Below are 57671 nucleotides of genomic sequence, written 5' to 3'. Positions count from 1 at the left end.
CGGGTCGTTTCCTTTCAAAACCTGGCAGATTTGAAAAAATGGATTAAAGAAAATTCGGCCCCAGTGGTTGATATCATTGGTGGCGGCCGCCTCTTTACCGAACTTATGTCGTTGGTAACGGTGCTTCACCGTACCATTATCAATGGTCATTACGAAGGGGATACAAAAATGCCACCGGTCAACTATGACCAGTGGCATTTGCAGGACCGCCAAACGGTGACCAAGGATGGTCAGCCAGTTTGCTGGTTTGAAGAGTGGCAATTAAACGTAAAAGAGAATTGAAAAATACATCAGCCCCGTCCCAACCAGGACAAAGAAGTGCCAGATGAGGTGGGTGTAAGCAGTTGGCCGGCTATACAGGAGGGCACCAATTGTAAAGGTGATCCCCCCAGCAAGCAAGAGGCCAAAGCCCACCGGTCCGAGGGCATTCCAGAGGGGGAAGAAGGCAAAGATGCAAAGCCATCCCATCAGGATATAAACTAAAGTCGAGAGGGCACTCTTGTGTTTAAGCCAGATACTTTTATAGACGATCCCAATGACGGCTAACCCCCAAATGACACCAAACATTGTCCAGCCTAGCCATCCCTTGATGCTAACAAGGCAGTAGGGGGTGTAAGTTCCGGCAATCAGGACATAGATCATACAGTGGTCAAATATCTGAAAGACGTGCCGGGCCCGGGTGAAGACAAGGGCGTGAAACAGGGTTGACGAGAGGTAGAATAAGACGAGAATGCTGCCATAGATTGTAAAGGTAACCACCTTCATGGCACTCCCACTATGGACGGCCCGAATTATGAGGAAGACCAGACCAGCAATTGCCAGACCGGTACCAATCCCGTGGCTAATGGCGTTACCGATTTCAATTAATAGTGTTTTCTTATCAATGTGTTGCTTACTCACTGGGCAAGACTCCTTTCGGGCTGATAAATGCATTATTTAAGGCTTTTTGGTATACTAAGACTATAAAAATCACCAATAGGTATTTAAAAATTACGTTTATTGACTATAATGTTCTTATGAACGAATACATCTAGTTATCAAAACTAGATTAAAATAAACCACCGATAATTGTCAAGAGGGAGTGGATTTTTCCATGTCTAAAGTAAAAATAGTTTGTGATTCTTCCGCCGGTTTGACAGAAGAAGACATTAAAAAGTATAACATTACTATCGTACCACTTACGGTTATGATTGATGGGACAATTTATGTCGAGCGTGAAACCATCAGTAATGATGAGTTTCCGCAGCTGATGAAAAATGCTAAGTCTTTACCAAAGACGTCCCAGCCACCGATTGGTAAATTTGTTGACGCCTTTGATAAGCTTGGAGAAGACGGTAGTGAGGTTCTCTGTGTTACCATGATGGAATCAATCAGTGGGACTGTTCACGCTGCCGAACAAGCGGCAACAATGTCAAAGACGAAGGTGACGGTCTACGACTCCCAAACTACTGACCAGGGGATGGCCTTTCAAATTGTTGAGGCCGCAAAAGTCCTTGAAGCTGGCGGTAGTGTTGATGATGCGGTTGCTAAGATGAAGGATGTCCTTGCCAAGTCGAAACTTTACCTGGCAATCGATAACCTTGATAACCTGGTTGCCGGTGGCAGAATTAGCAAGTTCGCTGGTGCCCTTTCCAGTCTCCTCAACATCAAGGTGATGCTCCAAGTTGCTGGTGGTCAGATCCACATTATTATGAAGGGCCGCGGAACAAAGGCAATTCATAAGGAATGGGACCGGATCTTAAAGGAAATGGCCGATGGACCAAAGCCGGTCAAGGTGGGAATCTCCCACGTTGAAGGTAACAAAGAAGTTGAACGTCTGATGAGCGGCGTAGAAAAGATCTACCCTGACCAAAAGATTACGGTCCGGGAAACGGTGCCGATCATTGCTACGCATACTGGAATGGGTGCATGTTGTTTGCTTTACTACACTGAATAGGGATAAAGCTTTTTAGCTCAGTGCCCACTGCTTGTGTCAACAGAATTGAAAGCTATTTGAGGCCGGAGAAAACACTGTTTTCCCAGCCTCTTATTATTAAGGAGGAACGAGCAAGTGCGAAAACGATGGTGGATAATTGCCGTAATCCTAGTTTTAGCGGTGGTCGCTGGCGGTGTCTGGCAGAATCATCGTCAGTCATCAGCCGTGACGAAGACGACTGCCCAGCCACGCTATGTTGAAAAAAAGCGTGTCCATCTAGTGGCAGTTGGTGATTCTTTGACCCATGGACAAGGGGATGAGAAAAAGAAGGGCGGCTACGTTAGCATCATCAAGCATAAGATTGAACACCACTACCGTAAAACGACGGTAAGCACGAAGAACTACGGTGTTAGTGGTGACCGGTCTGACCAAATCCTGGCCCGCCTTAACTCCCAACCTAAGATGCGGGCGAACCTCAGGAAGGCAGATGTAATCACGATGACGGTGGGTGGTAACGACCTGATGCAAGACCTTGAGGCCAATATCATGAACTCCCCCAAGACGGTTGACAAGGATGTTGACCAGGCAAAGAAGGTTTATGTCCGGCATCTCAACCAGTTACTCACGGCAGTTCGAAAACAGAATCCCCATGCACCGGTGTTTATTATGAGTATTTATAATCCCGTTTACACCTACTTTCCGGACGTGGATGTGATTAACGATTCAATCGTGAAGTGGAACCAAACAACCCAAAAGGTGATGGGAAACTACCACAAGATGTATTTTGTAAATATTAACCACCTCATGTCATGGGGACAATACAAGACACCAGACCAGCGTCAGCAGTTGATCCAGCAGGAAAAACAGGCTAACCAGGGAAAGGTTTCCCAGACCCGGCTGGTCAACATTATGCGGAACCGCGACCATAACTTAAACGAATACATCTCAACGGAAGATAACTTTCACCCGAACCATCGTGGTTATCAGCAGATGGCCAACCGTCTATTTAAATCAATGAAGGACCACAATAGTTGGGAATACGTAAAGAGGTAAAATAGCGAATGAAAAAGGATACGAAAACGAAATCAATCAACTGGTGGAAGTGGGCGTTTATCGTCCTCGTTCTGGTAATTATAGTGGCGACCGGGACGGTAATCCACCGGGCCACGGCGCCGGCGCCCAGTCCCGCAGTTAGCAAGCTGGTTAAACCCAGTGATACGTCAGTCACCATTGAGTTGAATCGCCACCAGGTCAACGCCCTAGCGGCTAACTACCTTAACCGGTTCTTGAAGGGACAGAAGATTAAGTACAGCTTCCTGGTTGGTAAACAGTACGCCACTTTGACGGGTGATACCAAGTTCCTTGGTGCTAAGATTCGCTTTGCCATTAACTTCGTTCCGGTTAGGCAAAGCGATGGTAATGTCCTTTTGCGGGCCAAGGGCCTTTCGGTCGGGCGGCTTAATATCCCCATCAAGTTTGTGATGGGCTATATTGCCAAGAATTACAATATTCCGGACTGGGTAAAGATCAATGCCCAAAAGAAGACCGTTTTACTGGATCTGAACAAGTACAGTGAGAAGCGGGCATTAAAGTACCAGGCACAAGAAATCAATATGACAGAAGGACGGTTTAAGTTCTTGATAACCGTCCCAACTAAATGATCAAGAGGAGGATGTCGCATGGTTCGTGATAGTTTTTATCGTTATTTAATGACCCAACGTAACCCTAATTCTGCTGACGAAATTGAGCAGTTCGCTAATAACGCCTTTTTAGACTCGACGTTTCCTAAGCAATCAACCGACTTTGATGAGGTTTCGAAGTATTTGGAAGAAAATGCGGACTACCTACCATCAATGACGATTTTTGACGTTGCATGGCAAAAATACCTAGAAGAGAGAAATTAGGAGGGATAAAATGGCAACAATTCAATGGTTTCCTGGACACATGGCAAAGGCTTTGCGACAGATTCGTGAACAGATGCCCCTCGTTGACATTGTCTTTGAGTTAGTGGACGCACGGGTGCCATATTCTTCCCAAAATCCAGAAGTGGCATTAGCAGCTGGCAATAAGCCCCGGCTTTTAATAATGACCAAGACGGACTTAGCCGATTGTGACCGTCTGCAAGAATGGTTAACGTACTTTAAGGAAAAGGGCCAGCCGGTCCTGGCCCTCGATTCACGAAAGCAAAACGTGGCAAAGATTGTCACCAAGAAGAGCAAGGAGATTTTGCAAGATAAGTTGGCCGAAGAAAAGGCCAAGGGGTTAAAGAAACGGCCCATTCGGGCAATGTGTGTCGGGGTGCCGAATGTTGGTAAGTCGACCCTGTTAAATCACCTGGTTAAAAAGAACGTAGCACAGACGGGAAACCGTCCTGGCGTAACCACCGGGCAGCAGTGGCTGCGATCATCAGCTGAGTTGGAACTTTTAGACACCCCCGGAGTCCTGTGGCACAAGTTTGCCAGCCAGAAGCAGGGGGTCATGTTGGCTCTCTCGGGAGCAATTAAGGATAGCCTTTATCCTAAAGATGATGTTGCCCTGTTCGCCTTGAAATACCTCCGCCTTCACCAGCCCGAAAAGTTGAAGAAACGCTATCGGCTAACCGACCAAGACCTGGCAGAAACGGTTAGCAACCCCGACTTACTGTTAGTAATTACTCAGAAGATGGGCTTTAGAGATGACTACGACCGGGCCAGTGAACGGTTGATCTTTGACCTACGGAAGGGTAAACTCGGGCCCATCACTATGGAGATTCCCGCAGACCTAAATGAGGATGGCATTAATGAGTAAGCAGACAGTAAGTGAGATTTCGCGGCTCCTAGATACAATTGATAGTCTGACCGACCCGCGCCTTAAGACTTGGCAGGCTGATCCCCGAAAGGGTGTTCAGCAGGCCTTACAGCGCCACCAGCGGCGTATTAAACGGCAAATCAGGGCCTATCAGGCATTCAAGCAGCGGTTTAAGTATGAGAATGCCCTCTGGAAAAGCGGGGTGCGCTACGTTGCTGGAATGGACGAGGTCGGCCGGGGCCCCCTGGCTGGTCCGGTTGTCACCTGTGCGGTAATTCTGAGCCCTGACTTTGACCTGGTTGAGGTGACCGACTCCAAACAGCTGACTTGTCATGAACGGGAACAACTTTATTTACGGATCGTTGACGAGGCCGTCGAGGTCAGCATTGCGGTTAATGACCCGCGAACAATTGACCGTCTTAACATCTACGCGGCAACACAGGATGCGATGATGCGGTCCATCAAAAGCTTAAACCACCAGCCAGGTCACTTAATTGTTGATGCCGTTCCACTACCCTTTAATTATCCGCAAACGACTTTAGTCAAGGGCGATCAAAAGAGTATCAGTGTTGCGGCGGCCAGTATTGTTGCTAAAGAGTACCGTGACCACTTAATGCTTGATTATGACCGGGTTTATCCAGGTTACGGCTTTGCGGAAAACATGGGTTATGGCACCAAAGAACACCTCGCCGGACTAAGGAAATATGGTGTCTCGCCAATTCACCGGCGATCGTTTAACCCGGTTCCTAAATTTTTATAGTGCAAATGAAGAAGAGTCTCGTATCTATTAGGTAGGAGGCTTTTTTTTATGAAACAAATACGTGAATTTCTACTACGATTGAACCTATGCCGGGGAATCGGCTACAAGACAAAGTATCGCTTATGTCGAGTTGCCGACCAGTACGAATGTTACGATGACATCAACGAACTACTTACCCACATTCGGCTGAGTGACCGGGAACAAGAAGCATTGGTGAATAACTGGCCAAGTAAGGAACTAGATGCGGCAGTTGCTCGTAACCAGGCTTTCCCGTATGTCACCATTGCAGATGACCAATACCCGGAACAGTTACGTGAGATATTTGCTCCGCCAATTGTTCTATACTACCAGGGGAACCTCAGGCTGCTCCAGTTACCCACGTTAGCAGTGGTTGGTGCCCGGGATATGTCGGCGTATGGTGAAGCGGTGTTACGGGGGATGCTTCCCCACATCGTAAAGCGGCAAATTGTCACCGTCAGTGGGCTGGCGAAGGGAATTGATGGAATGTGTCATCGCATCACCCTTGAGCATGGCGGAAAGACGATTGGAGTCGTTGGCTGTGGATTGGACCAGGCGTACCCCCGGGAGAATGCTCACCTACAGGCCAAAGTCGCTGAGACCGGCCTCGTCCTCACGGAATACGGGCGCGGTGAACCACCAGTGGCTTATCATTTTCCTGAGCGGAACAGGATAATTGCGGGCCTCTGCTCGACGGTCCTGGTGGTGGAGGCCAAGAAAAAGAGTGGGAGCCTGATCACGGCTAATATTGCTCTAGAGGAAAATCGGACGGTCTGCGCGGTCCCAGGACGAATTGATACTTACCGTTCATTAGGCTGCAATGAGCTAATTGCCGCGGGTGCGAAACCGATTCTGCGGGCACAAGACATCCTCGAAGAGTACATGCTATGAGTAAAGATCCTTGCATTTTATAATAATTTCCTCTAAAATACGATTTCCATTTGACAGACCATGGTGAAATGGAATAATAATGTTATATATGAAGAAATAAACAAATAAAAATGTGAGGAGCCTCTTTTATGGCAACCAAAACAGCCAAGAAAAGTACTAAGACGACGGCAAAGCGGAAGACAACGCGGCGCCGTTCTAAGATTAAGAAAAATTTGGTGATTGTTGAGTCACCGTCAAAAGCAAAGACGATTGGTCGTTTCCTGGGCCGCTCGTATAAAGTTGTTGCAAGTCTTGGCCATGTGCGCGACTTACCGAAGAGCCGGATGGGGGTTGATATTGAAAATAACTACCAACCGGACTATATTTCGATTCGTGGGAAGGGTGACGTTATCAAGGAACTTCGTAAGGATGCGAAGAATGCCAAGGCCGTTTACCTGGCATCAGACCCGGACCGGGAGGGGGAAGCCATCGCCTGGCATGTCTCCAACATTTTAAAGCTTGATGATAAGGAGAAGAACCGGGTTACCTTTAACGAAATTACGAAGGACGCGGTTAAAAATGCCTTTAAGGAACCGCGGACGATTAATATGGACCTGGTTGATGCCCAGCAGGCGCGGCGGGTCCTTGACCGGCTTGTCGGTTACTCAATTAGTCCCATCCTCTGGAAAAAGGTTAAGAAGGGACTGAGTGCCGGTCGTGTTCAGTCGGTGGCGCTAAACCTGATCATCCAGCGGGAAAATGAGATTCGTAATTTCAAACCAGAAGAGTACTGGACGATTGATGCGGACTTCAAACACGGCCAGGACAAATTTAAGGCTGTCTTTTACGGTGAGAACGGTAAGAAGACAAAACTGGCCACCAATGCGGATGTTCAAAAGGTCCTTGGTAAGCTGGATAAAAAGCAGGCCTTTGCCATTTCAAAGGTCACTAAAAAGGAACGGCGTCGGCAACCCCAGCCACCATATACCACTTCAACGATGCAACAGGATGCTAACCGCCGACTTAACTTCCGGACCCGGAAGACCATGATGGCCGCTCAAATGCTGTATGAAGGAATCGATATTAAGCAGGGGGCGCCGGTCGGCCTGATTACCTACATGCGGACCGACTCCACGCGGATTGCATCGATTGCTAAGCACGAGGCCTCCAAGTTTATCCATGAGGAATATGGGGGCGAGTATGCGGCCATCAAACCGGTAAAGGGTAAGCTGCCGGAGGGGGCCCAGGATGCCCACGAAGCCATTCGGCCAACTTCTGTCTACCGAACACCGGCCAAGATGAAGCCTTACTTGAACAATGACCAATACAAGTTGTACAGCCTTATCTGGTCCCGCTTCGTGGCTAGCCAGATGACGCCGGAAGTAATTGATACAATGACAGTCGACCTCCAGCAAAACGGGGTAACTTTCCGGGCAAACGGGTCTAAAGTTAAGTTTGTTGGTTTCTCCAAGGTTTATAAGCGGGGAGAAGAAAAGGACAACCTCTTACCAGACCTTAGTGAAGGTGACCATGCGCGGATGGTCAATGACAACCCCGCCCAGCACTTTACCCAGCCGCCGGCCCGTTACACTGAAGCGGCATTGATCAAGACGCTTGAAAGCAACGGGGTCGGTCGGCCATCAACTTATGCGCCAACCTTGGATACAATTCAGCGGCGTTACTATGTCCGCCTCGTTTCTCGTCACTTTGAACCGACGGAGTTAGGGGAAATTGTCAATAAGATTATTGCCAAGCAGTTCCCCGACATCGTCAATGCAAAGTTCACAGCGGATGTTGAAGGTGAACTTGACCAGGTTGAGGCAGGGAAACAAAACTGGATTAAGGTTGTCGACAGTTTCTATAAGCCGTTTTCTAAGGAAGTTCAGGATGCGGAGGACAAGGTTGCCAAGATCCAGATGAAGGATGAACTTGCCGGGAGTGATTGTGAAATTTGCGGTGCACCGATGGTAATCAAGATGGGTCGCTATGGCAAGTTTTACGCATGCTCACGCTTTCCAAAGTGCCGTAATACCAAGGCGATCGTGAAGGAAATCGGCGTAACCTGTCCGGTATGCCATAAGGGAAGCGTCGTTGAACGGAAGTCGAAAAAGAACCGCACCTTCTACGGGTGCTCACGTTATCCTGACTGCGATTTTGTCTCCTGGGATAAGCCAATTGGGCGTGATTGCCCTAAGGATGGTCACTTCCTCGTCGAAAAGAAGGTTAAGGGTGGCAAACAAGTTGTTTGTCCAAACGGTGATTATGAGGAAGCTGTCCAAAAGTAGGTAAAAGTCAGTAAAACTGTTTATGCAGTTTTACTGACTTTTACTTATTATGATATTGAAAGCGCCGTCATTATTTGGTATTGTGCAAGTAAACATTGTTCTATATGCTTGATGTTAAACGTTTAGCAACAAAGGGGTAATAAAATGATTAAAATTAAAAACAAGGAACTCGCCGTCGAAATCAATGAGCTAGGGGCCCAGCTACACAGCATCAAGCGACAAGATAATGGGATTGAATACTTATGGCAGGGATCACCGGATAGCTGGGGACGGCAAGCACCAATCCTTTTTCCATTTGTCGGTCGTCTTAAGGACGATCAGTACCAGTTTAACGGCCAAACTTTCCACCAAACTCAACACGGCTTTGCTCGTGACCGCCAATTCACGGTCACGGAACAACTGGATGATCGGGTAATCCTCGAACAACATGCTGGCGATGACACCAAGAAGGTGTACCCGTTTGACTTTATCCTCCGGGTTGCCTATGAACTGGTTGGTGACCGTTTAGCAGTGTCCTATAGGGTAATCAATCCGGCCCGCCAGTCACTAATTTATGAAATTGGTGCCCACCCCGGCTTCAATATGCCCCTTACTTCACAGGGCTCCTATGAAAATGTGGAATTTAGCGTTACCCCAGCGGAAAAATACTCCCGAATTATTTTGGATGGGCCCTACAATGATTCTGGTCATCCCCAGATGATTGATATGACCAAGCCATTCATGCTCAATCACGATCTCTTCAACCATGATGCAATCATCTTTAAGACTTGTGGGAGCGACTTTACCGCAACTCTTGCTGACAAGGGTAGTGGTCACGGGGTTAGTGTCGCAACCACAGGAACCCAGTACGTAGGTCTGTGGTCGGCTTACCCAGCAACGGGGAATTTTGCTTGCATCGAACCATGGTGGGGGATTGCTGATAATGTCAATGCTGATGGTCTGCTTTTGCACAAGCAGGGAATGTACCGCCTGGCTCCGGGACAGGAACGGGACTACCATTTCAGCATTCGGCCATTTTAGTATGTTAAAAAATTGTGATTAACAAAAAACGAAGCTGGGGAAAAAAGCTTCAGAGTGCTCCGGATGGCTAGTATAGGACGATTGTTGGCACGGAACGGGTCAATGATTGTCCGTAACTAGACACTAGGAGCACGCTTTTTTCCGTGATTACTGTGTAATATTCGGAGAACTAAACGAGGCTGGTGAGAAAACAAAGTTTTCTCCCAGCCTCGTTGCCTTTTAAATGGGTACTTATTTTGACTGATGGTGACGGCGGTAGTAGACCAGGCCAAAGGGAACAAGAGATTCCTTTCCGGTGCAGATTCTTTTGATATTGCTCTTGTGGCGGTAGAGAACCACGAGGGTCAAGAAACCGGCAACCAAGGAAAGAATAAGATCGTGTTCAAACATGGCAATTATAAAGATGGCACTAATGCCGATGATACTGGCCGCACTAGCCATCGAGGTCAGAAGGAGAGTCCCGATGAAAATCAGGCAGGCAACCAAGAAGAGAAAGGGGTTATAGGCTAGTAAAATCCCTGCACTTGTTGCCACTGCCTTTCCGCCATGAAAGTGGTCAAAGATGGAAACCGTGTGGCCCAGGGATGCGAAGAGCCCAATCAGTAGGGGGCTGATGCTGTGCGAAATACCTAAAATGTAAGGTTGGCTGGCGGCCAACGTCCCCTTTAATACGTCCATAAAGAGGACCACCGTCCCGGCCTTGGGGCCCAGTGTTCTGAAGGTGTTGGTTGTCCCAATGTTTCCGCTACCCAACTTACGAATATCCTTATGGTAGAAAACTTGACCGATCCATAGGCCAGAAGGAATGGAGCCTAAAAGGTAAGAAATGATCACCATTCCCAATATTTCAAATATCATAATTATTGCTCCTCATGAATTAAAGTATATCTCAAAATTTAAGAATACCATGAAATGCTTCAGGGTGGTAGAGCGCAAAAAGCAAATTGCCGTTTGCCAAATGAAATGGATTTGAGTATTATCAATACTGTAACTATTTACCATGGCCGAGTTTAATCTATTTGCTAGTTGACCGCGACCATGATAATATTAACTATATCGAACATATGTTTTAGAAATGAAATGATACGGGAGGTCATTTTGTGACCACGAAAAAGGTAAAATATGATGAATCGTCAATTCAAGTATTAAAAGGGCTTGAAGCTGTCCGTAAGCGCCCAGGGATGTATATCGGTTCCACAGACGCACGGGGGCTCCACCACCTGGTGTATGAAATCGTTGATAATGCCGTTGATGAAGCCTTATCTGGCTATGGTGATGAGATTAAGGTGACGATTGAGGCGGATAATTCAATTACTGTCCAGGACCATGGTCGGGGGATGCCCGTGGGGATGCACGCTTCAGGTAAGCCTACTCCGGAAGTTATTATGACGGTCCTCCATGCCGGGGGAAAGTTTGGTCAGGCGGATGGTTATAAGACCTCTGGTGGTCTCCACGGGGTTGGTGCGTCGGTCGTTAATGCACTCTCCACAAACTTAACGTTAACGATTGTTCGTGACCATGTTCGTTACCAAGAGAAGTTTAAAAACGGTGGCCAACCGGTTGGAACGTTGAAGAAACTTGGCAAAACCCGGGAGCAAAGTGGGACAACTGTCTCGTTTAAACCGGACCCGGCAATCTTCACCACGACGGTTTACGACTACAATACCCTCGCTAATCGTTTGCGGGAATCGGCCTTCCTTTTGAAGGGAATCAAAATTGTGCTGACCGATAAGCGGGCAGGACAGGAAAGGCAGGATGTCTTCCAATACAAGGATGGTATCCAGGAGTTTGTTTCCTACCTCAATGAGGGGAAGGATACCCTGGGAAAGATCATGTACTTTGACGGTAAGGACCAGGGGGTTGAAGTAGAAGTTGCTGCCCAGTATAACGATGGTTACTCAGAGACCCTCCTTTCCTTTGTTAATAACGTCCGGACACCGGATGGGGGTACCCATGAGGCCGGATTCAGAAGCGCTTGGACCAAGACCTTTAACGAGTATGCTAAGCGGGTCGGTCTCTTAAAGAACAACGATAAAAACTTGGAGGGGAGTGACGTCCGGGAAGGACTCACGGCCGTTATCTCGGTGCGGATTCCAGAACGACTGTTGCAGTTTGAAGGACAGACCAAGGATAAGCTTGGTACGCCCGAAGCCCGCAAGATTGTTGATACAATTGTCAGTGAGCAACTGAACTACGCCCTAATGGAAAATGGTGACTTCGCTCAGATGTTAATCCGCAAGTCCCTGAAGGCCCGCGAAGCTCGGGAGGCTGCCCGTAAAGCCCGTAACCAGGCCCGGGGTGGCAAACGGAAGAGCCGTAAGGAACGTAACCTTTCCGGTAAATTAACACCGGCCCAGTCAAAGAACGCCCAGAAAAATGAGCTCTTCTTAGTCGAAGGGGATTCAGCCGGTGGTTCCGCAAAGCAGGGTCGGGACCGCAAGTTCCAGGCGATTCTGCCATTGCGGGGCAAGGTCTTGAATACGGAAAAAGCAAAGCTAGATGATGTCTTGAAGAACGAGGAACTAAATACCATCATCTACACGGTTGGTGCCGGCGCTGGCTCAGAATTTGATGTTAAGGATGCCAACTACGATAAGATCATCATCATGACCGATGCCGATGACGACGGGGCCCACATCCAGATCCTTCTTCTTACCTTCTTTTATAAGTACATGCGGCCAATGATTGAAGCCGGCAAGATTTATATCGCGTTACCACCCCTTTACCGTCTTCAACAGGGGCGGGGAGCAAAGACGAAGATTACATATGCCTGGACAAACGAAGAGCTTACTAAGCTGACCAAGAGAATGGGTAAGACTGCCCAGTTGCAACGATTTAAGGGGCTCGGTGAAATGAACGCGGACCAACTTTGGGAAACGACCATGAACCCAGCTACGCGGACCTTGATCAGGGTCCGAATTGAGGATGCTGAACTAGCCGAACGGCGGGTCACAACCCTGATGGGGAACAAGGTTGAGCCCCGGCGGGAGTGGATTGAAAACAACGTTCAATTTACCCTTAGTGATGACCAAGAATCCGATAAACTGGTTGCCAGCAAGAAGCATTTGAATAAGTAAAGAAAGGGATCATTTTAGTGAGAGACGCAAAAATTGAGACAATGTCGCTCGAAAAGTTGATGGGGGAGCGGTTTGGTCGCTATTCCAAATCAATTATCCAGGAGCGGGCACTGCCAGATATTCGCGATGGACTTAAACCCGTTCAGCGGCGGATCCTATACGCAATGAACAAGGACGGTAATACTTATGACAAGGGCTTTCGGAAGTCAGCAAAGTCGGTCGGTAACGTCATGGGTAACTTCCACCCCCACGGTGACAGTTCAATATACGAAGCCCTGGTCCGCCTTAGCCAGGACTGGAAACTACGTGAACCACTGGTCGAAATGCACGGGAACAACGGGTCAATGGATGGGGACCCTGCAGCGGCAATGCGTTACACCGAAGCGCGCTTAAGCAAAATTGCGGGACTGATGCTGCAAGACATTGATAAGGACACGGTCGAAATGACCCTGAACTTTGATGATACCGAAAAGGAACCGGTTGTCCTCCCGGCCCGGATTCCGAACCTCCTCGTTAATGGGGCCACGGGAATTTCGGCAGGGTACGCAACCGAAATTCCCACCCATAACTTGGGTGAAGTCTTTGATGCCCTAATTTACCTCCTGAAGCACCCGTCAGCGAGTCTCGAAAAGTTGATGGAATTTATCCCCGGCCCAGATTTCCCCACTGGTGGGATCGTCCAGGGGGTTGACGGGATAAAGAAGGCCTACAAGACCGGTCGGGGCAGAATTGTTGTCCGGGCGAAGACAGCAATTGAAACTCTCCGTGGTGGTCGTCAGCAGATTAACGTCACCGAGATTCCCTATGAAGTCAACAAGGCCCAGTTAGTGAAGCGGATTAATGACCTCCGTCTCGCTAAAAGGGTTGAGGGGATTGTTGAAGCCCGTGACGAGACCGACCGGAGTGGCCTGCGGATTGCCATCGAATTGAAACGGAACGCTAACGCTGAAGGGATTCTTAACTACCTCCTGAAAAATACTGACCTGCAGATAAACTATAACTTTAACATGGTCGCCATTGATAAGCAGCGGCCAATGCGGGTGGGACTAAAGCATATCCTGACGTCATACCTCGCCTTTCAAAAGGAAGTTGTCCGGCGGCGGACCAACTACAACTTGCAGAAGGCCCAACACCGTCTCCACATTGTTGAGGGTCTGATTAAAGCCCTTTCTATTCTCGACCAGGTAATCAAGACAATCCGGGCCAGCAAAAACCGTAAGGATGCTAAACAGAACCTGGTTGAAGAGTATGACTTCACCGCAGAGCAGGCTGAAGCAATCGTCACCTTACAGCTGTACCGCCTGACTAATACAGACGTGACTGAGCTTGAGGATGAACAGGCCCATTTAAATAAGTTGATTTCAGAATACCAGTTGATCTTGGGTGACGATGATGAGCTTGCCAAGGTGGTTGAGCGCGAGATGAAGGCCATCAAGAAAGAATTCGGCAACCCACGGCGGACCAAGATTGAAAACCAGGTACAAAAGTTGGAAATCGATACGAAGGTCACCGTTGCTAATGAGGACGTGGTTGTTCTTGTCTCCCACGCTGGTTACATCAAGCGTTCTAGCTTGCGATCATTCAAGGCCTCGTCACTGGATGAAAACGGCCTCCGAGAAGACGATTACCCATTACTAGTTGAACAGACCACCACCTTGGCTCACCTCTTTATGTTCACGAATCTCGGGCATGTGATTTACCGGCCGGTTCATGAGCTAGCTGATGTTCGCTGGAAGGATACAGGTGAACACATCTCACAGACAATCGGGCTAGCGGAAAACGAAGAGATTATTAAGGCGATGGTATTTGACCGCCTGGACCTACCAGGAACCCTAATTTTTGCCACCAGTGATGGTCAGGTTAAGCAGTCCGCCTACCAGGACTACCAGCCGGGCTCACGTTATAAGAGTCACGCTAGCATGGCGATTAAGCTCAAGAGTAAAGATGCTCAAGTGGTCAGTGTTGATTACTATGAACCAACAAATGAGAGCCGGTCGCTGCTGGCAATCAGTCGTGAGGGTTACGCGGTCCGCTTCGACGTTGCGGATGTCCCAGTTACCGGCTTGCGGACTGCCGGGGTGCGGGCCATTAACCTCAAGGATGGCGATGAATTAGTCGATCTTGCAATCGTTGCTGATGGGCAGCGGATTGCCTCAATTACCCAGCGGGGGGCCTTTAAGGAAATGCCGGTTGACGAAATTGCCGTCGGTGCCCGGGCCCGCCGGGGTGAACTTGTCCTCCACCGTCTCAAGACGCATCCGCACCGGATTGCTGACTTTACTGCTTACGATGCTGACTTCACGGGTTACTTTGAGGTGATTACTGACCGGCCGCTCTTCCAGGATATCTCCGTTAGTGACCACCACCTGGGTTCAATCAAGTCCAATGGTACCTTTGTGATTGATACCGAGACCCAGGGGACCCCAGTAAAGCTGCGCGTCAAGCAGGCCAATATTTTAAACGATCCTGAGCAACAATCACTCCTGAAATGATGAGGTGGTAATGTGGGAATTGTTGAGCGTCAAATTCAGCCACTTGTAAGTGCCTTCCGTCTTCCCCGTTATGATGAGTTACCCAAAATGGGTCTCTACCTGGACCAAGTGGTTAAATACATCAATGGCTACTTCCCGGAAGCAATGGGGATAAAGATGACTAATACAATGGTCAGTAGCTATGTTAAGCATGGGTTACTAAACCACCCCCAGCACCGACAGTACGATCGGGGCCAGCTGGCGAGCCTATTTCTAATTACTATTAGCCGTCAGGGGCTCTCCCTTCATGAGATTCAGACCCTCCTCCATTTTCGGGGAGGGCAGCAAAGCGTTGAAGATCGTTACAATTATCTCTGTGCTGCCTTCGAGTTGGCCCTGCGTCAGGCATTTTCTGCAGGTGACCAGGTGGAAAAAATCACCGTTCCGGATAGCGAGGAAAAGCGCCTGCTCGATCGACTAGCCCAAATGATAAGTTGTCGCGTATACTTGAGGGTGTACCTTGACCAGGTTCAGGAGAACCATAGCTCTTAAAGGAGGGGATAAAATGGCGTACATTGCAGATTTGCGTTCGCAAGTTGGTCACATGCCGCTGATCTTGACGAGTGCCTCAGGTGCACTTGTCAATGCAGACGGTGCCGTCCTGTTACAGGCCCGGGCCGATACCGGTGACTGGGGTTTTCCGGGTGGCTACATGGAATTTGGGGAACGATTTGACAATACCGTCAGACGCGAATTTAAGGAGGACGCGGGACTCGCAGTTGAGCCGGTCTGCCTCTTAAAAATACTGGATAATGACCAATATACTTACCCAAATGGGGATGCTGTGCAGCCGGTCAATGCCTTTTACCTTGTTCGGCAGGTCAGTGACCAACACTTTTCAGTTAAGCCGAGCGAGACGGTTACGACAAGATACTTTACCCTGCAAGGACGACCACCGCGCTTCTTTAACCACCAACATGAAAAAATGTGGGCAATTTTGAATGAATATTGGACAAAGAAGCATAATGTTAAATAATAATGCGGACGAGAACTATTTATCGTGATAAAATGAATAGTGAAAATTGCTTTAGTTGTATTGTTGAAGCACAAACAGGAGGAATTACTTTATGGAAAAAGAATTAGTCTTTGGACATCAAAAGCCAGATACAGATGCAATCACTGCGGCAATGGCTTTTTCATATTACCAAAACCAACTGGGCTATGAAACGGAAGCAGTTGCTCTCGGCGAACCAAACGCCGAAACGCAGTACGCTCTTAAGAAGTTCGGTATGAAGGCCCCGCGGGTTATCAAAACCGCTGCTAACGAAGTCGACAAGGTAATGCTGGTTGACCACAACGAACCACAACAAAGTGTTAGTGACATCGACAAGGTTACGGTTACCCACCTTGTTGACCACCACCGGATTGCAAACTTCAATACTGCTCAACCACTGTGGGTAACTTGCCGCCCATATGGCTGTGTTTCAACAATTTTGACGGAAATGTTCCAACAAAAGCACATTGATATTCCAGCTAACTTAGCGGGGATGATGCTTTCCGCAATCATTTCTGATACCCTGTTACTTAACTCCCCAACCACTACGGACCACGACCGTGAAGCGGTTAAGTACTTAGCTAAGGTTGCCGGCGTTGCTGACTACAACAAGTACGGGGTTGCTATGCTGAAGGCGGGCGCTGATGTTGATGCCAAGTCCGATGCCGACATTGTTGATGGTGATGCTAAGACTTTTGAACTTGGCGGCACCAAGATGCGGATTGGTCAAGTAAACGCGGTTGAACTCGACGATGTCTTCAAGCGGCAAGCGGACCTTGAAAAGAAGATGCACGAACTGATGGATGCCAATGGTTACCAACTATTCATCCTGATTGCCACTAACATTCTTAACAGTGACTCTGAACTGCTGGTTGTTGGTGACAACACCGACAAGGTTGAAAGGGCATTTGGTCACAAGCTTGATGCTAATAAGCGGATGAACCTGCCGGGTGTTGTTTCACGGAAGAAGCAAGTTGTTCCTCCATTGACAGATGCCTTTGAAGGCTAATCTTTATAGATAATGGTAATAAAAGGACCTGGGAAATTTTCCCAGGTCTTTTTTGTTGGCGGGCTTACCTGCATCCGTCTCTTAAAAATTAGTTAACCCCCTTAAGGATTGTTAAACAGCGTATCTTATTTATCGCTGATTTTTATATAATAAGGTTAGAGAATAATTGACATAGAAGCGGAAATCCAACTATAAGGAGGCTAGTTATGAACAGAAAACCATTGTACCGCCGACCATGGCTATGGATTGTCGTTCTTTTGCTACTTATTGCCGGCGGCTGGTTTATCAACTATCGCAGTCAAACCCAAGAAGCGCCGAGGGACACAGTTGCTAAGATCAGCAAAAAGACGGATAAGAAGGAAAAAGTAGCCAAGAAACCGCAAGATAAAGAAAAAGATCATTCCCTTACTAAACCAGCAAGCGGTGGGCAAACGGAAGTCAATGGTACAGGTCAAACAGTGAACACGACCGTACCACAACAGCCAAGTATCGCCGAAAATACGGTCCCAGCCAATACTCAGGAAAAAGAGCTGTGGGTTGATCCCGATAACTATGAGCCAAATTCGATTATTGGTGACCGCTCAACCATGTATTGCTACCTTCCGGGCCAATACCCAGATCCCGGAATTGCTCCTGAAAATGTCGTCTACTTTGACTCGCTAGCTGAAGCTCAGGCAGCTGGATACCGTACCCACCAATAGAATCAGGTATTAAAAAGTGTCCGCCAATTGCAAGATCACATTGTCTAACGGTTGGCAAACACTTAACCTTTATTTGGCCCCATTTTCTTGGAGCTGGGCAATTGTTGAGTAGGCGGGGGACAAGAGCCCTTCGACCTGCTGGAAGAGAGGAAGGTATTTCTGGTAAATAGCGACCGTCGCTGGATCTGGACGGTAAGTATCTTCTTCACCAATGAAGTTTTGCACAACTTGGTAACTATTGACCAGGTTTAAGCTCCTCATTGCCATTGTAACGGCACCGAGGCAACCCGATTCGAACGATTCGGGAATGTCGACCGGACAGTTTAACACGTCGGCAAGCATTTGTCGCCAAACGCGGGACCGGGCGAATCCACCGGTAGCCGTGATGGATTTTGGCTGGCCCACCAGGTCACAGACAGCCTTGAAGACCGTCGCGATGTTCATGTTGATCCCTTCCATGACCGCACGGAGCATGTCCGCCCGCGTGTGGAGGTTATTGAGCCCAAAGAAACTTCCCCGGGCGTTGGCATCCCACAGTGGGGCCCGTTCGCCACCTAAGAAGGGGAGAAACAGCAGGCCGTGGGCACCAGCGGGAACATCAGAAATTACCCGACTTGCCAGGGTGTAGGGGTCAACCTGCTCGTTAGCGACCGCACTCGGGGTGACCAGGTGCTTAACGGCCCACTGGTAGACATCACCACCGCTATTAAGCGGCCCACCTACCACCCAGCTATGATTGTCAACCGCATAGCAGAATAGGCGCCGGTGAGGGTCAATCACGGGATGGTCGGTGATTACCCGGACAGCCGCCGAGGTACCGATGGTAATCGCCACGGTATCTGGCTTGAGTGCCCCCACGCCGAGGTTAGATAGGGCACCATCGAACGCTCCGTAAATAAACGGGGTATCGGCAGGAATCCCCATCCTTGCCTGGGCCTTTGGCAGGAGGCCGGTAGCCTGGTAGGTGCCGTTAACGATTTCCGGTAGCTGTTCCTGGCGAATACCAACTAGGTTTAACGCTGTCGGGTCCCAGTCACCGGAATTGATGTTCATCATCCCGGTGCAACTGGCAATTGAAATGTCGACCTTGAATGTGCCGAAAAAGCGACAAAAGAGGTAGGACTTGATGTCACCAATATATGCGGCTTGGGAAAGAAGTTCGGGGTCCGCTTCCTTGAGCCAGAGAAGCTTTGTCAACGGTGACATCGGGTGAATGGGGGTACCGGTGTTCACATACAACTGTCTCCCCAAGGCGGACCGTTTCAACTGGTTTGCCGCGTGCCGTGCCCGGGTATCGGCCCAGGTGATCAACCGTGACTGAGGTCGGAACGCCTGGTCGAGGAGGATTAGACTCTGGTTTGCACTAGAAAAGGCAACGGCAAGTAGTCTTTCTTTGAAAAAGTTAATTTGCTGGGCGGCATCCCCAATTACCTTTTCCACTGCGTTGACAATCGTGGTCGGGTCTTGCTCGGCCATGCCGTTAGGGTGGCGGAAGAGGGGGTAGGACTGGCTGAATCGTTTGATTACGTTGGTGTGTTCATCATAGAGAACCGCTTTTGTACTGGTTGTTCCCACGTCAACACCGATAAAGTAATTCATATTTGTACTCCTTATATGTTGTAATAGCTTCAATATACTGGCCAGTAGGGTGGATGTCAATTGTGTGAAAGCAGAATAATTTACATTAAGGCCACGTATCTTTAAAATTAAAATACCAATATTTCAAGGAGGGATAAGGACAATGAAATTAACCTTCACCACAGAGGCCATTGAACGCCTTGATAAGTACGTAGCTAAAGACAAGCAGATCCTGCTTGATTTTGAGGACGGGGTAGGTCCCTTCTCTGCCGTTGGTAGCTGCTCACTCGATGGTGGTTACCGGCTAATCTTTATTGACAAGGGGCTAAGCATGAAGGATTTCGACACCCAGATTAATTCAAATCTGGGACTGGTAAAGATAAAGGGGGAATCACGCGCGCAATTCGATGACCAAATGAAGATTCGCTTTAATCGGCACCTCTTTACTCTGCCGTTGGTTTCAGATAGGAGGACACTCACGGAAAATGTTGAGGTGGTCGATTACAGTCGCGGTAACTTCCCGGAAAAATTGCGTGGGCAGCATGACTGTTAATAGTGGAGTGAAACAGAGCTAGCGAGCTTTTTGCTGCAAAACAAGTCTTTAGAAAGCATAAAAAGGACTCTAGTGATCGAGAAAATCCGAACGCTAGAGTCCCTTTGTTTACTGCGCTGTAGCTTTTTAACTTGTATCCGGTTGAGTGCCGAGCCACTCAACTGCTTTGTCAGGCTTGTCCCTTCTTCCGCAGTTAGAGAATGAACTTAAAGATAATTACGAGGATAATTGAAATTCCACATAACGCGGTTGCTCCCCAGTAATGGCGGTTCCCGTTATTTGCTTGGATGGCGCGGTAGATAAAGGCGATGGCCAAAATGATTGCTAAAAACAGGGCAACCATCATCGTACAAAACGCCAGGCTCCCGCTTAATGTATGGTATAGGTTGGCGTAAAAGATGACCGCACCAGCATACATAACAAAGGAATAGGCATAATTCCCCTTCTTAAAATTCCGTGATAAGCCGTAACCAAATGCAAACACCAGGATTAGGCTGGTTAGACTATCGAGCATTATAATTCCTTCTTTTTTGCAATTTCTTTTTTATTATAAGACAAACCGGGCGCTAAAGTACAATAGGACAGTAAAATAGTTCAGTAATAAAGACCTGAAAAGTTAATTTTACTAAGAATTTATATAAAAATGAATGCGTTTACATAATTAGGGTTGATTATCTGGGTGATAGTGTTATTATTTGAGTTGTAGGAAATGCAAACGGTTACATAAAGTAATCATGGAACGAAAGGTGCTGTTATTGATGGAAAATAAACATTGGTGGAATAACTCGGTTGTTTACCAAATTTACCCGAAGAGTTTTCAGGATAGTAATGGTGATGGGGTTGGTGATCTCCGGGGAATCATTAACCGTTTAGACTACCTCAAGAAGCTTGGAGTTGACATTATCTGGTTGAATCCGATCTACAAGTCACCCCAAGTTGATAACGGGTACGACATTAGTGACTACCAGGCAATTAACCCAACCTTAGGTAACATGGCTGATTTCCAGGAATTAATTGATGGTATCCACCACCGCGGAATGAAGTTGGTGATGGACCTGGTTGTCAACCACACCTCTGACCAACACAAGTGGTTTGAAGAATCTAGGAAGAGTAAGGATAACCCATATCGGGATTACTACATTTGGCGAGATGGGAAGAATGGTAAAGAACCCAATAACTGGGGTTCCTACTTCTCAGGTCCTGCTTGGAAGTACGATCCGGAAACCGACCAGTACTACCTCCACCTCTTTGCTCCCCAGCAACCCGACTTGAACTGGGAAAATCCAAACGTTCGCCACAGTGTTTACGATATGATGAATTGGTGGGCTGCAAAGGGGGTTGATGGCTTCCGAATGGACGTTATCAACCTGATTTCCAAGCCAAAGGAACTCACTGATGGACCACTGACGGGTGATGAAAAGTACGCCAACGTTGAAAAACTCGTGCCTAATGGTCCGCGGATGCACGAATTTCTGCAGGAAATGAACCGTAACGTCATGAGTAAGCATAAGATGATTACGGTCGGCGAAATGCCTGGGACCACACCGGAGCAAGCTAAGGCATACGCTAACCTGGATAATAAAGAGCTTAATATGATCTTCCAGTTCGAACACATGGGGCTCGATGGCAATAGCAACCCGGCACTGGGAAAGTGGAACGATCAGAAAACGAAGCTAGCAGACCTGCGGGCTAACTTCACAAAGTGGCAGAAGGGCCTGATGGGGACCGCTTGGAACTCCCTTTACTGGAATAACCACGACCAGCCACGGGTTGTCTCCCGCTTCGGTGATGACAGTAACGAAGAAAATCGTGTAAAGTCTGCAAAGATGTTGGCAACCATGCTGCACTTCCAGCAAGGAACCCCATATATTTACGAGGGTGAAGAGATTGGAATGACAAACGTCTACTTCGACAAGCTTGAGGATTACGTTGACCTTGAGTCGATTAACGCATACCACCAGCTCGTTGACGACCAACATCTCCTTGATGGGAAAACGATGCTGAAGTATCTGTCAATGCATAGTCGGGACAACGCGCGGACACCAATGCAATGGGATGACAGCAAGAATGCTGGTTTCTCCACTGGAACGCCATGGGAAAAGGTCAACCCAAACTATTCGACCATCAACGTCGAAAAGGCACTGACAGACCAAAACTCGATCTTCTATTACTACCAGAAGTTGATTAAGCTCCGTCATGAGCTTCCGGTAATTACTAACGGTGATTTTCAATTGGTCGCCGGCAACGAGGATGATCCGGCTGTATTTGCCTACCGCCGTCAAAATGCCGATACCACCCTGCTCGTCATCACCAACTACACCGACCAAACACTGCAACGCCACTACGACGTTCCGGACGGTGCTAAGCTTTTGATTACTAACTATGCTGATGACGCGGGCGAGACGATTCGTCCTTATGAAGCAAAGGTTTACCAATACTAAGTTGGGAGATAGTTATTATGGATAAAAAGACTAACGAAGATAATCGAATTGATCTTGATGCGGGGATGCCGTCATTATCCAAGAGCCAAATTTTCTCAATTACATTTGCCTTCTTTGGAATTAACATGGCTTTCTCACTGCAAAGCTCACAAATGAGCCGGATTTGTCAGACAATTGGTGCTAACCCAAACAGCCTCGGCTTCTTCTTCATCTTCCCCCCGCTGATGGGGATGATTGTTCAGCCGATCCTGGGGCAACTATCTGACCGGACCTGGAACCGCTTTGGCCGGCGGTTACCATACCTCCTCTTTGGGACCCCAATTGCGGCCTTAGTCTTGATTATGCTACCGTTTTCCGGGTCGTTTGGCTTCGGATATGGTTCATTGGCCGCAATGACCTACGCTGCCGTTGCTATCTGTTTCATGGACCTATTTTCCAATGTCTGCATGCAGCCATTACGGATGCTAGTTGGTGATATGGTTAACAACAAGCAAAAGAATGCCGCTTGGTCATGGCAACAGGTCTTCTCTAATGGTGGGGCAATTCTCGCCACGATCCTACCATTCCTGTTCACCGCGTTTGGGATGTCTAACACCGCAAAGCGGGGAGTTGTTCCGCACACCGTCATTTGGGCTTATCTCTGTGCCGCTGCTGTCCTGCTGATTACGGGACTGTGGACTGTTTTCAACGTTAAGGAATACGATCCGAAGACTTATGCCGATTACCACCACATCGATGTTAACGAGGCACACGAAAAGGTAAGTCTCTGGAAACTAGTTAAGCAGGCACCCCGGTCGTTTTGGGAAATTAACCTGGTTCAATTATTCTCTTGGTTTGCAATTATGTATGTTTGGACCTACACGACGGGGACAGTTGCTAAGAATATCTGGCACACCACTGACGTTAGCTCTGCCGGCTACCAGGCAGCTGGTAACTGGTATGGGATTTTGACCGCCGTTTACAGTATTGCCGGTATTATTTGGGGACTACTATACGCTAAAGCTAAGGCTAACTCCCGGAAGAAATGGTATGTTTTGGGGATGGTCCTTGGTGCTATTGGCCTTGGCAGCATGGCATTTATCACTTCTAAGACACTATCAATTGTCGCAATGATTCTCTTTGGTATTGCTAACTTTAGTATTAATACTATTCCATTTACCCTGCTGACTTCCTCGTTAAACGGTAAGAACGAAGGAGCCTACCTTGGATTGTTTAATGTCGGAATCTGTGTTCCCCAGATTTTAGCTTCCCTGTGCAGTTTCATCATTTTCCCGCTCGTGGGGCACAACCAAACGATGATGATGCTGATTGCTGGATTATCCCTGTTAGTTGGCGCCCTCGTTGTACCAAGGATTCATGAAGGGGTTAGGGTACAAAAGGCAAGCGAAGAAGCTAATTAAGCAGATTTACGAATTTAATCAATAGAAAAGGATGCCTAACTGTTGAAATAACAGGCCGGCGTCTTTTTTATATTATGTAAATTTGTTGATAATAGACAAAAATCGCTTTTGAGTCGATAACATTAATCGTGATATTGGTTTTATATAAGTTTATTTAAACGTTGCTTATTTTACTCTTATTCTGCATTACTAATGGTTACAAAGCGCGATTTGACGACGCTCATTGTAGCATACCATCTTGACTATCACCTGTAATGGAAGTATAGTTTTTATGATAATTTATGGTTGCATTTTCAATGGCAAATAAGTGGAATTAGACGCCAATGTAAACATGAATGTTATGGGAGAAGTTAAGTTTTATGTCAAAGAATAATCAAAATGAGTATATGAAAAGAATGGAGCCTCAACGGCAACGGCTTGCTCTCCGCAAACTGACTGTCGGCGTGGCTTCTGTTTTATTGGGAATAACATTTTTTGTCGGCGGCACCCAAGCGGATGCTGATAGCTTGACAACGACTAGTGCAAATAGGGCCACCCCTACGACTGTGTCGACCACTAATGAGCAAGGAATAGCTCCATCAAGTAATCAGTAAACAGGAAGCCAGCAGGAGAGTACAACGGTCACTGCCCAACTGGCTAACTCGGATGGCTCGATGCGCAACGCTGATGGTCAGCAGGTGATGGCTCATAATGATAATGTTCAAGTGACGGTCAATTACCAAAATAATCGTTTACCAGCTGGTCAACCAATCACAATCTCTTATAGTAATCCGAGTCAATGGACAGTTGTTGACTGGGAAGACGGTGTTAGCAAGCAACTGGGCAATGACCTGACAGCAACAAACAATGGCCATGGTACCTTTACGGTTAAGTCAAATATGGATAAAGACCTGGATATCAACTTTGCCCTGCACTTTGCTCTGCAATACGCTGGTGATGTTGAAAGTAACACGCTTACGCCATTGGTCATTACAACAAAGCGGGGGAACGCTACCGTTAACACTAAGACGGTCAAGCCGATTATTATCCCCTATAAGGATCATGTTGTCGCCGACGAAATTGCCCATGGTTGGGCAGCCAAGGATGTTCATAAAGTAAAGACGAACTTTGATAATACTCATGATATTCTTAGCGGTACGAAGGCAACGACAGGCAAGGAAGCTGACAACCGCGAAGTGATGCAGTACATGATCGAGTGGAACTACGGGAAGGTTGGTAACACCAAAGGTACGACCCTCAGCCCCCTGCAGACCGCAGACTTTACGGCTTACCTGTCAAAGGGCCAGACGATGCTGCCGGATACCATTAAGGTCTTCCGGGTTTACCAGCCAAATGCCGTCGACGGGAACGGCCAGCGGGTAAGCATCGATAAATCGTATAGTAAGATTACTGACTGCGTAAACGGTGTCTTTGTTAACGAAGACCCGGCATTTGAACAGTTCCTGAAGGACCACTTGACAGTGACCGTCAACAATTCGACTACGCAGCTTTCCTGGCGTGACTACCAGACGGCCCTACAAAAGGCAAAACATGACAGGACTGAGCCGCCACTGGTTAACGGGATTCATCTGAAAGAGAGTGATATGGCCCACGTTAAACTTTCAACGGACGCTAATGGGCAGTCGCACAACTTTTCAGTAAATAGCGGTGACAATGAGGACAGTACAGTTAAGAGTCCCCACTCAACATTTTTTATTCAGTTCGATACCCTGTTGGATTACAATATGCCGGTTTCATGGACAACGCCGGGTGATGGCCCTTCAATTTCCTACAACCGGGCATCAGGAAAGTTTGGTGGTGTTGGAACCCAGATTGACAAGTCAACTTCGAAAGTCTTCCAGGGTGGTGGTAATGGGTTCACGCACCAAATTGCTTACGAAGCAACCCTTCACTTTGCAGATATTACCGATACAGATAACGTCACATCCCTCGATAGGGGTCACGGTGTCAGTTCCTTGAATGGCGATGGTGAAGAAAATGCCTCTGGGAGTACAGAAATTACCTTTGCCGGCCAGTCAGGTGCAATCAAGACGCTTGAAAAAGCCGGTTACCAGTTGGTTGGTGTATCCAAAAGAACCTTAATAAGTGGCAAATATAATGGCTCTGACCTTTATGATGGTACTGGTGCAATAAGCAACGTAAAATATGGTACATATGGAGAGGGAACCAAGGAGCGTGACGGCTATACCTACACAACAAGCTTTACTCTCCAGTTTGTCGTCCGTACGGCAAAGCTACAGCCCGTCTCAAAGACGGCCACGCGGACGGTTTACTACAAAGAAGCCAATGCTGACCAGCCCGACCAGACAAAGTTAGTTGATCTTGCTAAGAAGGTCAATCAGTCCGTTAGCTTCAGTGGCAGTCAATACCAGGACGCTCAGGGTAATCCAGTAGCAGTTATAACCCTGAAGGATTTCAAGGAAGCTCATAAGTTACATGTTAATAAGGAAGATGACAAGGTTTACCTTGTCAACCCTTCAGCGGCGCCTACGGCAGTTAAGTGGCAACCCAAAGCCGGTGAAAAATCCATCTTAAATAAGGCAACGTCAACTGTCTCTTTTGACGATGAAAACCAGCAGGCCATTAAGGATAAGAATGGTAACACCTGGTATATTACGCCGGCAACTAAGAACCTGGGTAAGGAAGAAACCGTTCCTTCCACTACGGCGGATAAGCATCATACTGATGTTTACCTAATTTATGACCATGGCCAGCGGGCCCTGCTTCGTTACTACGATGATGATGCTCAAGTATTCTTGGATAACCTTGCAAAGCCAATCAACACTGTCGGTCAAACCGGGGATGCAATTACCTTTGAGAATGACCAACAGGAATTAGATGATTTGCTTAATAAGCATTACATCTATGCTGGCATTTCTAAAACAGATGAAAAGCATCCGGAAGACGGGGCTGAACTAGGACAATACGAATTTGGCAATTTTGATGATATAAAAGATCAACAGGTAGTACCTTCCCAGGCTTTTGTTATTCATGTTAAGCATGCTAAAACAGTGGTAACGAACTATAGCAGTGAGGAACGGGTTATTAAGTATTTTGATGCCCAAACCAACGAAGAGTTAAATAAAAAGACCAAGCTCGCTAACGAAGTTGTTCAACTAGTATCCTGGAAGCAAACCGCGATTGTGGACCAAGTAATAAATAATAAGGTAGTGGGCTATAACCTTACCGGTAAAGAAGATGCTAATAAAAACTTGCTTGTAGAAACCAAGGATCCAGCAAAGTCTTGGGTTGTGACGTCTAAAGCTAGTGACTATCCGAAAGTTGAGTCCCCAGATCTTACCTTCCTTGGGTATGAGAAATTACCATCATTTAGCCGAAAGAGCAATCAGCATGACGCTGCGGTAGTAGAAAAGAAATCTGCCCAGCCGAACGTTCCTGTTGAGGAAGTTGACGTTTATTACTTCCACGTTGACGTTAATGCTGACATTACCTACTGGGACATCACTAACGGAATGGGCGATAAGGTTAAGCTGGCATTCGATCAAGATACCGACCAGTATGGCCAACCAGGACAGGTAATTCATCTTCCTAAGGACCGGACTCCATCCTTTGTCCACCAGGGCTACCTCTTTGTTTCTACAGACTATAAGTTGAATGATAAGTACACTAAGAGTGATAGCCATTTTAACGTTTACCTTGTTCACCAAAAGGCCAATAAAGAAAATACAGTTACTGAGCAGTGAATCATTAGGTACTTTGATGCCCAGACCGGTCAGGACTTGAGTCAGAAGACCGCGCTTGCTAAGAAAGTTACTCAGTCGGTATCCTGGAAGCAAGTCCAAATCATTGATAAGGTAAACGGAAAGGTTCTTGGGTATAACACGACAGGCCACAAGGATAAGAATGGTCAGTTGACTGTTGATACTACTGATGCCGCTAAATCATGGTTGCCAGTAAGCAGCGATTACCCTGCCGTAACTTCACCTGACTTAACCAGTTTTGGCTATGAGAAGGTACCATCGTTCAATCAGCAGCACAATCAGCAGGACGCTGCAGTAGTCGTAGAGAAGTCTGCTAAGCGGAACGTTTCTGGTGGGGAAGTTGACGTTTATTACTTCCACGCTAATACGCCACAGAGCCGGACAGTAAAGGTTAATGAGGTTATTCGCTATCGGTACAAGGATACTGGTAAGACTGCTGCACCAGACTTTGTAGCCAAGCCACTTTCGTTTACTCAAACTGGTTACAAGGACATGGTTACCAATGTTGTTGTCTGGAACGGTCAGTGGTCACCTGCTCAAGAGTTTAAAGCGGTAACCAGTCCGAAGATCAATGGCTACACACCTGATAAGTCAGTCATTCAAGCTCAACGTGTTGATCATAACTCACCCGACCTCGAATTCTTAGTCCTATATTCCAAGAAGGCCCAACCAACGAAGCCAACCGAGCCGACACAACCAACGCAGCCTACAAAACCGACGGTACCGACGCAACCAACCCAGCCGACAGTACCGACTTCGCCAACAAAACCAACACAACCGACGCGGCCTACTCAACCAACCAATCCAGTACAACCAACTCAGTTGACGGCACCAACTGAACCGCAGACGCCTAAGCAACCTAACCGCCAGTTACCACAAACTGGTCGTAAAGGGAACATGGGCATTGTTGCTGCTGTACTTGCCGCTATGTTTGCGGGTAGCCTTGGACTTGGTTTTAAGAAGCGTAGAAATTAAATCCTAATTTCACTAAAGCAGAATGATTAGGTGACAAAAGGGCCCAGCTTTCAAATCAATGAAAACTGGGCCCTTTTCGTTTGGAATTAAATATTCTTGACGCTTGATCGCTCATGGATTGACGTTGGGATGAATAGTGAGGGTTCGTCATTAAGAAGGTTATCAACGCTTTTGACACCCATCTGGTAGAAATCCTGGGTGACACTGGTGAGGGTTGGATTAGTGATTTCACAAATCATGGAACCGTCAATGCAGATAATGGACAACTGGTCGGGGAGGTGGATGTGGTGTTTGGTAGCGGCCTTGATCAGTCCGGCGGCCGTCAAGTCACTACCGGCAATTACTGCGGTTAACTCGTGTCCCTCAATCTTTTCGAAAAGTTCCTGGCCGTTTTGGTAACCGTAGTCACCGTAGCAAATCCAGTGGGGGTTAATCGTCAGCTGGGCGGCCGTCATTGCCCGCTGATAACCAAAGAGCCGCTGCTGCCCGGTAGATGAATGGTCAATTCCTACAATCCCAATCTTTTGGTGCCCGTGGGTAATTAAATAGTTGGTTGCCTTCTCGCCAATCGCAACGTTATCTGAACTAATAAAGCGTTGTTCCGGATGCTGCTGGTCATAAATTGAGATTAAGCGGTAGGGCATGCGGGCCTTGTCAAGGATCTTTAGCTGGGCGGGTTCAATCTTACCGGAAATAAGGAGAATCCCGGTTGCCTGGTGCTCCAAGGCCTCGTTAACCGTCTCGGTCAGACGGGCAGAATCATTGTTCCCCGCGGAAAAGATGATGACCTTATGATTTAACTCGTAGGCCCGTTGAAGGATACCGTTAATGATATCTTTCCAAAAGTTAGTTTGGTGGTAGTTAATGATTACCGCAATCGTGTTTGTAATGTGGGAAGCCAATTGAGAGGCGGCCACATTTTTGTGGTAGCCCATTTCCTGTGCAATTTGGCGAATCCTTTTAGCGGTTGACGGTTTTAGGACATCGTCTTTATTGGAAAGTGCTCGTGAGACCGTTGCTGTGGAAACACCCGCAGCCTTCGCAATGTTTTTAATAGTTGGTTTCAATATTTTATCTCCTCTTACTAGTTATCTTACCCATATTATATTAAATTATTGTAATATACGCAAACGCTTACATTCTATTAATAATGTATTTGTAAACGTTTGCAAAAAGTGGTAAAGTAGGAAATGTAAAGAATTTGCATTTAGTAAAAATCCGGAAGGGGCAGGAAAGAAAATGACTAATCGCTTAACTGGCTACCAGAGTAGTGAACCAAAAGTAACACTGAACTACGAGGATGGTCATAATTTGGTTTTAGACATCCTAACTAGTCAAATTATTCGCGTATTTATGGACCGGAACTGCACGACTAATTCTTATGCAATCCAGGGTGATAAACACCACAAAACAAACTATACGGTTGATAATAAGGGGGACCACATCGAAGTGCGCACCCCGGATTTGACCGTTAAGGCATATGACGGCCGTCACATCGACTTCTTTGACGGCGAGGGTAATCCGTTAGTAATGGACTACCGGGGTCGCCGGCAGGCTTTGGCAAACGACCTGGACGACGAGCATAAGTCTACGGTCCTGGCTGAAGGCCACGATATTAACCTCCTTGGGAAGAGTGATGACCGGCACTACGAGATCATCAAGTCCCTGAGCCCGGACGAACAGTTCTACGGCCTAGGTGACAAGCCTGGTTTCCTGGATAAACGGGGTTATGACTACGACAACTGGAACGTTGATTTTGGCCAGGTTCATAACGAATCGGTTAAGGGGATCTACAAGTCAATCCCAGTGATGTACGGTCTCAAAGACAGTCACCCGTATGGCCTCTTCTTTGACAATACCTACAAGAGTCACTTTGATCTCGGTAAGGAAAGTGAGAACTATTACTATTACTCTGCAGCTGACGGGAATATCGACTACTACGTTCTAGGTGGTCACACCCTGAAGGACGTTGTCGCTAACTATACTTACCTGACAGGGGTTACCCCGCTGCCACAGAAGTGGGTCCTCGGTTACCAGCAGTCACGGTGGGGTTACAGTACCAGTGATAAACGGGTAGAGAGCATTGCTGATGGCTTTGCAAAGTACCACCTGCCAATCGATGTTATTCATCTGGATATTGACTACATGCGTGGTTACCGCGACTTTACTTGGGATACGACGAAGTATCAGGACCCCAAGAAATTTGTTGCTGAAATGAAGAAGCGGGGAATTCGCCTGATGCCAATTCTTGATGCCGGAGTCAAGAAGGATGAAGATGGCTACGACATTTACCAAGAAGGGGTCAAAAAGGGCTACTTTGTTGAAAATCCTGACGGAACCGTCTTTGTCGGCCGGGTATGGCCTGGTGACGCAGTCTTCCCTGACTTTGGCCGTCCAGAAGTCCGCAAGTGGTGGGCAAAGCACATCAAGTTCTTTGCGGACATGGGCGCCTGTGGGGTATGGAACGATATGGATGAACCAGCCTCCTTTGATGGCGAACTGCCAAAGGACTTGGTCTTCAGTGATGGTGATCAAAAGAGCACCCATGCCAAGATGCACAACGTCTTCGGACACTTGCAGGCGCAGGCGGCTTATGAAGGAATGAAGGATGCAACTGGCAAACGGCCATACGTCATCACCCGGGCGGCCTATGCTGGTACCCAGAAGTACTCCACCGTTTGGACGGGTGATAACCAGTCAATATGGTCCCACCTTCAGTTAGCAATCCCCCAGCTGAATAGTTTAGGAATGAGTGGCTTTGCAATTGCTGGGACCGATATTGGTGGTTTCCAGAAGGACACCACGCCGGAGTTGCTCACCCGGTGGCTCGAAGCCTCATTGTTTGTTCCGCTCTTCAGAAACCATGCTGAGATGGGGACCCGCTACCAGGAACCATGGGCATTTGACCGGCAGACCCTTGATATCTACCGTGACTACCTGAACCTCCGTTACCGCTTTGTTCCGTACCTCTATGACCAACTGCGTCACGAAACAGAGTCCGGTTTGCCAGTAATGCGGCCCCTGGTACTTAACTACGACCAGGACCCTGCTGTTCGTCAGCTGAATGATGAATACATGGTGGGGACTAACATCCTAGTTGCCCCAATCGTAAACCAGGGAGCTGACAAGCGCCTAGTCTACCTACCAGCAGGGAAATGGCTCGACTTCTGGAACAATGTTGAATACTCAGGTAAGCAGACAATTATGGTTAATGCCCCAATCGAGAAGCTGCCACTCTTCATTAAGAAGGATACGATTTTGCCATGGGGTAACAAGGTCAAGCACATTAGCGACCAGCCGGAGAAGGTAATGACCTTCCGTCTCTTCGGTGATTGCGGTGCCTATAAGCATTACCAAGATAACGGTCTTGACTTCAAGTATCAAGAAGGCGAGTATAACGAATACTACGTAGAAGTCGCTGCTGACGGCCAGGTTACCGTACAGCTTCATAAGCATGGTTACCAACCAACCTATGACCGGATTTACGTAGAAACAGACCGCGGTCGTTTTGAATTTGACTACGATCGCAAGGAAGAAAGTTACCACTTAGCAAAGTAAAAATTTAATTTTACGGTAAGCATCCGCTTGCGTCACCTGGTTCTGACGTGAGCGGATTGCTTTGTTTTTAGGTGGTTAATGGCTAAAATATAGAAAATTAATAAAATTCTCAATGATATAATTGGAAGCATAAGAAAAGGGTGTTTGATATGAGTTTAGATACGGCGATTTTTGCGGGCGGCTGTTTTTGGTGTATGGTTCAGCCGTTTGACACTTATCCGGGAATTAAGAAGGTTGTTTCCGGTTATGCTGGTGGGCACATCGCCAATCCGACCTATGAACAGGTTTCCAGCGGGACGACGGGACATACTGAAGCAGTTAAAATTACCTTTGATCCGGATGTTATCTCCTATGACCAACTGGTCACAATTTACTGGCACCAGACGGATCCCACGGATGCAATGGGGCAGTTTCAAGATCGGGGAGATAATTACCGGCCCGTTATCTTTGTCAACAGCCCAGAGCAACGGCGGATTGCGGAAAAGTCGAAACAGGCACTGCAGGAAAGCGGTGAGTTTGGGGATGCCAAGATTGTAACCCAAATTGAGGATGCACAGCCCTTTTACCCGGCTGAGGACTACCACCAGCATTTCTACAAGAAGAATCCGCAACGTTATGCTTTGGAAGAGGCGGGTGGTCGGGCCCAGTTTAAGCAGGAACACTGGAAAGACTAAGTGCATTTAAGTGGCCAGTATGCCATAATAGAGGAAAAAGCGGACGGAGGAAGAATCATGCGAAAACCATTTATTGCCGCTAATTGGAAAATGCATAAGAACATTGCGGAGTCGGTTGACTTTGTGAACCAGATTAAGGACAAGCTTCCCGACCCGGCAAAGGTGGAAGTTGGAATTGCTCCGCAAGCATTTGCCCTCTACAGTATGGTCCAGGCAGCTAGAAATTCGGGCTTGAAGATCATTGCTCAAAACGCAGCGGCAGAATACAATGGCCCCTTTACGGGCGAAATCAGTTTGCGGGGACTTCATGATTTAGGGACCAACTACGCCATGCTAGGCCATATCGAGCGGCGCCGTCTTTTTGGTGAAAATAACACGGCTGTTCATAAGAAGGTCAAGGCGGCCCTCCAGATGGGGGTCACCCCGATTATCTGTACCGATGAAACGATGGTTCAAAAAGAAGTCAATGGTGAAATCCACTACGTCTTCCAACAACTCATGAGTGTTCTCCATGGGGTTTCATTGGACCAGATTCGTAATGTCGTCATTTCTTATGAACCGAGCTGGGCGGTTGGTGTTGGTCAGCACGCTAACGTCGCCCTGGCAGAGGAAGGGTGCCGGACAATCCGGCGGACGATTGCCGATAACTATACCTACGAAATTGCCGACAAAATTCGGATCCTGTATGGGGGAAGTGTTAATCCTGATAATATCAAGGACCTAATGGCCAAGCCGGATATCGATGGGGTCCTGATTGGTCGGGCAAGTTTAGATGTTGATAATTTTCTGAAGATGGTTAACTACCTTGATGATGGAAAGGCAAACCAGCAAGTAGGTAAGTAATTCGTAAAAAGCAAGTGCTGTGACATAAGTCTCCTATATAGTTAAAGAGGGCTCTAGTGTTCGAATCATCCGAACACTAGAGCCCTCTTGTACTTTCAACTGTTTTGTTCCGCCGCGTTAGATGTCCGGAACACGCTGTTATGTGCACTTATTTATTAATCTTTTCCGCATAGTTACGGGCGTTACGAAGTTCGTAAATCACCCAGGTTTCAATTAGGGTAATGATGCAGATCAATAGGAAGGTGAAACGTTCTGGAAGGATAAACATCAGAATAAGAAAAATCCATGAACCCCAGCTCCACATGTTTTCAACTTTGATAATCCGGGAGACTCTTTTGGTCGGTGCAGCTCGCCCAGACCGGAGAAAAATCGTTCGCACCTGGGCGTAATAGCGTACTTCAAAGACACTTTCGATAATGAAAATGGTGGTTAGGGTGAAGAGAAAAGCTGTTTCCATATATTATTGACTCCCACAGTTTAGTGATAATAGTTAAATTCTACCGTTTTTTTCTTGCTTAATCAAACACATTAGATATTATTTACTTTAACTAAAACAAACAACAAATTAAACACCAAAAATAATAAATAAAAACCACCAGCCCAGGGCCAAAAGTAGTCCCGCAGTAACATCCGTAGGAAAGTGGGCACGTAAGTAAACCCGCGAAAGCATTACGAGGGCAATTACCGAAATAACAGCAATCACTAGCAGGTAACGTTGCCACCGCTTCTTAAGCACCGGCCAAACTAAAGATAAAATGGTCAGCATAAAAATTGATGTTGCAAAGGTGTGGCCACTGGGGAAACTATACCCGCCCACGTTAACAAGGCGATGGATTGGGCGGACGCGAAGGACACTGTATTTGATGCCGATAACTAAGAGGTAACCAACATACTGGATAGCATCTACCCAGAGGGCCTGTCGAAAGCGCCGCTTGTAAACTAGTAGGAGGACAAGAAAGAAGGTGAGAATGTCAATTACAAACGGGTCCCCGCAGGTCGTAATAATGTTCAGCAAACCTGTTTTCCACGGTCGAACCGGGTGGGTAATCGCATAACCGATACGGTCGAACTCACGCACCCATCCTTGCCCAGTGACGACGGCAACCAGTATTCCAGTAAACACTAACCAACAAGCCAGTCCAGCCAATAATTTCTTTTTAGTATGAATAGTCATAAAAAGTAATCACCTGAAATCCATAAATTTTCCTTATTGATTTAGCAAAAGGGTAAGCCGTGATATAATGACAGACGTTTATAAAAAAGGCGGTGAACCCATGAACGATAAATCAAATAACTTTGCAATGACAGTTGCAACCCTAGTCTTGGGAACCGTAGTGGGCTGCAGTTCACTATTGTTAAGTCTCCTCTTAGATTATACGGAGGAGTTTTTCCTCGACTTTAAGGAAACTAACCTGGTGCCGGTAAACGTGTTTGTTAGTGGCCACCACCGGCTCATCTCTGTTCTGATTGGTGGGGTTATTTCTGCCGTGATCTGGTATGTTTTGCAGCGTAAATATCATCCCGTAAGTATTGGAAAGGCCATAACCGGGAAAACAATGCCGCTTGGAAAGACCTTGATTCACGTTTGCACCCAGATCTTCTTTGTTGGCACCGGAAATTCAATTGGTCGTGAATTGGCGCCACGGGAAGCCGGTGCCGCAATTGCTCAGAAATGGACGCGGCTTGCAAACGGTCGACTGCGATTAAGCAATGATGACCAGAAATTACTGATTGCTGCCGCGGCCGGTGCCGGGTTTGCGGGTGTTTATATTGCACCGTTGACCGGGGCAGTCTTTTGCATTGAGCTGCTTTACAAAAAGGTGAATGCCCGCGTGATCGCGGTTAGTCTCACGATGTCAGTAATTGCAACCCTGATTGGTTCAATTGTCAAGGGGTACGCACCATATTACATCGTTGGCTCCCGTAATTTTGGCCTCTGGACAGTTCCCCTGGCGGTCATTCTGGGAATAGTTGGTGGCCTTTTGGGGACCGCTTTTAAACAGGGCGTTAAGCTCGCTAAAGAGAAGCGGGCGACAAATAAGAATATTCTTGTCCAACTACCGATTTTATCACTTATTACTGCTGGTGTGGCGAGCTTTTATCCACAAATAATGGGGAATGGCCGGGGCCTGGCCCAGCTTGCTATCAACGCCGGGACAGTCAGCCAACGTGTCCTAATGCTTTTGTTATTTGGCCTTTTGGCGAAGGTGGCAATTACCCTTGGGACAATCAAGTGTGGTGGATATGGTGGTATCCTAACACCGTCAATTGCTGCTGGTGCTGTTCTTGGCGTATTTGTCGGTATTTGCTACATGATGGTTATCCCAGCAGTTACTCTCGCGCAAGCAGCCGTTTTGGGGGCGGCGCTCTTTCTTGCCGCTTCACAGCAGGCGCCACTGATGGCAATGTTTATGCTATTTGAGGTCTGCCACCTCAATTACACGGCCCTCCTGCCACTAGCAGTTGGGGTCGCGGTGTCCATTACAATCAGCAAATTATTACAAAAGGCCAATTAATGTTGTGAAAAGACGACAAAGTTGGTATGATAACAAGTGGTAGAGTGATTGCCTACCATGCAAAAGAGGCCTTCTTTTTAGGCCTCTTTTTTATCTTTAAACACCATTTTCACGGTATAATAAAGGTGGAGATGGGGTGGCGTCAGACGGGGGACCCACTATGGAATTTAAAGAATTGCTCGCCCGGTTAGCGGCTTTCTTTACAACCTGGAACGTGAAGTATGTGCCCGCTAATCAGGTTAATCGACTACAGATTCAGCTGATTGGGACGGAAGTTCATTACCTTTTTAATGGGCAAATACTGTGCTCAATTGAGATTTTGGAAAATCCAAAAATTAAACAAATCCTGCGGATCAATCCCGGTGCGGCGGAACAGCAAATATTGCTCAGCATTCTAGGAACGACTCGTTCATTGGTTGTTGATCCGCGCATAAAAAAAGTGCAAAACGTTGCCGAGAGGCAGGAAATTGTAATCCTCCTGCTTCGCCTCTACCATTCACTAGAGAAGGAACTCGTCGCTTGTTACCCAAGCACGAGGAAGAAACTTGACCGCGATTTCTTCTTAAACCGCTTTGCTGATACAGCGGAGGCAGCACAATATGGGATTGAGGTAGAAAAGTTTCGTAAGTACCTCTACGATCGGGTTCGAGTTCAGGAAGAGCCTGCTGCCTGGATTGAAAGACGAGAGAAGTACATTCTCGGTATGTCAGTAACCGAACTGGACCTGATACTTAAGGCTAGTATCTTCCTCGGGAATGAAGAAGTCCTTTTTTCCCAAGCTTATGACCTGGTTCGGCAAATATCCTTATATTAAAAGCGGTAAGGGGTAGAGAACCTCTTTACCGCTTTTTTAAGATGGGTTAGTTAACATAATTTTAGCTATGCAGATTAAAAAGCAACTGACGTATTTCGCTTACGGCCAAGCCAATATTATTGCTCTGAAGCACCATTGAGATGACGGAAAGGCCAGCAACCCCAGTTGCCAGTGTCTGGGCCATGTTGGCGGAATTGATGCCACCAATCGCCACGACCGGGTGGGTACTTAAGGAAACCAGCTGTTTTAGCTTTGATAAGCCAATTACCGGGTCCGCATCGTCTTTTGAGTGAGTGGCAAAGACCGGGCCGCTACCAATGTAGTCGATTGGTAGCGAATTAGCCTTTGTCACCTGGTCTACTTGATTACAAGAATAGCCGATTATTAATTTGCCATGAGCGCGTTGGATGACTTTCTCGATCCGTCGATCTTTTTGGCCAACGTGGACCCCATCGGCACCGACTTTTAGGGCGAGTTCCTCATCGTCATCAATCAAAAGGGGAACTCCGTATTCGCGGGTCAATTTACGAAGGACCCGCGCCATTCCAGCTTTTTCATCTGTGGTTAGCTTACTGGTGCCCTTTTCCCGGTACTGGAAAGCGGTAATTCCGGCTTTTAGTGCTTGCTTAACACTGTCTAGGAAGGCAGTGGGGTCGTTGTTCACATCCTGGGCACCACCAACTAGGTAGGTTTCAAGCATGCGTGGGTTGAATTTCACTTTTGCTCACTTCCAATCTTTGCCCAGTGGTTCAATGGCCCGTGACCATGACCGACGTTAATCCCATTCCTGATTGTCGCTTCTACGTACTCTTTTCCCGTCCGGATGGCCTTTTCCATTGAATGTCCCTTGGCTAACTCAGCCGTGATGCAAGAAGAGATAGTGTCCCCGGTGCCGTGGGTGTTCTTCGTGTTTATTCGGTTGGCGGTTAGCCAGAAACTGTGCCCGTTTTCCAGCAGGACAAAATCGTTGGCCTCATTTGCGTTTGTGAAGTGCCCACCTTTGACCAGCACGTTTTTTGCGCCCAAGTTTTGCAGCGCTTTTCCGGCCTTTTCCATTTCATCCTCAGTAGTAATCTTTAGGCCCGTTAATTCCTCAGCTTCAGGAAGGTTAGGGGTAACCAGACTAGCGTGGGGGAGGAGGTGGTCACGGACGGTTGCAATTGCATCGTCACTCAATAACTTGGCACCACCCTTCGCGATCATTACCGGGTCAACAATGACGGGACCAAAATCATATTTTTTGAGGTTGCGGACTACCGCCAAAACCCGGGGCGCATCGGCTAACATTCCCGTCTTGCAGGCCCGAATATTAAGATCCTCCGCCAGCGAAGCAAACTGTTCGTCGATCATTTTAGGTGGCATTGGAAAGGCATCCTGCACGCCCAGGGTATTCTGTGCAGTGACGGCCACAACTACCATTGTCGCAAAGACATCGCGTTCCTGCATGGTCTTAAAGTCGGCAGCAATGCCGGCGCCCCCGCCACTATCAGTTCCAGCAATCGTGAGTGCCTGCGGAAAATCATTCGTCATTAGTAAGGATCCTTTCTATCATTAAATCTTGATCGTTAAGCTTGCTTAGGGCGTCTAAGAAACGAACCTGCCAGCTGCCGAGTCCGTTAGCACCTTGGGCGGCCTTGGTGCCAGCAGTGGTGATTATCCGGCAACCAACTAGTCCCGCAATTAGTGGTGTAATGCCAATGCCGAGTAGAGCGCCAATGGTACTCGAAAGAAGGTCACCGGAGCCCACGTTAGTCGCCAGCCAGGGGGTGGAACACCGGTTTTGGTAGGCCACGGTACCATCTGTGATAATGTCCTCCTTTCCGGAGAGCACAACAACGCAGTGATACAGGTGTGCACACCTGCGAGCAATATCAACCTGGTTCTTTTTCCCCGAACCGGCGTCAATCCCATGACTTTCCCATTGTTCGCCTGCCAAAGCGGCAATCTCACCGGCATTGCCGCGGATAATTGTAAAGTCATATTGACTCAGTAACTGCCTTGCCAGGTGAGCCCGGTAAGCAGAACTGCCGCAAGCGACCGGGTCGAGAACCAGGGGTGTACATAACTGGTTAGCAGCCGCGGCACCGCTGTCAAATTCGGCTTCTAATGGCTGGCATGGTGTACCCAGGTTGATTACCACTGCCTGTACAAGCTTAGCAAGTTCTAAGGCTTCAGTAGGCTGAAAAGACATTATCGGTGAGATGCCCAGCGCACTCAGTCCGTCGGCAACTTTGCCGCTAGTTACGGTGTTAGCAATGGTGAATACAATCGGATGCTGATTACGTAGCTGGTAAATGATATGTTTGTTCATTGGCCGCCTCCTAACAAAAAAGACCAGGTCAAAAAAACCTGGTCATTAAACAAGATGTGCATTTTCCTTCGCAAGTGTCAACTTAACAGGTTCGTAGGGTCCACGGATCTAACCGTATCTAAGTCTGGGAAACAGACACCCCTAATGCAAAACGATTATTTAATTATATATATTATACACCAACTAATTGCTAAGCGCTAGTTGACATAATATATGATATGACATCTACTCAAATTTAAAGTTCTGAACAACTTTATCGAGGTCTTCCTGCTCAATCCCCAAGTAGTGACGGGTATTACGTTCTGATGAGTGGTTGAACAGTTGGGAGATAATTTCTACGTTCACGCCTTTCTTGTATAGTTGGCGCCCAAATGTCTTCCGAAAAGAGTGGGTACCTAGTTTGGCGGCAATCTTCGGGTCACCGGTCTTCCTCCCCATCCGTTGCAGCATTTCATAAAAACCGTGGACCGAGAAGTGGCCATCTTGTTTCCCAGGAAAGAGGTAGTCGTTTTCATCATGGTAATCGAGGTCGTTCAGGTAGTTAATAATTTCCGCCAGACAATTATTCCAGAAGAGGGTCTTTGCCTTACCCGTCTTTTGCTCAATCACCCGGGTCTTAGTCTTGTTCAAGACGTGCCCTACGCGGAGGGTAACCACGTCGGAAGCACGGAGACCATTGTTGAGAGCAATCGCAATCATCAGGAGGTTGCGGTTAACGAGTTCCGGACGCGAGTATTTCTTAATTGTCTCCTCTAACTTTTCGTATTCGTCCAGGGTCAGAAACTTAACGTTTTCTACCCAAATCTTTTTCCGTCCCTTTATTTGGCCATTGGTCTTGTTCTTGGGAACATATATCCGCTTTTTTTGCTTAGTTGACATAATTACCATTCCTTTGACTAGTTCTCTAGGTAACGAATTAGACCCGGTAAATACTCCTCGCCTTCCTTTTTTCCCCGTTCGTAAAGGCGGCGAATTTTCTTAACGTTACCTTCCACTCGTTTAATCTTAATTGGTGATTTGGGAGCAACGTTGTAAAGTTGGCCATCTTTGGCAAGTTTATTAATCTGGTTAACCTGTTGGTTGTAACGGACGGGCCGCATTATTCCCGCCTCAGCAAAGACCGGATAATCCTTATAAAAGCGGCGGTACAGTTCCTTAACAGGCTTACTGGAAGGCTTCTTGCGGTAGTTGACATCCCGGGTACGGACAACAACTATCTTGTCATAGCCCTGTTGCTGGGCAACATCATACGGGATGGAGTCAGTAATTCCACCATCAAGGCAGGGTCCCTGAGAAGTACGCTGCGGTTCTGACAGGAAGGGCATCGATGATGATGCTTTGAGAGCGACGGTTAACTCATCACTAACGGGATCGTTGAAAAGGACAGTCTTACCGCTCTCAACCGAGGTTGCCACCGCGGTGAAGTGCGATGCCGAACGGCGGTAGGCTGCCTCGTTAAAATTCTGCCAGGAATATCCGTGGTCTTCAAAGAGGTAATTAAGATTGATAATCTGCTTGCGAAAAATCCGGGTCATTGAAATGTACTTCCGGTCGTGCCGGTGGTTGATGTTGATGTTTGCTGCCCGACCGTACTGCTTTGATACAAAATTAACTCCGCACAGTGAACCGGCAGATACACCAATTACGCTGCGGAATTCAATGTGGTGTGCTAAGAAGGTGTCAACGATCCCCGCAGTGTACTGGCCACGAAAGGCGCCACCTTCAAGAACTAAAGCTGCATTGTATAACATAAAAACTCAAAACTCCTTATTTTAGTAATTAGGAGGGTTATTAATAGGCCTAATTACGTGAGACACTTTTTAAATAAAATTATACAACAGTCTTACACAAAAATACATCAATTTAAAAGCCTATTATACCGGGCTTCCTCTAAAAGATTTGTAAGACTCTTTCATCAAAAGAGTCTTACGGATCACCTTTTTCCTCAAAAAGCTGGTTAAAAAAGGCAATTAGCTCTCAGACACTCTGAAAATTATTTTGACGGGTACTTGATCATCTTAGTTACGCTCAGCGCTAATTGTGCGATGTGTTAAAATAACATCAGAACCTGTGAAATATCTGAGGAGGGAAATTGTGTTAATTACCACAACCGAAAAAATTCCCGGGCACGATTATGAAATTATCGGGGAAGTATTTGGTGTTACGACCCAGTCCAAAAACGTTTTCAGCAATATTGGGGCGGGACTGAAGAATATCGTTGGTGGCGAAATTAAGGCCTACACTAAGATGCTCCATGAATTTCGGGAAGCGGCAATTTCAAGGATGGCTGACGAGGCCCATAAAAAGGGGGCCGATGCAGTGGTAATGATGCGCTTCGATTCTGGCTCAATCAGTACGGATATGCAGTCGGTTGTTGCCTATGGAACGGCAGTTAAATTTAAATAGGATGAAAAAACGGCCGCGATCATCCAGTCCTGGATAATCGCGGCCGTTTGAGCAACTACTTATTGTTTTCTTCATCACTAATTTCTTTTAAAGCCGCCCTTTGCTGGTGCTGGTCAACGTGGGTGTAAAGGTCCGTGGCTGAGGTGCCCTTTTGTCCTAGCTGCTGAGCAACCAGGACCTGATCCTTAGTAACTTCATACATTTCCGAAGCCAAGGTGTGGCGAAGCTTGTGGGGCGTCAGAGGGTGGCCGAACGCTGTTGAATACTTTTTAACCATTCGTTCGATCGAATTAGCAGTCATCCGCCGGGTTGTACCATGGTAGACCGTTAGAAAAAGGGCGATATCTTTCTTGAGGGCGTGGTAACGCTGGACCCGAATTAGCAGATAGTCCTTAATATACTGGGTTGCCCAGGGGGCAATTGGCACCGAATCCTTTTGTCCCCCCTTTCTGACCACGTCTAAGAGACCTTCTTTGATATTGAGGTCGGCAAGGTTAGTGTTCGCTGCTTCAGAAACCCGGACGCCGGTTCCGAGAATTAGGGCAATTATCGCCACGTCACGTTCCTTGTTGCGCTTAAATGCTGGAAGGGCCCGCTTGTCGCACTTCTGGGGATAGGTATTATTAATGAAGTTGATAAAGTCAAACTTCATCTGGCCGCGGTACATATGGGCCGCAAGGGTGTGGGCACGGTAATTCAGGGTTTTGGTATCATTTAGTGAATCAATCTTGGCCATGACATTACGGTAAAAGTATGGTTCACCGTCATTAACATCAGCAGTAACCGTCAAAAATTTAAACAGTGAGCGGAGGGCATTGATTGACCGGTTAATTGAGGTTGGTGAATTGAGGTGCCCCTGGCTGTTTTGGGTGTGTTTTAAATGGTCAATGTATAGCATGATGTCATTACGACGGAGCTTTTCAAGCACCTTGGTACTGATTTCTCGATTGCTTTTAGCGTCACAAAGACCGCTGATACGGAGCCAGTCAAAGAAACGGCGAATTTCGGTCAGATATTGGTAAGTCGTTGTTACCGCGTGGTTGGTTCCCAGGTAGTATTCGTTTACGTAGTCGGGGAGCTTTTTCAGCTCGTCTTGAATTAGATTCAGGTACTTATCGGCTTCCATTTTTTCCTCCTTTAAAATCTCTTCTTACTATTATAAACTGTTAGGCACAAACAAGTGTAGAAGAAGGGAAGAATATGAAAGCCTTATCGCTTTATCCCCAAAATGCGGCGGCCGTTGCCTGGGATGAAAAACTGGTGGAATACCGGAGCTGGCAAACAAAGTATCGGGGGCCCGTACTGATATGTGCAAATGCCCGTAAAACTTGTGGTTACTTGTCCGGCTACGGCTTATGTGTCATGAATCTGGAAGGAATCTACCATTTTCCTGACAAGACTTTGGGCTGGCGCTTTTCGCCATTTCAAACGGGGAAGTCTTACCATATTGAGCCGGTACCGGTCAAGGGACGCCAACGACTATTCGGGGTTCCGGATCATTTGATTCAGCCTGTCCAGTGGAAACGGGATGGTCAAACTAATGATCAGGAAAAGCACGAATGGTGGGCCAATGTTTACCTGCCACTGATTGAAAATAGGTAGGATAAAATAAACCGGGACCACCAGCTTCAATCTGAAGTTGATGGTCCCGGTTAAGTCGTTATCGGAAAAACAGGATTCGAACCTGCGACCCCCTGGTCCCAAACCAGGTGCTCTACCAAGCTGAGCTATTTTCCGAACTTATTAGTGTTCTTTAGCGAACGTTTATTATTCTACCAAGTGATCCGTAAATAGGCAAGTACTTTTTTTAATTTCCTTGAATTTCTTTGAAAAACTGCCTCGGTAGTTCATCACAAAGCCATACCTGGTCATTACCGATGTAGAACTCGATGCCGGCTTTACGGGCGGCCACTGTATCTACCTGGAGAATTACGGGGTTACTATCATGGCGCATCCCCACCGCTCGCGCAGTCGCAATATCAGTAGAAAGGTGGACAACCTGACGCTGCATCGGCAGTAGACCTAGTTTATCAATACTAGGCATGAAGCGCCGTGCAGTGCCATGAAAGAGGACGGCAGGTGGGACCGATGCTCGGTGCTTAATGATTCCCGGGATTGAATGACCGTAGAGCGCACAAATCTTGTTTCCCCTGATTGCAAAGCGTTTCTTATTTGATTTAGCGATTACTTCATCAATCGTTTCCTTAGTCAGGGCAGGTGAGAAGTGGTGGACCCGGTTCATTGCGGAAATGAAGCCATCAAGGTCGGTGTACCCATACTCATCCAGACTAATTCCATATTTTTGGGGATTATGGCGCAGGGCATAGGACATCTTTTTACTAATAAATTTTAATTCACGGTTAGTGATCGTACCATCTCCCATTACGATAATTGAATTATGTTAACTAGCTTATTTTCTTTAATAGTATTAAACCACATTCCCCCTGAACAAGCCATTTTGAGTGGCCCATAAATTACGTAATTTATGAACTAAAGTTACGTGCTCACCGTCTTAAAATGGCTTTGACGAATAGTAACGCGACTCCTATAATTAAAAGCGTTGTTTATAACATATTTAACATCATAATTTATGATTGGGATGGGGGATATAGTATGTCAATGATTGAATTCCATAATGTTGAAAAATATTATGGAAAATTTCACGCTCTAAAAAATATCAACCTGAATGTTGATGCCGGAGAAACGGTGGTCTTAATTGGTCCATCCGGTTCAGGAAAAAGTACCTTGATTCGGACCATCAACGGCCTTGACCCGATTCAGTCCGGTAAACTGATTGTTAATAATTACGACCTTTCTGATAAGAAGACAAATATCAACAAGCTCCGTCGGGACGTCGGGATGGTCTTTCAACACTTTAATCTCTACCAGAACAAGACCGTTCTGGAAAACATTATGCTGGCGCCACGGATTGTCCTTAAGCGCCCTGAAGACGAAAACCATGAACTGGCAATGCAGCTCCTCAATAAGGTCGGGCTGGCCAATAAGGCCGATAGCATGCCGAGCCAGCTCTCGGGTGGGCAAAAACAACGGATTGCAATTGCCCGGAGCCTGGCAATGCAGCCCAAATGCCTCCTCTTTGATGAACCGACAAGTGCCCTTGACCCCGAAATGATTGATGACGTTTTGGATGTTATGAAGGACATTGCTAAAAATTCAAACATGACCATGCTGGTGGTGACGCACGAAATGGGCTTTGCGCGGGCGGTTGCCGACCGGGTTATTTTCATGGCCGATGGGCAGATTCTTGAGGATGACTCAACCGAGAAGTTCTTTGGCGACCAGCCATCTACCGACCGGGCCCGCGAATTCATGAGCAAGATCAGTGGCCATCTGTGAGGAAGGGGTGATTAGTCATGCGTAAGATTTGGCGCTTGATATCAGCCGCCTTCCTGGGGTTAGTGTTACTGACCTGCTTGTCCGCTTGCGGGGCAAAGTCAGTCGCTGAGCAGGATGTCTTGACTACCGACCAAAGGACCAACCGGATCACCTGGGGGGTAAAAGCCGATACCCGCTTATTCGGTCTCGAAAACATTCGGACCGGCAAACTGGAAGGCTTCGAAATTGACCTGGCCAAGGCCCTGACCAAGAAGATCTTGGGCCCCAACGGAAAATGTACCTTTGTCCCCGTCACCAGTGGGACCAGGGTTCCCTTGCTGAAGAACGGGAACATTGACGCGATTATGGCCACGATGACCATTACCCCGGAACGGGAAAAACAGGTTGACTTTACCCATTCATACTTCGATGCGGGCCAGTCCCTACTGGTTAAGAAGGGGAGCCCTATCAAGAATATCCAGGACTTGAACAAGCCGGGCAAGGTCATCTTAGGTGTTTCGGGTTCTAATTCCGTCAAGAACGTGGCGAAGTTTGCCCCGCGTGCCCGGGTCCTGCAGCTATCCGACTACGCCCAGGCGATGACGGCCCTGAAGTCCAAGCAGGGTGATGCCTTGACGACGGATAACGGGATCCTATACGGGATGGCCGCCGAAAATCCCCACTACGAGGTAGTTGGTGGTAATTTCACTAAGGAACCCTATGGAATTGCGGTAAATAAGAACCAAAACCGTTTTCGCAAGAAGCTCAACTGGGCACTGGACCAGGTTGAAAAAGACGGCACTTATAACCGTCTCCTCTTGAAGTGGTTTGGTCATGTCAAAGGATTTAATTACCAGGAGATGAAGCGGTAATGATTAATTTAATTTCGAGCCAGTGGCAACCGCTCCTGTTGGGGTTATGGAACACCATCCTCTGCAGCGTGATTGCCTTGATTGGCAGTCTAATTATTGGGACATTCTTTGCCCTTTTGGAAATCTCACAGAAGCGGGTTATTCGGGTAATTGGTAGTGTCTACGTTGAAGTCTTTCGGAACATCCCCTTACTGGTGATTGCGATGGGCTTCTTCCTGATTGTGCCCATGTATATCGCTAAGATCAACGGTTTTACGGCGGGCACGATTGGCCTAACCCTGTACACCTCCGCCTTCATTGCCGAAACGGTTCGGGCGGGAATTAACTCCGTTGAAACGGGTCAGTTGGAAGGGGCCCTGGCCAACGGAATGACCTATACTCAGGCAATGCGCTACATTATCCTGCCCCAGGCGTTTAAGGTCGTAATTCCACCACTAGGCAACCAGTTTATCAACCTGGTAAAGAACTCCTCCGTTCTGGCCTTCGTTGCTGGTTTCGACCTGATGTACCAGGGGAACTTGATTGCTAACGACACCCTACAGACGATGCCGACCTACTTCATCGTCGGGGTGCTCTACCTGATTATCACCCTGCCGCTTAGCTATTACATGCGGCACCTGGAAAAGAAACTAGCTTAGGGGGGTGGGACAAATGCAAAACTTCATTGATGCCTATTCCTGGATCAACATCCGCTTCCTTTTACAGGGACTGTGGGTCACAATTGAAATTTCTGTGGTCTCAATTATTGTTAGTTTTATTTTAGGAACCATCCTAGGTATTATTCGCTACGAAAAATTTAAGTACTTTTCCGCAATTGTCGGTTTTATCATTGACATTATCCGAAACTTGCCGTTACTGTTGATTATTTTCTTCACCTATTTTGGTTTGCCAAATATTGGAATCAAGCCCGAAATTATTCCGGCCGCCATCCTTGCCATGTCAATTTTTGAGTCGGCAATGGTCGCCGAAATCGTCCGGTCAGGAATTAATTCAATTGACTACGGGCAAACAGAAGGGGCCCTGGCCAATGGTTTGACCCGCTGGCAGGCTCTACGGATTATTGTCCTGCCGCAGGCTTTACGTAACATGATGCCGGCTTTGGTCAGCCAGTTTATTTCCTTAGTGAAGGATACCTCCTTGGCAACCATCATTGTTCTCCCGGAGTTGATGTACCACGCACAAATCATCTACGGGCAAAACACTAATTACATTATCCCAATGTTCGTTGCGCTGGCGGTCCTGTACTTCATTGTCTGTTACTCATTGTCATTACTAGCTAAGTACCTGCGCCGGCACTTGGCATAAAAGGCTTTCCAAAATTATCAAAGGTCCACTAACGCTCAGTTTTCTTGAGCGTCAGTGGACCTTTTCTATTACTTCTTATTTTTCTTCCAGATAATTGAAACCAGGACAGCAAAGACGAGCCAAAGGAGGCCAATCAGGCTAACCTTAGCCCCTGTCAATAATCCTGGTACCTGATAGGTAAAGGTAACGTGGTGATTACCCCGGGGCAGCCAAACCCCGAGAAAGGCTTGGTTGGTGCGGATTGTCTTGGCGGGGTGGTTATCAACTTTGACAGACCAACCCGTCGAGTATGGGATCGAGGAGGTCAATACCCCCGGACGGTTCGTTGTGATTTGGCCTCGGAAGCTATTCCGATCGAAGCGGATATTCCTCAAGGCATGGCGTTGAATTGCCTGAACCTGCTGGTCGTAATGGTGACCAAGCTTAACAGCCACGACCCGGTAGTGGAGCTGGTAGTTTCCCAACTTGGAAGGCTGGAACTTCAAGCTAACCGGAAGCTTGCCATTGTAGTAGCCAATGTTTAACGTCGAGTTTGTTACCCGTTTGAACAGGGACAGGACATTTTGCTTGGCCTGGATGACACTAGCTGTGCCAAACTTACTATTATAATTGAGCTTAAAGCTGATGTCGGGTGACCCGTTTAAGACGTGGTAACGCCAGTACTTATACTGGTTATAACGCTGGTTGATAAGGCTTCCCGGATTAACGGCCATTTGCTGGAGGTGTTGCTTGTCATACTTGATTTGCTCACGCATCGTAAATGGAGTGTACTTAATCTTGGAAAATTCAATGTGCAGTTCGCTCCCCCGGTAGCGGCGCGCCACCCCTGCCTTTTGCAATTCAGGAAACTGCAGTTGGTAATACTCATCGCTATCGGTATATTTCAGATGGTGAGGGTTAACCTTGTTTAGGCGGTTCGAGACCAGTTGACTCTTTAGGACGGTGGCCCGGGTCAACTTAGCCGAGCGCATCCCCTTGGCCTTGCCATCAACGAGGACCCCACTAGCCAGAGCGCGTTCCTTTTCACTTGGCGATAAACGCTGGTAACGACCGCTACTGATATAATCACCTTGCCAATACATCAGTGGGAAGGCCTGGTTACTCTTGTAGCGAATTGTCTGGGTGGGCAGCAGCAACTTCTTGTTATTCTTGATGCTATTTGGGCTCGGCTGGCCAACGTCGTAGTTGATGACGGGGTCAGTTGCCTTATCGAGGAAGTAACCATGGGGGATCTTCAGGGCGTTTTTCCCGTTGCTCTGGACAAAGAGGTAGCGAACACCGAAGAAGTTATTCATCACGGACCGGTCATCGGCCTGGCGGATGGGAATATTTGCCTGATACTGGTTATTCTGCAGGGAGTTATTGAATTGACCGAGGTACTTGTTCTGAAGGGAATAGTAGGAGTCAATATTATGCAAGCCCGAGGTTAGGTCGTTATCGAGGCTGGGCCCGAGGCCATCGGGACTAGTGTTATTATTAATGATTTGGTTTTGACTGACCGTCGAAACCCGGTAAAAGGGGTTCTTCTTAAGACCCTTGTCAAGGCCACCATAGCGATTCGCGGTGATGGCTTGGTACTCACCCCGGCTGAGCATCATGGTTGAGAAGTTTCCCTTAGCGGGGAAGGCGGAGTAGATGGCGTTAAATCCAGCATTGAGCAGGATGATCAAAAGCAGGTAGCGGTCGAGTTTAATTGCTGGCTGAACCTTTACGACCCAGAGTGCCATTAGAGAAATAATCAGGAAGATGACGGGGACAAAACTGTCATCCTTGTTGTCAAAGAAATAGGTGGCGGTCAGGACTAGGACATAAATCCCGGTGGCCAAGCTCAGAATATTTAGTTCGTGGCGACTGATTACTGGAGCATTCTGCATCAATAGGCAGACGGCCATTGCTAACGGCAGGTAAATCAGCAGTGTCCAGCGGTTAGATGCCGACATCATTCCATTGAAGAAAGCGCCCACCGCGGGAATAAGGAGCATCACCAAAGAACAGAAGAGGCTAATTGTCAGTAAGGGGTACTGCCGGTAGTGCATATAAATGTAGACCAGGGCAATGAACCCGATTGACACGATTCCCAGTGCTGTCCAGTACATGAAATACCACTGCCCACCGTTAATCAGTTGCTTGGGTAAAAAGAGGTAGTAGTAGAGAGGGTAAACCTTAAGCCCGTTAGCAAACTCAGCACCAGTCCGGGTTGAGTTGATGATGGCCATGATTTCTGGAACCAGCATAACAGCGGACACCAGAAGACTGGTGATTGTGGCAAAGGCGAGTTTAGCCACCGTCGGCATGTAACTGAGACGGTGACGGTAGTGAGTCAGGACCCGTAATACCAGGAAGATAACAGCGCCAATGCCGAGAACAAAAGCAAGGTAGTAGTTGCTGATTAGCATCCAGATAAATACCCCCGTTAGCGGCCAGGCACTGCCTCCCTGAAGGACCCGTTCAATCTGGACCACAATTAATGGGAAGAGGATGAACGGGGTCGTAAAGAAGGGCTGAGCAACGCATGCATAGAGGAGGAAGGCGTTCACCATGTAGGTAGTCGCCCCGGCTAAAATGACGTTATCACGGAATTTGAAGTGCTGGGCAAAGTAAACAAAGGCTAAGCCGACACAGAACATTCGGATAATCCCGATTACCTGGTAAGCGAGGGTTATTTTAGCTGCCGGAAAGAGGAGGGCGAGGTAGGCGAAAACGTCACCAATTGTGTAGTAAGAATAGACCTGGAAGGTATCGGTCCCCAGACCCATTTGCCATGACCAGAAGGAAAAATGGCTTGGATGATGAAAAAAATTGATCAGTGCCTGACGATAATTGGCCAGCAGGGGCACGTGCTGGTTTAGGGCATCCTTGCTGAGGATGAAGGTATGCCCGGTCAGCAAGTATGTCCCAAAAATACAAGCTGCCAGAAAGATAAACACCAAGGTGTACTTTAGGTAGAGCATCTTTAGCGGTCGCTTATTTGTAAATGAAAAATCCATTATTATATAACTCCATCTCAATATATCAAATACTAATATTTTAGCATTTTAAAGACGGCAATGTGAATATTAATGAGCAGACTAGTGTAATTGTGAGCTAACTAATTATTCCTAAGTCTTTCATGGTAATATCCAGGTGAGTTTACCGGCCTGGCTTTCTATTATAAGTAAAAAAGTAGTTAATTTTGAAAGCGGTTACTGTTTAGAAAGGATCGGTGCTATACTTTAGGCGGATTGTTATTGGACAAAATGGATGGAAGTGAATATTATGCTAAAGAATATTGAAATGCCCAAGTTGAGTCCCAAGTCTGATGATTACTTTTTTGGTACTTGGAAGAAGCAACCCGGTGATCAAATTAAGAAAGGTGACCCGCTCTTCGAAGTGGAAACCGAAAAGGTAATCAGCGAAGTCCCAAGTGACTTTGCCGGAGTACTCAAGGAGCAGAAAGTCAGCGAAGGCGATCCCATCTCTGTTGGGGATGTTGTTGCAACAATCGAAGTTGATGAATAGAAAGGCTGGCTATTATCTATGACCGAAAGTTTAGCTGCAAAAAAGCCCAGTTGGTTAAAAGTTCGTTATGATGAAGAAAAGGTTGAGCACGTTAGCAAGCTGTTAAATAAACTTAACTTGAATACTGTCTGTGCCGAAGCAAACTGCCCAAACGTTGGTGAATGCTTCGGGACGGGAACAGCGGCATTCATGATTTTGGGGCCTTACTGTACGCGGAATTGTCGCTTCTGTGATGTTCCCCATAAGCGTCCAGCACCCGTTGACCTGAAGGAACCGATGCGGGTTGCTAAGGCAATCAAAGAATTAGGCCTGAAGCACTTTTGTGTTACTAGTACCGACCGGGATGACCTCCCCGACCTCGGGGCCGACCAGTTTGTCCGGGTTATCAAGGCAATTCGGGAGTTGTCACCACACACGACGATTGAGGTTTTGACCCCTGATTTCCAAGGGAAGACTGACCTTGTTCAGCGGGTCTTAGATGCCAAACCGGATGTTTTCAACCACAATATCGAGACGGTTCGCCGGGTTACCCCATTGGTTCGTGACCACCGGGCAACGTATGATCACTCATTAAATGTTTTGCGTTACGCTCACGAACACGCGTACGAAGGAACCTACGTTAAGACCGGGATTATGCTGGGCCTGGGTGAAAAAGACGATGAAGTTTACCAGACGATGGACGACTTGATTGATGCTGGCGTTGATTTTCTTTCCATTGGCCAGTATGTCCAGCCTTCACCCAAGCACTACCCACTCAAGGAATGGGTTCCTGTTAAACGATACCAGAAGTACTATAACGTTGCGATGGATAAGGGCTTTAAATTCGTTGCTAGTTCACCACTCGTTCGGAGTTCCTACAAGGCTAGTGCTGAATTGGCTGCCGTTGGAGTAAGTCGGTAATGATTTTCGTTCAAAGCATGGGGCACCAGGCAGCTGACAATTTCGCCTTGGAATACTGGCTCACCAAGAAAGGGTTTGACGACCTTGTTTTCTTACTTTGGACGACTGATCCCACCATTATGCTGGGTAAGTACCAGGATGCGTTAGCGGAGGTCAACCTGGAATACGCTGATTTGCACCATTTAACAGTGGCCCGGCGTTTATCGGGCGGTGGAACCATCTTTACGGACCGGGGGAGCTACCAATACTCCTTTATTAAGCCGTCAGTAAAGCAAACGATTGATTTTGATAGTTTCCTGAAAATTATTTGTAATGCCTTGACTGAGCTCGGCTTACCGGTGAAGCGCTCCAGTCGTAATGACTTGACAATCAACGGTCGCAAGTTTTCCGGGAATGCCCAGTACAACCGAAATGACTGTGTGGTTCACCACGGGAGCCTTCTTTTCGATGCCAACATTGATGAAATGACGGCGGCCCTGCATGTTGACCCAATGAAGCTGAAGGCTAAAAAAATCTCTTCTGTCCACCAGCGGGTTCTCAACTTACGGAACTTTCTTCCTAGCTTGTCTTCGGATGAGTTCGGTGCGAAGTTAAAGCAGGCTGTTTTTAACCAGGCCGGTAAGGTAGTAAATTATTCGCTGACGAGTGCCGACCAGGGCGAAATTCAGGCGATTAAGGCGCGGATCTTTGCTAATCCGGTCTTTGTCTATGGGCAAACTCCACGGACGGCAATTATGAAGGAAAAGTATTTTCATGGTGGGGGCCTTGTTAAACTCGCCGTGAACGTTGATCATGGTTATTTAAAGCAGATTCACATTACTGGTGACTTTTTCAGTAACCTAGATGTTCGAGGCCTGGAGAAGGTACTTGCCGGGAAAATGTTTCAGCCGGCAATAATTCGTCCGGTGTTGGACCAGTGGTTGCAGAAAACCCCAATTCAAAATATTACTACCGAACAAGCCTTAGATTTGTTGTTTGGATAAAGAAAACCCAGGAGATAAAGGGCATCTGCTCCCTTTATCTCCTGGGTTTTGTTACTATTCCATTGTTCTAATGTTCTAATTGTGTGGTAGCCTTCGTGGATTGCGTTCATGATCTTACGTGGCTGTAATGCATCACCAATAACGTTTGCGTGATCGTCAAAGAGGGCATAGAGGTCGTTACTAAGCTGGTCATTGGATTGAAAACCGATGGCGTTCAAAACAGTATCACAGGCCAGCGTTTGCACTCGTTTCTGATTATCAACATAGGTGACCTGGCCATTCTCGACCTCTTTAACTGTTGCACTCGTGTGGACAGTAACATTATCTACGGCAACTTTAGCTTTCAGGTGCTGTTCATTGTTCAAGCACTCGTTGGCGTTTTGCAGGATGTTTGGTAATTGCTCGAATAGGTCCACCTGGTACCCTTGCTCAGCCAAGTCACAGGCGGTTTCGGTTCCTGTGAGGCCGGCACCGATTATGGCGACGTGGTGACCGGGTTTAACGCGGTGGTTGAGATAGTCAACTGCAAAAGCCGCGTTTTCCTTCATTCCGGAGATAGAGGTCGTGACTGGTGAGGACCCAGTAGCTAGGATCACTTCATCAAACTGACCTTAGAGCCGCTTAAGGTCGGCTTTTGTTGCCTCCTTGTCGTAAATAACGTTTACACCGTCTTTATTGCATTGGGTAATTAGGTAATTAAGTAGGTTCTTAACATCGTGTTTAAAGGCGGGAGCACTAGCGGCCCACAATAGTCCTCCGAGACGGTTGGATTTCTCCCAAATAGTTGCCTCAAACCCGCGTTTCTTGGCAGTAATTGCGGCCTCCATACCGGCGGAGCCACCACCAATTATGAGTACTGCGCGCTTTTCACCGTTTTTTTGTGGCAGGCGGAAGGCTTTTTCAGCATAACACAGCGGATTTACTGTACAGTAATAGTGCTTCCCAGAAAAGCCGGCAGCAAGGCATTCGTTACAGCCAATACAAGGTACAATGTCATCAGTGTGACCAGCCTTGACCTTCTTGAACCAGAACGAGTCCGCAAGCATCTGCTTTGCCAGGCCAACGTAGTCTAGGTCACCATCGGCTACTACCTTCTTGGCAGTTAGCGGATTCTTTAACTTTCCGTCACCGAGGACGGGGATGTTAACAACTCTTTTGACGGCTTTCTGGACATCAAGTTTACTTGCTTCGGGACTGTAAATCGTTGTAATTGCCTGATACCATTGTTCATAGCACCCAGTATCAACGTGGAGGGCAGTTACGCCAGCCTTTTCAAGGATTTTAGCAATCTTTAGACCTTCGTCCAGGGTCCGGAAGCCTTTAAACCCGCTGATCAGGGGTGAACTTGACAATAACTGGAAAGCCTTGTGGTACATTATCTTGAATAGTTTTAATGCATTGTAAGGTGAAACGCATCCGATTTTCGAGAGAGCCGCCGTATTCGTCAGTCCGGTTATTCCACTGCTTGGATTGAAACTGATCTAATAAGTAGCCACCGTAATCGTGAAGCTCAATTGCATCCGCACCAGCATTAATAGCTAAACTAGCGGAATAACCCATACGCTTAACTGGATATCTTCCTTACTAAACGGCTTACATTTAAGGTTAGGGAACCAGAAGGATGGCACACTTCCCGCACTATAAGGTGGGGTGAAGGGGTCCGTGAACTGTTGTCTGCCGAGGCCAGGGGAGAGCTGGACACAAACTTTTGCCCCATAGTGGTGACAACGATCAATTAGCATATTAAGCCGCTCTACATGGTGAAAATTGGAGAGTTCGGTACATGGCCGGGGCTCGAACTTAGTTGAAATGACGTTAGCACCAGTAATGATCATCCCGACACCCCCCTTGGCTCGTTCTTCAAAGTAATCAATGGCTTCGTTGTTATAGGAGCCATCCGCTTCGCCCGTGGTACCCATTGCTGACATGAACACGCGGTTTTTGAGCCGCATTGTTCCCAGCCTTGTTCGATCAAATAAGGAATTCATAGTAATTGCCTCCTGTAATCGATAAATACATGATAATCTGCAAAAATAAGCGCTTACATTTATTTCACAAATAAATTATAAATGAATATTAATATTATGTCAATGTGAAGCTTGTCACATGCTTATGATTGGCTTACAATCAGCAATTAAAAAGATTAATGATTATTAATATATTTAGGGTTTCGGATACCGTTTAAGAAAAGAATGATGATTTCATCAATTGATGTACTATCTGGAGAAATGTTGTGGTTAAAGGTATCAACGATAAAACAACTCACGTTACTATATGCTAAGTAGATCAACGTGAGCGGGTCCATTTGCCGAAAATAGTCTTGCTGAATGCCATCACGTGCTATTTTGATCCAGGGCTGCATAATCGAGTCGATCCACTGGTCAGATTGCGATATTTCACGGTTAATGGGACTATTGAAGATACTATTAGTGAACAGGAAAGTCGTCGGCTGTATCTTTGAGAAATCATAGATAGCGTGCATATAAGAAGCCAGTTTAACGTCCGGGGCACCGTTTTTGCTGACGTGGTCAATGATGTATTGGTTAAGACGCTCACATGCTTCGTGGTATGTAGTGATAATCATATCTTGCTTATTCGTAAAGTAATTATAAGCAGTTGCCACTGATAATCCAGTAAGCTTGGCAACCTGACTCATTGAAACGCTACCATAGCCATCATTAGTAATAATTTTGGCAACGGCATCCATAATCAAAGTTCTGTTATTACTTTTGTTTGCCATAGGAGCCTCCATTTTTATCTGTTATTCTTTATAAATAAAGTTTAGCATAGACGAGAGAAAATAATTTTATGTGATGCACAGTAAATGCAAAATAGTGGTCAAAACGCAGCTTGCTGATTGGCCGCAAATAAGCTATCTTCGGGGCGGTTCATTATTCAATTGCATTAAAACTATAATTTTAATGACAGGTTGATTTTAAAGCTCTGGCCCTCCTCTTCACCGTCTTCATTAGTAATTACTGGACATCCAACTTAGGAAATGTGTACTGTTTTTAATTGTTGCAAAAGGAAGTGTTCACCCATGCGTTCAATACAGATCCGCGTTGCCCAGCCAGCCGATGCCGAGCAATTATTAGCAATTTATGCGCCGTATGTTGAGAAGACGGCGATTACTTTTGAATACACGGTTCCCACTGTGATGGAGTTCCGAAGAAGGATAGTTCAAACCCTTCAACGGTACCCGTACCTGGTTGCCGTTGAAGGTGGTCGCCTGGTTGGATACGCTTATGTCAGCCCATTTCAAGCTCGTAAAGCCTATGATTGGTCAGTTGAGACGTCAATTTACGTTGCTCCAACTGTCCGCCACCACGGAATTGGTAAACAACTATATGATAAAATTGAATCTGTCTGCCGTTCGATGAATATTACAAACCTCAACGCCTGCATTGGCTATCCGCAAAGCGACGATGATCCGCACCTTGATAAGAATAGCGCTGATTTTCACCGCCACCGTGGCTTCCAACTTGCCGGCCACTTTCATAGTTGTGGTTACAAGTTCGATCGCTGGTATGATATTATCTGGATGGAAAAATTCATTAGTTCGCATGAAAAGACGCCCGCTTCAGTTAAGAACTTTGATGCGGTAAGGGCGCAGTTTAATTTAAGCTAACGGAGATGGTTTCGTCGCGCATGAAAAAGTACTTATTCTTAATTAACCCCGCTGCGGGAAGTGGCAAGGCGGCAGATGTCTGGTGCTTATTGCAAACCTTGCTGGCTAAGGAAAACGTTGACTATGATTTTTGCTTCAGTAAGCATCCCGGCCATCCCCGCGCAATCGCCAATGATACCGGCAAACAGCGAAAATACGGCTGCCTGGTGGTGGTCGGTGGTGACGGGACCCTACATGAAGTGATTGATGGCCTTTACCAGCAGGCAAAACAAGAAAAGATGATGGTGGCCTACATCCCCGCGGGGACTGGTAATGACTTTGCCCGGGGGTACGGAATATCAACTGATCCCCGGATTGCCCTTCAACAGGTTTTAAAAAACGACCGACCATGGGAAATTAACATTGGCTGCTTTCAGGAGCTAAATTCAGGCAAACACGGGATCTTCTTAAACAACATTGGTATTGGTTTTGATGCCGCCATTGTTCACGCCACTAACCATTCCCGGCTAAAAAGCTTTCTGAACTACCACCACCTCGGAACTCTTTCCTACATTGCCAAGGCTATCCACGTGTTTTTTACCCAGCCAACCTTTCAAACAGTAATTAAAGACAGGACTGGGGTGGTTACTCTTTCCCGGACGTTCCTCCTGATTACCAGCAATCACCCTTACATCGGGGGCGGCATTGTCCTTGCTCCCGACGCTAAAATTGACCACCATGAGCTGGAGCTGGTGGTTGTTGAAAAGAGAAACTGGTGGTCCCTGCTGGTTGCCATGTTAATGTTTGCTGGCGGTCGTTTAATCTATTCGCGCCAGGCCCGGGTGGTTCATGCGCGTAAGCTTGAATATCAAATCGGTAGCCCGCAGGATTGTCAACTTGATGGTGAAGAACCGGGGAAAATGCCCTACTACCTTCGCTTAACCTGTGACTCCTACCCGTTCTGGGAGAAGCCCTTATAAAATGATATAATTTACTAGCGAAATAAGGAGGCTGACGGACAAATGGCAGAAGTAGAATATGATGAGAATGGTTTTCGCGAGGATCTCAAAAACAGTAAGGACGTTTTACACCAACCGGATGCCGATCGCTCGGCTTGGGACCTCACGGTGTTGGACTATGACCAAACAATGGATGTCTTGAACGGTAAAATGGCGGTTAAACCCAATTTTAGCTTTGCAGATGATGTGCTCAACAAAATTAGGGAAGAAAAACCACAGATAAATTCTGATGAGGACATCAATAGCGTGATTGAGGACAAGTACCAGCAGATACTATTAGCCCGCTACAATGAGGACCAGGCAAAGAATGTCTCCCGCGAAGTAACAAAAGACGACGATGAAATCGAGTAGGAGGTAATTGATTAGTTCAATTACCGACCTCTCACACCACCG

General features: G+C 47.1%; 57 protein-coding genes, 1 tRNA gene, 1 pseudogene and 1 riboswitch (1 of these 60 running past the window's edge). Of the genes and pseudogenes, 39 read left to right on the top strand and 20 right to left on the bottom strand.

The window, feature by feature from the left end; translation table 11 throughout:
* Positions 1-282, top strand: the 3' portion of a protein-coding gene (locus FD32_RS08795) for a dihydrofolate reductase (RefSeq protein ID WP_047770064.1). 216 nt of this gene lie to the left of the window's left edge; the window shows 282 of its 498 coding nt (coding positions 217-498); the start codon falls outside the window, past its left edge; its stop codon occupies positions 280-282.
* Here FD32_RS08795 and trhA read toward each other — a convergent pair.
* The gene (gene trhA, locus FD32_RS08790) at positions 262-933 is read right to left on the bottom strand and encodes a PAQR family membrane homeostasis protein TrhA (protein WP_047770066.1); all 672 of its coding nucleotides are present in this window, start codon (positions 931-933) and stop codon (positions 262-264) included. The genes FD32_RS08795 and trhA overlap by 21 nt on opposite strands.
* A gap of 160 nt (positions 934-1093) precedes the next feature.
* Between trhA and FD32_RS08785 the strand changes: the two genes are divergently transcribed.
* From FD32_RS08785 to FD32_RS08745, 9 genes are all read left to right on the top strand, one after another.
* The gene (locus FD32_RS08785) at positions 1094-1936 is read left to right on the top strand and encodes a DegV family protein (RefSeq protein ID WP_047770068.1); all 843 of its coding nucleotides are present in this window, start codon (positions 1094-1096) and stop codon (positions 1934-1936) included.
* A gap of 114 nt (positions 1937-2050) precedes the next feature.
* Complete coding sequence (locus FD32_RS08780) at positions 2051-2968, top strand: SGNH/GDSL hydrolase family protein (RefSeq protein WP_047770070.1); 918 nt, start codon at positions 2051-2053, stop codon at positions 2966-2968.
* Positions 2969-2976: 8 nt separating this feature from the next.
* The gene (locus FD32_RS08775) at positions 2977-3576 is read left to right on the top strand and encodes a YpmS family protein (protein WP_047770072.1); all 600 of its coding nucleotides are present in this window, start codon (positions 2977-2979) and stop codon (positions 3574-3576) included.
* Positions 3577-3594: 18 nt separating this feature from the next.
* Positions 3595-3819 carry a YozE family protein gene (locus FD32_RS08770; RefSeq protein ID WP_047770073.1) on the top strand — a complete coding sequence of 75 codons (225 nt, stop codon included), beginning with the start codon at positions 3595-3597 and terminating at the stop codon, positions 3817-3819.
* A 10-nt stretch (positions 3820-3829) separates the two neighbouring features.
* Positions 3830-4702, top strand: a complete 873-nt coding sequence (gene ylqF, locus FD32_RS08765; protein ID WP_047770074.1) for a ribosome biogenesis GTPase YlqF — start codon at positions 3830-3832, stop codon at positions 4700-4702.
* Positions 4695-5462 (top strand): ribonuclease HII, encoded by a 768-nt coding sequence (locus FD32_RS08760; protein ID WP_047770075.1) that lies wholly within the window; start codon positions 4695-4697, stop codon positions 5460-5462. Before ylqF ends, FD32_RS08760 begins: the two co-directional genes overlap by 8 nt.
* A gap of 48 nt (positions 5463-5510) precedes the next feature.
* Positions 5511-6371 (top strand): DNA-processing protein DprA, encoded by an 861-nt coding sequence (dprA, locus tag FD32_RS08755; RefSeq protein ID WP_047770076.1) that lies wholly within the window; start codon positions 5511-5513, stop codon positions 6369-6371.
* Between the two features lie 128 nt (positions 6372-6499).
* On the top strand, positions 6500-8635 hold the full coding sequence (topA, locus tag FD32_RS08750) for a type I DNA topoisomerase (RefSeq protein ID WP_056962177.1): 2136 nt from the start codon (positions 6500-6502) through the stop codon (positions 8633-8635).
* 144 nt (positions 8636-8779) lie between these two features.
* Positions 8780-9655: an aldose 1-epimerase family protein gene (locus tag FD32_RS08745; protein ID WP_056962176.1), complete on the top strand. Its 876-nt coding sequence runs from the start codon at positions 8780-8782 to the stop codon at positions 9653-9655.
* Positions 9656-9886: 231 nt separating this feature from the next.
* Here the strand turns inward: FD32_RS08745 and plsY are convergent, their stop codons facing one another.
* Complete coding sequence (plsY, locus tag FD32_RS08740; protein WP_047770082.1) at positions 9887-10513, bottom strand: glycerol-3-phosphate 1-O-acyltransferase PlsY; 627 nt, start codon at positions 10511-10513, stop codon at positions 9887-9889.
* Between the two features lie 242 nt (positions 10514-10755).
* On the opposite strand from plsY, the gene parE reads away from it, so the two are divergent.
* The 6 genes from parE (at position 10756) to FD32_RS08710 (ending at position 17967) form a co-directional block, all read left to right on the top strand.
* Positions 10756-12732 carry a DNA topoisomerase IV subunit B gene (gene parE, locus FD32_RS08735; RefSeq protein ID WP_047770085.1) on the top strand — a complete coding sequence of 659 codons (1977 nt, stop codon included), beginning with the start codon at positions 10756-10758 and terminating at the stop codon, positions 12730-12732.
* A gap of 17 nt (positions 12733-12749) precedes the next feature.
* The gene (parC, locus tag FD32_RS08730; protein ID WP_047770087.1) at positions 12750-15224 is read left to right on the top strand and encodes a DNA topoisomerase IV subunit A; all 2475 of its coding nucleotides are present in this window, start codon (positions 12750-12752) and stop codon (positions 15222-15224) included.
* 12 nt (positions 15225-15236) lie between these two features.
* Positions 15237-15755, top strand: coding sequence for a DUF1836 domain-containing protein (locus FD32_RS08725; protein WP_053003079.1), 519 nt, complete (start codon positions 15237-15239; stop codon positions 15753-15755).
* A 13-nt stretch (positions 15756-15768) separates the two neighbouring features.
* Positions 15769-16239 (top strand): NUDIX hydrolase, encoded by a 471-nt coding sequence (locus FD32_RS08720; RefSeq protein WP_047770089.1) that lies wholly within the window; start codon positions 15769-15771, stop codon positions 16237-16239.
* A gap of 91 nt (positions 16240-16330) precedes the next feature.
* A complete protein-coding gene (locus FD32_RS08715) occupies positions 16331-17266 on the top strand; it encodes a manganese-dependent inorganic pyrophosphatase (protein WP_047770092.1) in 936 nt (311 codons plus the stop codon).
* Positions 17267-17472: 206 nt separating this feature from the next.
* Positions 17473-17967, top strand: coding sequence for a hypothetical protein (locus tag FD32_RS08710; protein WP_047770095.1), 495 nt, complete (start codon positions 17473-17475; stop codon positions 17965-17967).
* 69 nt (positions 17968-18036) lie between these two features.
* On the opposite strand, the gene FD32_RS08705 is transcribed toward FD32_RS08710, so the two are convergent.
* Entirely contained in the window at positions 18037-19566 is a 1530-nt protein-coding gene (locus FD32_RS08705; protein WP_056962175.1) for a gluconokinase, read from the bottom strand.
* Between the two features lie 142 nt (positions 19567-19708).
* Here FD32_RS08705 and FD32_RS08700 point away from each other — a divergent pair, with 142 nt between their 5' ends.
* Positions 19709-20098: an iron-sulfur cluster biosynthesis family protein gene (locus tag FD32_RS08700; protein ID WP_047767054.1), complete on the top strand. Its 390-nt coding sequence runs from the start codon at positions 19709-19711 to the stop codon at positions 20096-20098.
* Positions 20099-20291: 193 nt separating this feature from the next.
* Here the strand turns inward: FD32_RS08700 and FD32_RS08695 are convergent, their stop codons facing one another.
* Positions 20292-20612, bottom strand: coding sequence for a hypothetical protein (locus tag FD32_RS08695; RefSeq protein WP_047767052.1), 321 nt, complete (start codon positions 20610-20612; stop codon positions 20292-20294).
* Between the two features lie 244 nt (positions 20613-20856).
* On the opposite strand from FD32_RS08695, the gene FD32_RS08690 reads away from it, so the two are divergent.
* The 5 genes from FD32_RS08690 (at position 20857) to FD32_RS10050 (ending at position 28636) form a co-directional block, all read left to right on the top strand.
* Complete coding sequence (locus FD32_RS08690; protein WP_047767061.1) at positions 20857-22539, top strand: alpha-glucosidase; 1683 nt, start codon at positions 20857-20859, stop codon at positions 22537-22539.
* Between the two features lie 17 nt (positions 22540-22556).
* Positions 22557-23939, top strand: a complete 1383-nt coding sequence (locus FD32_RS08685; RefSeq protein WP_056962174.1) for an SLC45 family MFS transporter — start codon at positions 22557-22559, stop codon at positions 23937-23939.
* Between the two features lie 359 nt (positions 23940-24298).
* Positions 24299-24532, top strand: coding sequence for a YSIRK-type signal peptide-containing protein (locus tag FD32_RS08680; protein ID WP_047767058.1), 234 nt, complete (start codon positions 24299-24301; stop codon positions 24530-24532).
* A 60-nt stretch (positions 24533-24592) separates the two neighbouring features.
* Positions 24593-27643, top strand: coding sequence for a hypothetical protein (locus FD32_RS08675; protein ID WP_047767048.1), 3051 nt, complete (start codon positions 24593-24595; stop codon positions 27641-27643).
* Between the two features lie 36 nt (positions 27644-27679).
* Positions 27680-28636: a mucin-binding protein gene (locus FD32_RS10050; RefSeq protein ID WP_047767046.1), complete on the top strand. Its 957-nt coding sequence runs from the start codon at positions 27680-27682 to the stop codon at positions 28634-28636.
* A gap of 86 nt (positions 28637-28722) precedes the next feature.
* Here the strand turns inward: FD32_RS10050 and FD32_RS08665 are convergent, their stop codons facing one another.
* Entirely contained in the window at positions 28723-29703 is a 981-nt protein-coding gene (locus tag FD32_RS08665; protein WP_047767044.1) for a LacI family DNA-binding transcriptional regulator, read from the bottom strand.
* Positions 29704-29875: 172 nt separating this feature from the next.
* Between FD32_RS08665 and FD32_RS08660 the strand changes: the two genes are divergently transcribed.
* The 3 genes from FD32_RS08660 to tpiA all read left to right on the top strand — a co-directional run bounded on the left by FD32_RS08660 (position 29876) and on the right by tpiA (position 33711).
* Positions 29876-32194 (top strand): glycoside hydrolase family 31 protein, encoded by a 2319-nt coding sequence (locus FD32_RS08660; RefSeq protein ID WP_047767042.1) that lies wholly within the window; start codon positions 29876-29878, stop codon positions 32192-32194.
* 149 nt (positions 32195-32343) lie between these two features.
* Positions 32344-32868, top strand: a complete 525-nt coding sequence (gene msrA, locus FD32_RS08655; protein ID WP_047767040.1) for a peptide-methionine (S)-S-oxide reductase MsrA — start codon at positions 32344-32346, stop codon at positions 32866-32868.
* A gap of 57 nt (positions 32869-32925) precedes the next feature.
* On the top strand, positions 32926-33711 hold the full coding sequence (gene tpiA / locus FD32_RS08650; protein ID WP_047767038.1) for a triose-phosphate isomerase: 786 nt from the start codon (positions 32926-32928) through the stop codon (positions 33709-33711).
* A 148-nt stretch (positions 33712-33859) separates the two neighbouring features.
* On the opposite strand, the gene FD32_RS08645 is transcribed toward tpiA, so the two are convergent.
* On the bottom strand, positions 33860-34168 hold the full coding sequence (locus tag FD32_RS08645; RefSeq protein ID WP_047767036.1) for a hypothetical protein: 309 nt from the start codon (positions 34166-34168) through the stop codon (positions 33860-33862).
* A 108-nt stretch (positions 34169-34276) separates the two neighbouring features.
* On the bottom strand, positions 34277-34885 hold the full coding sequence (locus tag FD32_RS08640; protein ID WP_047767034.1) for a phosphatase PAP2 family protein: 609 nt from the start codon (positions 34883-34885) through the stop codon (positions 34277-34279).
* A gap of 100 nt (positions 34886-34985) precedes the next feature.
* Here FD32_RS08640 and FD32_RS08635 point away from each other — a divergent pair, with 100 nt between their 5' ends.
* On the top strand, positions 34986-36227 hold the full coding sequence (locus tag FD32_RS08635) for a chloride channel protein (RefSeq protein ID WP_047767032.1): 1242 nt from the start codon (positions 34986-34988) through the stop codon (positions 36225-36227).
* A gap of 160 nt (positions 36228-36387) precedes the next feature.
* Positions 36388-37041: a hypothetical protein gene (locus FD32_RS08630; protein ID WP_047767031.1), complete on the top strand. Its 654-nt coding sequence runs from the start codon at positions 36388-36390 to the stop codon at positions 37039-37041.
* A gap of 61 nt (positions 37042-37102) precedes the next feature.
* On the opposite strand, the gene thiE is transcribed toward FD32_RS08630, so the two are convergent.
* The 5 genes from thiE to FD32_RS08605 form a co-directional block, all read right to left on the bottom strand.
* On the bottom strand, positions 37103-37741 hold the full coding sequence (thiE, locus tag FD32_RS08625) for a thiamine phosphate synthase (protein ID WP_420323847.1): 639 nt from the start codon (positions 37739-37741) through the stop codon (positions 37103-37105).
* Positions 37742-37755: 14 nt separating this feature from the next.
* Positions 37756-38571 carry a bifunctional hydroxymethylpyrimidine kinase/phosphomethylpyrimidine kinase gene (gene thiD / locus FD32_RS08620; protein ID WP_047767026.1) on the bottom strand — a complete coding sequence of 272 codons (816 nt, stop codon included), beginning with the start codon at positions 38569-38571 and terminating at the stop codon, positions 37756-37758.
* Positions 38561-39352: a hydroxyethylthiazole kinase gene (thiM, locus tag FD32_RS08615; RefSeq protein WP_047767024.1), complete on the bottom strand. Its 792-nt coding sequence runs from the start codon at positions 39350-39352 to the stop codon at positions 38561-38563. Before thiM ends, thiD begins: the two co-directional genes overlap by 11 nt.
* Positions 39353-39398: 46 nt before the next feature.
* Positions 39399-39505: riboswitch (TPP riboswitch) on the bottom strand.
* 72 nt (positions 39506-39577) lie between these two features.
* Positions 39578-40231 (bottom strand): site-specific integrase, encoded by a 654-nt coding sequence (locus tag FD32_RS08610; protein WP_047767022.1) that lies wholly within the window; start codon positions 40229-40231, stop codon positions 39578-39580.
* A 17-nt stretch (positions 40232-40248) separates the two neighbouring features.
* Positions 40249-41103: a patatin-like phospholipase family protein gene (locus FD32_RS08605; RefSeq protein WP_047767021.1), complete on the bottom strand. Its 855-nt coding sequence runs from the start codon at positions 41101-41103 to the stop codon at positions 40249-40251.
* 343 nt (positions 41104-41446) lie between these two features.
* On the opposite strand from FD32_RS08605, the gene FD32_RS08600 reads away from it, so the two are divergent.
* Positions 41447-41758, top strand: coding sequence for a heavy metal-binding domain-containing protein (locus FD32_RS08600; protein WP_047767019.1), 312 nt, complete (start codon positions 41447-41449; stop codon positions 41756-41758).
* Positions 41759-41813: 55 nt separating this feature from the next.
* Here FD32_RS08600 and xerS read toward each other — a convergent pair whose 3' ends face one another.
* A complete protein-coding gene (gene xerS, locus FD32_RS08595; RefSeq protein WP_047767017.1) occupies positions 41814-42884 on the bottom strand; it encodes a tyrosine recombinase XerS in 1071 nt (356 codons plus the stop codon).
* A 74-nt stretch (positions 42885-42958) separates the two neighbouring features.
* Between xerS and FD32_RS08590 the strand changes: the two genes are divergently transcribed.
* Positions 42959-43360 carry an ASCH domain-containing protein gene (locus FD32_RS08590; protein WP_047767015.1) on the top strand — a complete coding sequence of 134 codons (402 nt, stop codon included), beginning with the start codon at positions 42959-42961 and terminating at the stop codon, positions 43358-43360.
* A 61-nt stretch (positions 43361-43421) separates the two neighbouring features.
* Here the strand turns inward: FD32_RS08590 and FD32_RS08585 are convergent.
* Together FD32_RS08585 and FD32_RS08580 are read right to left on the bottom strand one after the other, a co-directional pair.
* A tRNA-Pro gene (locus FD32_RS08585) sits at positions 43422-43495 on the bottom strand.
* A 70-nt stretch (positions 43496-43565) separates the two neighbouring features.
* Positions 43566-44141, bottom strand: coding sequence for an RNA 2'-phosphotransferase (locus FD32_RS08580; protein ID WP_047767013.1), 576 nt, complete (start codon positions 44139-44141; stop codon positions 43566-43568).
* A 230-nt stretch (positions 44142-44371) separates the two neighbouring features.
* Here FD32_RS08580 and FD32_RS08575 point away from each other — a divergent pair, with 230 nt between their 5' ends.
* The 4 genes from FD32_RS08575 to FD32_RS08560 are packed head-to-tail and all read left to right on the top strand — an operon-like array spanning position 44372 to position 47271.
* On the top strand, positions 44372-45115 hold the full coding sequence (locus FD32_RS08575) for an amino acid ABC transporter ATP-binding protein (RefSeq protein ID WP_056962172.1): 744 nt from the start codon (positions 44372-44374) through the stop codon (positions 45113-45115).
* 17 nt (positions 45116-45132) lie between these two features.
* Positions 45133-45966: a transporter substrate-binding domain-containing protein gene (locus tag FD32_RS08570; protein ID WP_047767009.1), complete on the top strand. Its 834-nt coding sequence runs from the start codon at positions 45133-45135 to the stop codon at positions 45964-45966.
* Positions 45966-46604 (top strand): amino acid ABC transporter permease, encoded by a 639-nt coding sequence (locus FD32_RS08565; RefSeq protein WP_047767008.1) that lies wholly within the window; start codon positions 45966-45968, stop codon positions 46602-46604. Before FD32_RS08570 ends, FD32_RS08565 begins: the two co-directional genes overlap by 1 nt.
* 13 nt (positions 46605-46617) lie before the next feature.
* The gene (locus FD32_RS08560) at positions 46618-47271 is read left to right on the top strand and encodes an amino acid ABC transporter permease (protein ID WP_047767007.1); all 654 of its coding nucleotides are present in this window, start codon (positions 46618-46620) and stop codon (positions 47269-47271) included.
* 68 nt (positions 47272-47339) lie between these two features.
* Here the strand turns inward: FD32_RS08560 and FD32_RS08555 are convergent, their stop codons facing one another.
* Positions 47340-50258, bottom strand: coding sequence for a YfhO family protein (locus tag FD32_RS08555; RefSeq protein WP_056962171.1), 2919 nt, complete (start codon positions 50256-50258; stop codon positions 47340-47342).
* Positions 50259-50526: 268 nt separating this feature from the next.
* On the opposite strand from FD32_RS08555, the gene FD32_RS08550 reads away from it, so the two are divergent.
* Genes FD32_RS08550 through FD32_RS08540 form a run of 3 tightly spaced genes read left to right on the top strand, consistent with a single transcriptional unit; the run spans position 50527 to position 52652 of the window.
* The gene (locus FD32_RS08550; protein WP_047767004.1) at positions 50527-50769 is read left to right on the top strand and encodes a biotin/lipoyl-containing protein; all 243 of its coding nucleotides are present in this window, start codon (positions 50527-50529) and stop codon (positions 50767-50769) included.
* 18 nt (positions 50770-50787) lie between these two features.
* Positions 50788-51669, top strand: coding sequence for a lipoyl synthase (gene lipA / locus FD32_RS08545; RefSeq protein WP_056962170.1), 882 nt, complete (start codon positions 50788-50790; stop codon positions 51667-51669).
* Positions 51669-52652 carry a lipoate--protein ligase gene (locus tag FD32_RS08540; RefSeq protein ID WP_047767000.1) on the top strand — a complete coding sequence of 328 codons (984 nt, stop codon included), beginning with the start codon at positions 51669-51671 and terminating at the stop codon, positions 52650-52652. The genes lipA and FD32_RS08540 overlap by 1 nt, the downstream gene beginning before the upstream one ends.
* Here FD32_RS08540 and FD32_RS10475 read toward each other — a convergent pair.
* From FD32_RS10475 to FD32_RS08530, 4 genes and pseudogenes are all read right to left on the bottom strand, one after another.
* Positions 52607-53698 (bottom strand): annotated as a pseudogene (locus FD32_RS10475) (NAD(P)/FAD-dependent oxidoreductase). The gene FD32_RS08540 and the pseudogene FD32_RS10475 overlap by 46 nt on opposite strands.
* A 274-nt stretch (positions 53699-53972) precedes the next feature.
* Positions 53973-54212, bottom strand: coding sequence for an oxidoreductase (locus FD32_RS10510; RefSeq protein WP_202812205.1), 240 nt, complete (start codon positions 54210-54212; stop codon positions 53973-53975).
* Entirely contained in the window at positions 54191-54640 is a 450-nt protein-coding gene (locus tag FD32_RS10125; protein ID WP_202812204.1) for an oxidoreductase, read from the bottom strand. Before FD32_RS10125 ends, FD32_RS10510 begins: the two co-directional genes overlap by 22 nt.
* Before the next feature lie 155 nt (positions 54641-54795).
* Positions 54796-55392, bottom strand: a complete 597-nt coding sequence (locus FD32_RS08530; protein ID WP_047766997.1) for a TetR/AcrR family transcriptional regulator — start codon at positions 55390-55392, stop codon at positions 54796-54798.
* Positions 55393-55692: 300 nt separating this feature from the next.
* On the opposite strand from FD32_RS08530, the gene FD32_RS08525 reads away from it, so the two are divergent.
* From FD32_RS08525 to FD32_RS08515, 3 genes are read left to right on the top strand one after another with little or no spacing between them, the layout of a single operon-like run.
* Entirely contained in the window at positions 55693-56280 is a 588-nt protein-coding gene (locus FD32_RS08525; RefSeq protein WP_047766996.1) for a GNAT family N-acetyltransferase, read from the top strand.
* A 20-nt stretch (positions 56281-56300) separates the two neighbouring features.
* A complete protein-coding gene (locus FD32_RS08520; RefSeq protein ID WP_047766994.1) occupies positions 56301-57239 on the top strand; it encodes a diacylglycerol/lipid kinase family protein in 939 nt (312 codons plus the stop codon).
* A 42-nt stretch (positions 57240-57281) separates the two neighbouring features.
* Positions 57282-57629: a hypothetical protein gene (locus tag FD32_RS08515; protein ID WP_047766992.1), complete on the top strand. Its 348-nt coding sequence runs from the start codon at positions 57282-57284 to the stop codon at positions 57627-57629.
* The last annotated feature ends 42 nt before the right edge of the window (positions 57630-57671 follow it).

It is taken from the genome of Limosilactobacillus panis DSM 6035, assembly GCF_001435935.1.
In the GTDB taxonomy this organism is placed as follows: domain Bacteria; phylum Bacillota; class Bacilli; order Lactobacillales; family Lactobacillaceae; genus Limosilactobacillus; species Limosilactobacillus panis.
Note: the sequence above shows the minus strand (reverse complement) of the source record. Positions and strands in the feature narration are given on the sequence as shown.

Coding starts and splice junctions, on each gene's coding strand:
- topA (WP_056962177.1), top strand. CDS start 6,500: ATGGCAACCAAAACAGCCAAGAAAAGTACTAAGACGACGGCAAAGCGG.
- FD32_RS08540 (WP_047767000.1), top strand. CDS start 51,669: ATGATTTTCGTTCAAAGCATGGGGCACCAGGCAGCTGACAATTTCGCC.
- ylqF (WP_047770074.1), top strand. CDS start 3,830: ATGGCAACAATTCAATGGTTTCCTGGACACATGGCAAAGGCTTTGCGA.
- FD32_RS08705 (WP_056962175.1), bottom strand. CDS start 19,566: ATGAATTACTTTATCGGTGTTGACGTGGGAACAACCAGTACAAAAGCG.
- thiE (WP_420323847.1), bottom strand. CDS start 37,741: ATGCTTGAAACCTACCTAGTTGGTGGTGCCCAGGATGTGAACAACGAC.
- thiM (WP_047767024.1), bottom strand. CDS start 39,352: ATGAACAAACATATCATTTACCAGCTACGTAATCAGCATCCGATTGTA.
- FD32_RS08785 (WP_047770068.1), top strand. CDS start 1,094: ATGTCTAAAGTAAAAATAGTTTGTGATTCTTCCGCCGGTTTGACAGAA.
- FD32_RS08635 (WP_047767032.1), top strand. CDS start 34,986: ATGAACGATAAATCAAATAACTTTGCAATGACAGTTGCAACCCTAGTC.
- FD32_RS08575 (WP_056962172.1), top strand. CDS start 44,372: ATGTCAATGATTGAATTCCATAATGTTGAAAAATATTATGGAAAATTT.
- plsY (WP_047770082.1), bottom strand. CDS start 10,513: ATGATATTTGAAATATTGGGAATGGTGATCATTTCTTACCTTTTAGGC.
- FD32_RS10125 (WP_202812204.1), bottom strand. CDS start 54,640: ATGAATTCCTTATTTGATCGAACAAGGCTGGGAACAATGCGGCTCAAA.
- FD32_RS08550 (WP_047767004.1), top strand. CDS start 50,527: ATGCTAAAGAATATTGAAATGCCCAAGTTGAGTCCCAAGTCTGATGAT.
- FD32_RS08680 (WP_047767058.1), top strand. CDS start 24,299: ATGTCAAAGAATAATCAAAATGAGTATATGAAAAGAATGGAGCCTCAA.
- trhA (WP_047770066.1), bottom strand. CDS start 933: ATGCATTTATCAGCCCGAAAGGAGTCTTGCCCAGTGAGTAAGCAACAC.
- FD32_RS08760 (WP_047770075.1), top strand. CDS start 4,695: ATGAGTAAGCAGACAGTAAGTGAGATTTCGCGGCTCCTAGATACAATT.
- FD32_RS08640 (WP_047767034.1), bottom strand. CDS start 34,885: ATGACTATTCATACTAAAAAGAAATTATTGGCTGGACTGGCTTGTTGG.
- FD32_RS08700 (WP_047767054.1), top strand. CDS start 19,709: ATGAAATTAACCTTCACCACAGAGGCCATTGAACGCCTTGATAAGTAC.
- FD32_RS08710 (WP_047770095.1), top strand. CDS start 17,473: ATGAACAGAAAACCATTGTACCGCCGACCATGGCTATGGATTGTCGTT.
- FD32_RS08560 (WP_047767007.1), top strand. CDS start 46,618: ATGCAAAACTTCATTGATGCCTATTCCTGGATCAACATCCGCTTCCTT.
- FD32_RS08645 (WP_047767036.1), bottom strand. CDS start 34,168: ATGGAAACAGCTTTTCTCTTCACCCTAACCACCATTTTCATTATCGAA.
- FD32_RS10510 (WP_202812205.1), bottom strand. CDS start 54,212: ATGGGTTATTCCGCTAGTTTAGCTATTAATGCTGGTGCGGATGCAATT.
- FD32_RS08515 (WP_047766992.1), top strand. CDS start 57,282: ATGGCAGAAGTAGAATATGATGAGAATGGTTTTCGCGAGGATCTCAAA.
- tpiA (WP_047767038.1), top strand. CDS start 32,926: ATGCGAAAACCATTTATTGCCGCTAATTGGAAAATGCATAAGAACATT.
- FD32_RS08745 (WP_056962176.1), top strand. CDS start 8,780: ATGATTAAAATTAAAAACAAGGAACTCGCCGTCGAAATCAATGAGCTA.
- FD32_RS08590 (WP_047767015.1), top strand. CDS start 42,959: ATGAAAGCCTTATCGCTTTATCCCCAAAATGCGGCGGCCGTTGCCTGG.
- xerS (WP_047767017.1), bottom strand. CDS start 42,884: ATGGAAGCCGATAAGTACCTGAATCTAATTCAAGACGAGCTGAAAAAG.
- FD32_RS08690 (WP_047767061.1), top strand. CDS start 20,857: ATGGAAAATAAACATTGGTGGAATAACTCGGTTGTTTACCAAATTTAC.
- dprA (WP_047770076.1), top strand. CDS start 5,511: ATGAAACAAATACGTGAATTTCTACTACGATTGAACCTATGCCGGGGA.
- FD32_RS08530 (WP_047766997.1), bottom strand. CDS start 55,392: ATGGCAAACAAAAGTAATAACAGAACTTTGATTATGGATGCCGTTGCC.
- msrA (WP_047767040.1), top strand. CDS start 32,344: ATGAGTTTAGATACGGCGATTTTTGCGGGCGGCTGTTTTTGGTGTATG.
- FD32_RS08675 (WP_047767048.1), top strand. CDS start 24,593: ATGCGCAACGCTGATGGTCAGCAGGTGATGGCTCATAATGATAATGTT.
- thiD (WP_047767026.1), bottom strand. CDS start 38,571: ATGACGAATGATTTTCCGCAGGCACTCACGATTGCTGGAACTGATAGT.
- FD32_RS08570 (WP_047767009.1), top strand. CDS start 45,133: ATGCGTAAGATTTGGCGCTTGATATCAGCCGCCTTCCTGGGGTTAGTG.
- FD32_RS08660 (WP_047767042.1), top strand. CDS start 29,876: ATGACTAATCGCTTAACTGGCTACCAGAGTAGTGAACCAAAAGTAACA.
- FD32_RS08565 (WP_047767008.1), top strand. CDS start 45,966: ATGATTAATTTAATTTCGAGCCAGTGGCAACCGCTCCTGTTGGGGTTA.
- FD32_RS08630 (WP_047767031.1), top strand. CDS start 36,388: ATGGAATTTAAAGAATTGCTCGCCCGGTTAGCGGCTTTCTTTACAACC.
- FD32_RS08695 (WP_047767052.1), bottom strand. CDS start 20,612: ATGCTCGATAGTCTAACCAGCCTAATCCTGGTGTTTGCATTTGGTTAC.
- FD32_RS08525 (WP_047766996.1), top strand. CDS start 55,693: ATGCGTTCAATACAGATCCGCGTTGCCCAGCCAGCCGATGCCGAGCAA.
- FD32_RS08685 (WP_056962174.1), top strand. CDS start 22,557: ATGGATAAAAAGACTAACGAAGATAATCGAATTGATCTTGATGCGGGG.
- FD32_RS08610 (WP_047767022.1), bottom strand. CDS start 40,231: ATGTCAACTAAGCAAAAAAAGCGGATATATGTTCCCAAGAACAAGACC.
- FD32_RS08520 (WP_047766994.1), top strand. CDS start 56,301: ATGAAAAAGTACTTATTCTTAATTAACCCCGCTGCGGGAAGTGGCAAG.
- lipA (WP_056962170.1), top strand. CDS start 50,788: ATGACCGAAAGTTTAGCTGCAAAAAAGCCCAGTTGGTTAAAAGTTCGT.
- FD32_RS08715 (WP_047770092.1), top strand. CDS start 16,331: ATGGAAAAAGAATTAGTCTTTGGACATCAAAAGCCAGATACAGATGCA.
- FD32_RS08775 (WP_047770072.1), top strand. CDS start 2,977: ATGAAAAAGGATACGAAAACGAAATCAATCAACTGGTGGAAGTGGGCG.
- FD32_RS08580 (WP_047767013.1), bottom strand. CDS start 44,141: ATGGGAGATGGTACGATCACTAACCGTGAATTAAAATTTATTAGTAAA.
- FD32_RS08720 (WP_047770089.1), top strand. CDS start 15,769: ATGGCGTACATTGCAGATTTGCGTTCGCAAGTTGGTCACATGCCGCTG.
- FD32_RS08605 (WP_047767021.1), bottom strand. CDS start 41,103: ATGTTATACAATGCAGCTTTAGTTCTTGAAGGTGGCGCCTTTCGTGGC.
- FD32_RS08770 (WP_047770073.1), top strand. CDS start 3,595: ATGGTTCGTGATAGTTTTTATCGTTATTTAATGACCCAACGTAACCCT.
- FD32_RS08555 (WP_056962171.1), bottom strand. CDS start 50,258: ATGGATTTTTCATTTACAAATAAGCGACCGCTAAAGATGCTCTACCTA.